At 62.6% G+C, this 55,550-nt stretch carries 61 protein-coding genes, 1 tRNA gene and 3 pseudogenes (1 of these 65 running past the window's edge); 42 read left to right on the top strand and 23 right to left on the bottom strand.

The features are described from left to right. The 5 genes from uvrA to X756_RS149945 form a co-directional block, all read right to left on the bottom strand. Positions 1-302 carry the start of an excinuclease ABC subunit UvrA gene (uvrA, locus tag X756_RS149925; protein ID WP_023730165.1) on the bottom strand. The gene continues 2,620 nt to the left of window position 1, outside the view, so the window shows 302 of its 2,922 coding nt (coding positions 1-302); it begins with the start codon at positions 300-302; its stop codon lies off the left edge, out of view. Positions 303-1,085: 783 nt separating this feature from the next. Further along, positions 1,086-1,307, bottom strand: a complete 222-nt coding sequence (locus X756_RS149930) for a hypothetical protein (RefSeq protein ID WP_245261915.1) — start codon at positions 1,305-1,307, stop codon at positions 1,086-1,088. Between the two features lie 146 nt (positions 1,308-1,453). Next, complete coding sequence (locus X756_RS149935) at positions 1,454-2,062, bottom strand: ATP-dependent Clp protease proteolytic subunit (protein ID WP_023684630.1); 609 nt, start codon at positions 2,060-2,062, stop codon at positions 1,454-1,456. 29 nt (positions 2,063-2,091) lie between these two features. Then, complete coding sequence (locus X756_RS149940; protein ID WP_023730164.1) at positions 2,092-2,559, bottom strand: SRPBCC domain-containing protein; 468 nt, start codon at positions 2,557-2,559, stop codon at positions 2,092-2,094. Continuing rightward, positions 2,556-2,870 carry a metalloregulator ArsR/SmtB family transcription factor gene (locus tag X756_RS149945; protein ID WP_023670944.1) on the bottom strand — a complete coding sequence of 105 codons (315 nt, stop codon included), beginning with the start codon at positions 2,868-2,870 and terminating at the stop codon, positions 2,556-2,558. The genes X756_RS149940 and X756_RS149945 overlap by 4 nt, the downstream gene beginning before the upstream one ends. A 132-nt stretch (positions 2,871-3,002) precedes the next feature. Between X756_RS149945 and X756_RS149950 the strand changes: the two genes are divergently transcribed. The 4 genes and pseudogenes from X756_RS149950 to X756_RS149965 all read left to right on the top strand — a co-directional run. Continuing rightward, the gene (locus tag X756_RS149950; RefSeq protein ID WP_023730163.1) at positions 3,003-3,404 is read left to right on the top strand and encodes a hypothetical protein; all 402 of its coding nucleotides are present in this window, start codon (positions 3,003-3,005) and stop codon (positions 3,402-3,404) included. A 210-nt stretch (positions 3,405-3,614) separates the two neighbouring features. Then, a complete protein-coding gene (gene ssb, locus X756_RS149955; protein ID WP_023670946.1) occupies positions 3,615-4,148 on the top strand; it encodes a single-stranded DNA-binding protein in 534 nt (177 codons plus the stop codon). A gap of 37 nt (positions 4,149-4,185) precedes the next feature. Beyond that, complete coding sequence (locus X756_RS149960; RefSeq protein ID WP_023730162.1) at positions 4,186-4,584, top strand: DUF2306 domain-containing protein; 399 nt, start codon at positions 4,186-4,188, stop codon at positions 4,582-4,584. A gap of 22 nt (positions 4,585-4,606) precedes the next feature. Then, positions 4,607-5,029: pseudogene (locus tag X756_RS149965) on the top strand (OsmC family protein); the annotation flags it as partial. Positions 5,030-5,070: 41 nt separating this feature from the next. Here the strand turns inward: X756_RS149965 and X756_RS149970 are convergent. The 3 genes from X756_RS149970 to X756_RS149980 form a co-directional block, all read right to left on the bottom strand. Further along, the gene (locus X756_RS149970; RefSeq protein ID WP_023670949.1) at positions 5,071-5,700 is read right to left on the bottom strand and encodes a MarC family protein; all 630 of its coding nucleotides are present in this window, start codon (positions 5,698-5,700) and stop codon (positions 5,071-5,073) included. Positions 5,701-5,806: 106 nt separating this feature from the next. Next, positions 5,807-6,184 carry a VOC family protein gene (locus X756_RS149975; protein ID WP_023730160.1) on the bottom strand — a complete coding sequence of 126 codons (378 nt, stop codon included), beginning with the start codon at positions 6,182-6,184 and terminating at the stop codon, positions 5,807-5,809. Beyond that, positions 6,177-6,755, bottom strand: a complete 579-nt coding sequence (locus X756_RS149980; protein ID WP_023730159.1) for a hypothetical protein — start codon at positions 6,753-6,755, stop codon at positions 6,177-6,179. Before X756_RS149980 ends, X756_RS149975 begins: the two co-directional genes overlap by 8 nt. 87 nt (positions 6,756-6,842) lie before the next feature. Between X756_RS149980 and X756_RS149985 the strand changes: the two genes are divergently transcribed. Then, positions 6,843-7,694, top strand: coding sequence for an AraC family transcriptional regulator (locus tag X756_RS149985; RefSeq protein WP_023730158.1), 852 nt, complete (start codon positions 6,843-6,845; stop codon positions 7,692-7,694). A 222-nt stretch (positions 7,695-7,916) separates the two neighbouring features. Further along, entirely contained in the window at positions 7,917-10,775 is a 2,859-nt protein-coding gene (locus tag X756_RS149990) for a DNA gyrase subunit A (protein ID WP_023730157.1), read from the top strand. A gap of 56 nt (positions 10,776-10,831) precedes the next feature. Here the strand turns inward: X756_RS149990 and X756_RS1000000167560 are convergent, their stop codons facing one another. Next, entirely contained in the window at positions 10,832-10,978 is a 147-nt protein-coding gene (locus X756_RS1000000167560) for a hypothetical protein (RefSeq protein WP_023670953.1), read from the bottom strand. Between the two features lie 194 nt (positions 10,979-11,172). On the opposite strand from X756_RS1000000167560, the gene coaD reads away from it, so the two are divergent. The 7 genes and pseudogenes from coaD (at position 11,173) to tgt (ending at position 15,843) form a co-directional block, all read left to right on the top strand. Next, positions 11,173-11,673, top strand: coding sequence for a pantetheine-phosphate adenylyltransferase (gene coaD / locus X756_RS149995; RefSeq protein WP_023696507.1), 501 nt, complete (start codon positions 11,173-11,175; stop codon positions 11,671-11,673). Positions 11,674-11,841: 168 nt separating this feature from the next. Further along, on the top strand, positions 11,842-12,336 hold the full coding sequence (locus X756_RS150000; RefSeq protein WP_245259922.1) for a peptidylprolyl isomerase: 495 nt from the start codon (positions 11,842-11,844) through the stop codon (positions 12,334-12,336). Positions 12,337-12,379: 43 nt separating this feature from the next. Further along, on the top strand, positions 12,380-12,892 hold the full coding sequence (locus X756_RS150005) for a peptidylprolyl isomerase (protein ID WP_023730156.1): 513 nt from the start codon (positions 12,380-12,382) through the stop codon (positions 12,890-12,892). 12 nt (positions 12,893-12,904) lie between these two features. After that, positions 12,905-13,354, top strand: coding sequence for a DMT family transporter (locus X756_RS150010; protein WP_023730155.1), 450 nt, complete (start codon positions 12,905-12,907; stop codon positions 13,352-13,354). Further along, positions 13,354-14,442 (top strand): tRNA preQ1(34) S-adenosylmethionine ribosyltransferase-isomerase QueA, encoded by a 1,089-nt coding sequence (queA, locus tag X756_RS150015; protein WP_023730154.1) that lies wholly within the window; start codon positions 13,354-13,356, stop codon positions 14,440-14,442. The genes X756_RS150010 and queA overlap by 1 nt, the downstream gene beginning before the upstream one ends. Next, a pseudogene (locus X756_RS1000000169910) lies at positions 14,432-14,720 on the top strand (hypothetical protein). The gene queA and the pseudogene X756_RS1000000169910 overlap by 11 nt, the downstream one beginning before the upstream one ends. Next, positions 14,713-15,843 (top strand): tRNA guanosine(34) transglycosylase Tgt, encoded by a 1,131-nt coding sequence (gene tgt / locus X756_RS150020; RefSeq protein ID WP_023726678.1) that lies wholly within the window; start codon positions 14,713-14,715, stop codon positions 15,841-15,843. The pseudogene X756_RS1000000169910 and the gene tgt overlap by 8 nt, the downstream one beginning before the upstream one ends. Before the next feature lie 7 nt (positions 15,844-15,850). On the opposite strand, the gene X756_RS150025 is transcribed toward tgt, so the two are convergent. Next, a complete protein-coding gene (locus X756_RS150025; protein WP_023730151.1) occupies positions 15,851-16,273 on the bottom strand; it encodes a DUF4864 domain-containing protein in 423 nt (140 codons plus the stop codon). 191 nt (positions 16,274-16,464) lie between these two features. On the opposite strand from X756_RS150025, the gene X756_RS150030 reads away from it, so the two are divergent. The 17 genes and pseudogenes from X756_RS150030 to glpK all read left to right on the top strand — a co-directional run bounded on the left by X756_RS150030 (position 16,465) and on the right by glpK (position 33,929). Further along, positions 16,465-17,076 carry a DsbA family protein gene (locus tag X756_RS150030; protein ID WP_023730150.1) on the top strand — a complete coding sequence of 204 codons (612 nt, stop codon included), beginning with the start codon at positions 16,465-16,467 and terminating at the stop codon, positions 17,074-17,076. Between the two features lie 68 nt (positions 17,077-17,144). Continuing rightward, positions 17,145-17,381 carry an Lrp/AsnC family transcriptional regulator gene (locus X756_RS150035; RefSeq protein ID WP_023670963.1) on the top strand — a complete coding sequence of 79 codons (237 nt, stop codon included), beginning with the start codon at positions 17,145-17,147 and terminating at the stop codon, positions 17,379-17,381. Between the two features lie 274 nt (positions 17,382-17,655). Further along, on the top strand, positions 17,656-19,068 hold the full coding sequence (locus X756_RS150040; protein ID WP_023670964.1) for a circularly permuted type 2 ATP-grasp protein: 1,413 nt from the start codon (positions 17,656-17,658) through the stop codon (positions 19,066-19,068). Between the two features lie 136 nt (positions 19,069-19,204). Further along, positions 19,205-20,146, top strand: a complete 942-nt coding sequence (locus X756_RS150045; protein ID WP_023693403.1) for an alpha-E domain-containing protein — start codon at positions 19,205-19,207, stop codon at positions 20,144-20,146. A gap of 85 nt (positions 20,147-20,231) precedes the next feature. Then, on the top strand, positions 20,232-21,026 hold the full coding sequence (locus X756_RS150050) for a transglutaminase family protein (RefSeq protein WP_023670966.1): 795 nt from the start codon (positions 20,232-20,234) through the stop codon (positions 21,024-21,026). Between the two features lie 32 nt (positions 21,027-21,058). Then, on the top strand, positions 21,059-21,790 hold the full coding sequence (locus tag X756_RS150055) for a peptidase (RefSeq protein WP_023730149.1): 732 nt from the start codon (positions 21,059-21,061) through the stop codon (positions 21,788-21,790). Between the two features lie 88 nt (positions 21,791-21,878). Further along, the gene (locus X756_RS150060) at positions 21,879-23,294 is read left to right on the top strand and encodes a pyridoxal-dependent decarboxylase (protein ID WP_023688617.1); all 1,416 of its coding nucleotides are present in this window, start codon (positions 21,879-21,881) and stop codon (positions 23,292-23,294) included. A 14-nt stretch (positions 23,295-23,308) separates the two neighbouring features. After that, positions 23,309-23,647, top strand: a complete 339-nt coding sequence (locus X756_RS01000000165615; RefSeq protein ID WP_084569916.1) for a hypothetical protein — start codon at positions 23,309-23,311, stop codon at positions 23,645-23,647. A gap of 223 nt (positions 23,648-23,870) precedes the next feature. Further along, on the top strand, positions 23,871-24,638 hold the full coding sequence (locus X756_RS150065) for a DeoR/GlpR family DNA-binding transcription regulator (protein WP_023670971.1): 768 nt from the start codon (positions 23,871-23,873) through the stop codon (positions 24,636-24,638). Between the two features lie 117 nt (positions 24,639-24,755). Next, positions 24,756-26,184 (top strand): annotated as a pseudogene (gene glpD, locus X756_RS01000000165610) (glycerol-3-phosphate dehydrogenase). Between the two features lie 38 nt (positions 26,185-26,222). Beyond that, positions 26,223-27,302 (top strand): ABC transporter ATP-binding protein, encoded by a 1,080-nt coding sequence (locus X756_RS150070; RefSeq protein ID WP_023730148.1) that lies wholly within the window; start codon positions 26,223-26,225, stop codon positions 27,300-27,302. Positions 27,303-27,312: 10 nt separating this feature from the next. Then, positions 27,313-28,404, top strand: coding sequence for an ABC transporter ATP-binding protein (locus tag X756_RS150075; protein ID WP_023730147.1), 1,092 nt, complete (start codon positions 27,313-27,315; stop codon positions 28,402-28,404). Next, positions 28,405-29,271 carry a sugar ABC transporter permease gene (locus X756_RS150080; protein ID WP_023670975.1) on the top strand — a complete coding sequence of 289 codons (867 nt, stop codon included), beginning with the start codon at positions 28,405-28,407 and terminating at the stop codon, positions 29,269-29,271. A gap of 1 nt (position 29,272) precedes the next feature. Then, entirely contained in the window at positions 29,273-30,187 is a 915-nt protein-coding gene (locus X756_RS150085) for a carbohydrate ABC transporter permease (RefSeq protein ID WP_023730146.1), read from the top strand. Positions 30,188-30,254: 67 nt separating this feature from the next. Further along, positions 30,255-30,542 carry a DUF2160 domain-containing protein gene (locus X756_RS150090; protein ID WP_023670977.1) on the top strand — a complete coding sequence of 96 codons (288 nt, stop codon included), beginning with the start codon at positions 30,255-30,257 and terminating at the stop codon, positions 30,540-30,542. 77 nt (positions 30,543-30,619) lie between these two features. Further along, a complete protein-coding gene (locus tag X756_RS150095) occupies positions 30,620-32,347 on the top strand; it encodes an ABC transporter substrate-binding protein (protein WP_023670978.1) in 1,728 nt (575 codons plus the stop codon). A gap of 88 nt (positions 32,348-32,435) precedes the next feature. Further along, positions 32,436-33,929, top strand: a complete 1,494-nt coding sequence (gene glpK / locus X756_RS150100; protein ID WP_023730145.1) for a glycerol kinase GlpK — start codon at positions 32,436-32,438, stop codon at positions 33,927-33,929. Between the two features lie 91 nt (positions 33,930-34,020). Here glpK and X756_RS150105 read toward each other — a convergent pair whose 3' ends face one another. Then, positions 34,021-34,521 carry a BA14K family protein gene (locus X756_RS150105; RefSeq protein ID WP_023724353.1) on the bottom strand — a complete coding sequence of 167 codons (501 nt, stop codon included), beginning with the start codon at positions 34,519-34,521 and terminating at the stop codon, positions 34,021-34,023. Positions 34,522-34,843: 322 nt separating this feature from the next. Here X756_RS150105 and X756_RS150110 point away from each other — a divergent pair. Then, positions 34,844-34,919: transfer RNA gene (locus X756_RS150110), tRNA-Lys, on the top strand. 47 nt (positions 34,920-34,966) lie between these two features. On the opposite strand, the gene ugpC is transcribed toward X756_RS150110, so the two are convergent. From ugpC to X756_RS150140, 6 genes are all read right to left on the bottom strand, one after another. Then, positions 34,967-36,028: a sn-glycerol-3-phosphate ABC transporter ATP-binding protein UgpC gene (ugpC, locus tag X756_RS150115; protein WP_023730144.1), complete on the bottom strand. Its 1,062-nt coding sequence runs from the start codon at positions 36,026-36,028 to the stop codon at positions 34,967-34,969. Between the two features lie 39 nt (positions 36,029-36,067). Beyond that, complete coding sequence (locus X756_RS150120; protein WP_023730143.1) at positions 36,068-36,889, bottom strand: carbohydrate ABC transporter permease; 822 nt, start codon at positions 36,887-36,889, stop codon at positions 36,068-36,070. Further along, positions 36,889-37,827: a sugar ABC transporter permease gene (locus X756_RS150125; protein WP_023730142.1), complete on the bottom strand. Its 939-nt coding sequence runs from the start codon at positions 37,825-37,827 to the stop codon at positions 36,889-36,891. The genes X756_RS150120 and X756_RS150125 overlap by 1 nt, the downstream gene beginning before the upstream one ends. Next, positions 37,827-39,164, bottom strand: coding sequence for a sugar ABC transporter substrate-binding protein (locus tag X756_RS150130; protein ID WP_023730141.1), 1,338 nt, complete (start codon positions 39,162-39,164; stop codon positions 37,827-37,829). Before X756_RS150130 ends, X756_RS150125 begins: the two co-directional genes overlap by 1 nt. 63 nt (positions 39,165-39,227) lie before the next feature. Further along, complete coding sequence (locus X756_RS150135) at positions 39,228-39,887, bottom strand: GntR family transcriptional regulator (RefSeq protein ID WP_023706209.1); 660 nt, start codon at positions 39,885-39,887, stop codon at positions 39,228-39,230. A gap of 23 nt (positions 39,888-39,910) precedes the next feature. Beyond that, positions 39,911-40,795: a dihydrodipicolinate synthase family protein gene (locus X756_RS150140; protein WP_023730140.1), complete on the bottom strand. Its 885-nt coding sequence runs from the start codon at positions 40,793-40,795 to the stop codon at positions 39,911-39,913. Positions 40,796-41,044: 249 nt separating this feature from the next. Between X756_RS150140 and X756_RS150145 the strand changes: the two genes are divergently transcribed. Continuing rightward, on the top strand, positions 41,045-42,187 hold the full coding sequence (locus X756_RS150145) for a hypothetical protein (protein ID WP_023730139.1): 1,143 nt from the start codon (positions 41,045-41,047) through the stop codon (positions 42,185-42,187). 217 nt (positions 42,188-42,404) lie between these two features. On the opposite strand, the gene dprA is transcribed toward X756_RS150145, so the two are convergent. The 4 genes from dprA to X756_RS150165 are packed head-to-tail and all read right to left on the bottom strand — an operon-like array spanning position 42,405 to position 46,436. Continuing rightward, positions 42,405-43,532: a DNA-processing protein DprA gene (dprA, locus tag X756_RS150150; RefSeq protein WP_023730138.1), complete on the bottom strand. Its 1,128-nt coding sequence runs from the start codon at positions 43,530-43,532 to the stop codon at positions 42,405-42,407. Then, on the bottom strand, positions 43,529-44,134 hold the full coding sequence (plsY, locus tag X756_RS150155; protein WP_023696534.1) for a glycerol-3-phosphate 1-O-acyltransferase PlsY: 606 nt from the start codon (positions 44,132-44,134) through the stop codon (positions 43,529-43,531). The genes dprA and plsY overlap by 4 nt, the downstream gene beginning before the upstream one ends. A gap of 56 nt (positions 44,135-44,190) precedes the next feature. Continuing rightward, the gene (locus X756_RS150160) at positions 44,191-45,477 is read right to left on the bottom strand and encodes a dihydroorotase (RefSeq protein ID WP_023730137.1); all 1,287 of its coding nucleotides are present in this window, start codon (positions 45,475-45,477) and stop codon (positions 44,191-44,193) included. Next, entirely contained in the window at positions 45,474-46,436 is a 963-nt protein-coding gene (locus tag X756_RS150165; protein ID WP_023696535.1) for an aspartate carbamoyltransferase catalytic subunit, read from the bottom strand. Before X756_RS150165 ends, X756_RS150160 begins: the two co-directional genes overlap by 4 nt. 196 nt (positions 46,437-46,632) lie before the next feature. On the opposite strand from X756_RS150165, the gene X756_RS150170 reads away from it, so the two are divergent. The 3 genes from X756_RS150170 to X756_RS1000000167550 all read left to right on the top strand — a co-directional run bounded on the left by X756_RS150170 (position 46,633) and on the right by X756_RS1000000167550 (position 49,314). After that, positions 46,633-48,261: a DNA alkylation response protein gene (locus X756_RS150170; protein ID WP_023688598.1), complete on the top strand. Its 1,629-nt coding sequence runs from the start codon at positions 46,633-46,635 to the stop codon at positions 48,259-48,261. A gap of 124 nt (positions 48,262-48,385) precedes the next feature. Then, positions 48,386-48,973, top strand: coding sequence for a hypothetical protein (locus tag X756_RS150175; protein WP_023730136.1), 588 nt, complete (start codon positions 48,386-48,388; stop codon positions 48,971-48,973). Then, positions 48,973-49,314, top strand: a complete 342-nt coding sequence (locus X756_RS1000000167550) for a DUF6105 family protein (RefSeq protein WP_023693426.1) — start codon at positions 48,973-48,975, stop codon at positions 49,312-49,314. The genes X756_RS150175 and X756_RS1000000167550 overlap by 1 nt, the downstream gene beginning before the upstream one ends. Here X756_RS1000000167550 and ruvX read toward each other — a convergent pair. Next, complete coding sequence (gene ruvX, locus X756_RS150180; protein WP_023724364.1) at positions 49,232-49,738, bottom strand: Holliday junction resolvase RuvX; 507 nt, start codon at positions 49,736-49,738, stop codon at positions 49,232-49,234. The two genes, X756_RS1000000167550 and ruvX, sit on opposite strands and share 83 nt — an antisense overlap. A gap of 165 nt (positions 49,739-49,903) precedes the next feature. Here ruvX and X756_RS150185 point away from each other — a divergent pair, with 165 nt between their 5' ends. The 7 genes from X756_RS150185 (at position 49,904) to X756_RS150215 (ending at position 54,835) form a co-directional block, all read left to right on the top strand. After that, positions 49,904-50,611: a metal-dependent hydrolase gene (locus X756_RS150185; protein ID WP_023730135.1), complete on the top strand. Its 708-nt coding sequence runs from the start codon at positions 49,904-49,906 to the stop codon at positions 50,609-50,611. Positions 50,612-50,655: 44 nt separating this feature from the next. Continuing rightward, on the top strand, positions 50,656-51,072 hold the full coding sequence (locus X756_RS150190) for a hypothetical protein (protein ID WP_023670998.1): 417 nt from the start codon (positions 50,656-50,658) through the stop codon (positions 51,070-51,072). Between the two features lie 110 nt (positions 51,073-51,182). Then, positions 51,183-51,470, top strand: a complete 288-nt coding sequence (gatC, locus tag X756_RS150195) for an Asp-tRNA(Asn)/Glu-tRNA(Gln) amidotransferase subunit GatC (protein WP_023730134.1) — start codon at positions 51,183-51,185, stop codon at positions 51,468-51,470. A 7-nt stretch (positions 51,471-51,477) separates the two neighbouring features. Next, positions 51,478-51,933: a GNAT family N-acetyltransferase gene (locus X756_RS150200; protein ID WP_023706217.1), complete on the top strand. Its 456-nt coding sequence runs from the start codon at positions 51,478-51,480 to the stop codon at positions 51,931-51,933. After that, the gene (locus tag X756_RS150205; protein WP_023688592.1) at positions 51,933-53,498 is read left to right on the top strand and encodes an amidase family protein; all 1,566 of its coding nucleotides are present in this window, start codon (positions 51,933-51,935) and stop codon (positions 53,496-53,498) included. The genes X756_RS150200 and X756_RS150205 overlap by 1 nt, the downstream gene beginning before the upstream one ends. Before the next feature lie 55 nt (positions 53,499-53,553). Beyond that, complete coding sequence (locus X756_RS150210) at positions 53,554-54,030, top strand: hypothetical protein (protein ID WP_245264516.1); 477 nt, start codon at positions 53,554-53,556, stop codon at positions 54,028-54,030. 7 nt (positions 54,031-54,037) lie between these two features. Continuing rightward, complete coding sequence (locus X756_RS150215) at positions 54,038-54,835, top strand: YdcF family protein (protein ID WP_023730132.1); 798 nt, start codon at positions 54,038-54,040, stop codon at positions 54,833-54,835. Here X756_RS150215 and X756_RS150220 read toward each other — a convergent pair. Continuing rightward, positions 54,784-55,527, bottom strand: coding sequence for a DUF599 domain-containing protein (locus tag X756_RS150220; protein WP_023730131.1), 744 nt, complete (start codon positions 55,525-55,527; stop codon positions 54,784-54,786). The genes X756_RS150215 and X756_RS150220 overlap by 52 nt on opposite strands. Positions 55,528-55,550 lie beyond the last annotated feature (23 nt).

The raw sequence follows: 55,550 nt of genomic DNA, 5'->3' as shown, positions 1-55,550 counted from the left end.
ACCGTCGAACGCGGGTTCTTCGACGTGGTCTTCTGCTCGATCGAGATGGCCGGCGACAGGCCGTCGATCTGGTCGACATCCGGCTTCTGCATCATTTCGAGGAACTGGCGCGCATAAGCCGACAGGCTCTCGACGTAACGGCGCTGGCCCTCGGCATAGATGGTGTCGAAAGCAAGCGACGATTTGCCGGAGCCCGACAGGCCGGTCATGACGATCAGGCTGTCACGCGGCAGGTCGAGATCGACATTCTTTAGGTTGTGTTCGCGTGCCCCGCGAATGGAAAGGTATTTATGGTCGGCCATCGCCGGTCGCCGCCTCAGGTCTGGTGTCAGTGGGATCGGCGGGTTTTCCCGGCCATTCCCTATGTAGGTATTTTTGCCGCCACGTCGAGAGACGCCACACTTCTCGACCAAAGCCGTTTAACCGTCTTTCGCGCGAACGGGCAAGCGGAAAGAACAAAGACCGAACACGCTCCTGACAAAGCTGTGCAGAAACTGACAAGGGTGTTTCAGAAACTGACCCTGACGTAAGCTCCCGGCGATCACATTTTCCGTAACCGGCTATTCAAGGTTGACGCCGTCGAATCAGGGGCGCACTCTGCCGGAGTCAACGGAGCCGGCCGTCTTTGATGGCCTCGCCGCCCATAGCGGCCTGCGAGACGCCGCAGGTTTTTGCGATTTGTGCTTCGGATTGACACCAGTCGCAACGGACATAGGAGCGGAGCATGACGCCACCGGATAGTCCCTTGAGGCTCCACCTGCTAGTGGAGCCGCGGCGGGCATAAGTGCCAGGTAGTTTCAAGGCATTGGAGTGTATGCGTCCAAACGAACGCATCGCGTCAGTCCAACAAACCACCAGACAAACCGTGACCTGCCGAATCCCACAAAAATCAGAGACGGCTCGTCGGATCGTCGGCTGAATGCCGCGAAGCATCCGAAATCAAAGTCGGTATAACACTACCGGCAGTTTGGATTTGGAATCCAAAAAAAGCCCCGACCGTTAGCGGAAGCAACGGCGGGGCTGTTCTTTTGCGAGGAAGTCGTCGGCGCAGGCTTTCTCTCCCGTATAGTAGCTGGGAGAAGGGGCTACCGGCGCGGCGGCTTGATCCCACCCGTGCCGACATCGACAGTGATGCTGCCGGAAATCCTGACATCGGTGTCGCCGATCTTGAACGTGCCGTTCTCGACGGCAGGCAGCGCGTCGTCCGGCTCCGGCTGCGGCGCGGGCTTGGCGATGCGGTAGTCGCCGGCCACGCCGGGCAGGGCGCCTTTCCGCGACGTGCTGGTGCTGCCCCCGGCAAAGGCCATGCTCGATGTCGCCGCCGTGATGGCAATGGCTATGGTCAGTCTGTTCAGGTGGTAGCGCATGGCAAGACTATAGTGCCGCGCTCAAGGCGAGGCCAGACCAGCGGCGTTGAAATTGAGGGAACACCGGCCTGCATTCAATCCGCCGATCAGGCCGCTGCCTGCTTGCGGGTGTCGAAGACGTGGTCGACGAGGCCCCAGTCCTTGGCCTCCTTCGCGGTCATGAAGAAATCGCGGTCGAGCGTGCGTTCGACCTCTTCGTGGGTGCGGCCGCAATGGTGAGCGTAGAGGTCGGCCATGTGCCGCTTGGTGCGCAAAATGCCTTCGGCATGGCGCTGGATGTCGGAGGCCTGGCCCTGGAAGCCGCCCAGAGGCTGGTGCAGCACGATGCTGGCATTGGGCAGCGCGATGCGCCGCCCCGGCGTTCCCGCCATCAGCAGGAAGGAGGCCATCGACGCGGCAAAGCCCATGCACACGGTCGACACCGGGCAGCTGACATATTGCATCGTGTCGTAGATGGCGAAACCGCTGGTCACCACGCCGCCCGGCGAGTTGATGTAGAGCGAGATCTCCTTGTCGGGATTGTCCGATTCCAGCGACAGGAGCTGGGCGCAGACCAGCGCCGACATGCCGTCATTGATCTCGCCATTGACGAAGATGATGCGCTCGCGCAGCAGCCGCGAGAAAATGTCGAAGGCACGTTCGCCGCGGCTCGATTGCTCGATCACCATCGGCACCAGATTGGCAAAGCCGCTCATCTCATTGTCTCCGTTTTGATTTTTCCGGGTCAGGCAGCGCGCAGCAACAGGCGTGGCGCGTTGGCGGCGACAGGCGGTTTGGGCTTGTATGCGCGCAGCCAGAGCCGGCAGCCGGCGCCGGCCATCGCGACCGCAGGCGTCAGGACAAACCCGTCATGGACGATGCGCAGATGCGTGCCGCCGGAAACGGTGCGGGCGAGTGTGAAGGTGACGATGCTCTCCAGCTCCTCGCGGTCGGCGTCGCCGGAACGCTCGCGCCAGGAATAGCGCAGCAGGCGCCCCGGTTCGGCAACGAGCACTTCGCACTCGATCGGCTTCTCAGGCCCGGCAAAGGCAAAGCGGCTGCCGGTTTCCGGATTGATGTCGTTCGGCATCATCCATTCCGCCAAGAGGTCCGGCACGGTCAGTGCCCGCCACACTTTTTCCGGTGCGTCCGGCAGATCGCATTCGAAGGCGAGGGCATCCTTGGCGGTCTGCGTCTGCTTTTCGTCGGTCATTGGTCCATGTCCTTCAAAACGGCCTTCAGTCTTTCGATGCGCTCCGGCCAGAATGCGCGGTAGCGTTCGATCCAGCCGAGCAGCGGCTCGAGCCCTTGCGGATCGGCGCGATAGTAGGCGTTGCGGCCGGCGCGTCTTTCGCTGACCAGGCCTGCGCCGCGCAGCACGGCAAGGTGCTGCGACACCGCCGGCTGCGACACGCTCATGCCGGTGCGCAACTCCGACACGCTCATCTCGCCGGAAGTCAGCCGCTCGTAGACGGCGCGTCGCGTCGGGTCGGCCAGGGCGCGAAAAATCTCTGCTTCGATCATGGCAAAGCATAAGTCGATACTTATCGATTTGGCAAGGGGTGTTTTGAATGCTGCGTATTGATTGGATCCTGCCGGGCCTCTAAGCCGTGGGGAACAAGATGGGCCGATCATCGCGAGGCAGGAGTAGTATTTATGAATTCCAACGTCGATCTTTCGTCCGCCGAGAACCTCAACGAGGCTCTGAGGCTCTATCGCCGCCTCGTACTCGGTATAGGAGCGATCGCCGTCATCGGTTTCGTGGCCGTGATCTTGTTGGCCAAGCTGGGTACGGCGCTATCGCCGCCATACGGGATTTACATCTTCGGCGAAGGATTGGGGACCTGGGGCCTGATCGCGGTGGTAGCGGCGCTCGTCGCTCAGGTGTGGTGGCACGGGCGCGCGATCGGGAAATTGCTGAATGACCCGGCTCTGAAATCTGAACCTGCAGTCGGGCTGATGTCGGCGCCAACCGTGATCGCACAGCGCGCCCATGGCATGGGCATGGAGTGGAGCGGCTTTTTCGGTCCGTTGCGGCCAGCTAAAAAACGGCGCTGACGACACCGCTTCTCGCCCCTGCGTGTCAGCTAAATCCACGCGCCCGCGTCGGCGATTGCTGCCATTCCTTGACAATCCGTGGTTAACAGTATAGGAACGAAAAGGGAACAAAAACCTTGTGGGAAAAGCCAGCCGCGGCAAGCCAGGATTGTGCGCGGCCTGTAAGGTGAACGACTTGAAATTTGTTTCGGATGAGCACGGAGAAGTGTCATGGCGGGTAGCGTCAACAAGGTCATTCTGGTCGGTAACCTCGGCGCGGACCCTGAAATCCGCCGCCTGAATTCCGGTGATCCGGTCGTCAACATCCGCATCGCCACGTCGGAAAGCTGGCGCGACAAGAACTCCGGCGAGCGCAAGGAAAAGACCGAATGGCACAACGTGGTCATTTTCAATGACCAGATCGCCAAGGTCGCCGAGCAGTACCTGAAGAAGGGCATGAAGGTTTACGTCGAAGGCCAGCTGCAGACACGCAAATGGCAAGACCAGACCGGCGCCGACAAGTACACGACCGAAGTCGTGCTGCAGAAATTCCGCGGCGAGCTGCAGATGCTCGATTCTCGCGGCGAGGGCGGCGGTCAGGTCGGCAACTATGCCGGCGGCGGCGGCGCGAGCCGTGGCTCGGATTTCGGCCAGTCTGGCCCCAATGAGAGCTTCAACCGCGGCGGCAATAGCGGTGGCGGCGGTTCCAAGGGCGGCGGTGGCGGCGGCTCGTCGCGCGAACTGGACGACGAAATCCCGTTCTGAGCTGACGATAGTCAGCGATATCTGAGGAGAGGGTGCGATGTCGCTCGGACCGCTTCTATCGGCGCGCCCTCCCATTCCATGGCACGCCTTCGCGGCCCTTGCCGCGCTGGCCGTTGGCACTACGCAACTGGCGCTGCCGAAAGGCACGACGCGTCATCGTGTCGTCGGCTATGCCTGGGCGGCGCTGATGATGGTCGTCGCCATCTCCAGTTTCTGGATCCAGCAGATACGCCTCGTCGGTCCGTTCAGCCCGATCCATCTCTTGTCGATTTTAGTGTTGATCGCCGTGCCGCTTGCGGTCTGGCACGCGCATATGCATCGGGTCGCCACACATCGCAGGGTCATGATATCGCTGTATGTTTTCGCCCTGATCGGCGCCGGCGTGTTCACGCTGCTGCCGGGGCGGATCATGCACACGGTCGTCTTCGGCCAGTGACGCTTTCTGAAGGAAGATTGCCGTGAAAGCACGGATCAAATGGGTCGAGGAGCGCACCTTCGTCGGCGAGTCCGGCAGCGGCCACAAGGTTGTGCTGGGAACCGCCTCCGGGCCGGAAGGCAAGACGCCGTGTCCGAGCCCGATGGAACTGGTGCTGATCGACACCGGCGGCTGCTCGGCCTATGATGTCGTCCACATCCTCGAAAAAGGCCGCGAGGCGATCGAGGACTGTGTTGTCGAACTCGACGCCGACCGAGCCGAAACCGACCCGAAAGTCTTCACCCGCATCCACATGCATTTCATCGTCACGGGCCACGCGCTGTCGCTCGACAAGGTCCAGCGCGCCATCAACCTGTCGATCGAGAAATACTGCTCGGCCTCGGCCATGCTGGCCAAGACGGCTGTCATCACCCACGATTTCGAGGTCGTCGATACGGCGGTGGAGCAGGGAGCAGGGAGCAGGGAGCAGGGAGCAGGGGCTGCCGTTCACCCCGCCATAAGCGCCTTGATGCCATCCGCGACGAACTGAACCGCAAGCGCGGCCAGAATGACGCCGAGCAGGCGGGTGAGGATCGAGCGGCCGGTCTGGCCGAGGATGCGGTCGATGCGCTCCGACAGCACGAACACCAGATAGGTGATGGCAAGGCAGACGAAGATGATGCCGACCAGCGCCGCTTGTGCTGCAAAACCCTGAAAAGAGCCCGACAGTAGCACAGTCGCCGAAATCGCACCGGGGCCGGCGATCAGCGGGATCGCCAGCGGGAAGGCCGCGATGTTGTGGATCATGTCCTTGGTGATGGCGACGTCGCCGATCTTCTCCTTGCGATCTTGGCGGCGCTCGAACACCATTTCGAAAGCGATGAAGAACAGCAAAAACCCGCCGGCGACGCGGAAAGCCGGCAGCGTGATGCCGAACACCGACAGGATGGACGCCCCCGCCACCGCAAACAGCGCCATCACCAGGAAGCCGATGATCGAGGCGCGCACCGAAACCTGCTGACGTTCCTCGCGGTTCATGCCGCGTGTCACCGCGAGGAAGAGCGGCGCGAGACCTGGCGGGTCGATGGTCACCAGAATGGTGACGAAGGCGTTGAACAGGCTGTCGAAACTCGGCATCGCTGACCCCTCCCGCCGGGCCGGACCCCTGCGCCACCATAGTGGTAGAGCAAAGCCCGACCGGTGGGAACCGTCTGACATGGCGATACCGGAGACGGCGTCAGTGTTAGGCGGCAGCGTTGCAATAGGCCTCCAGGCGATAGCCGTCGGCATCGACGACGAAGGCAGCGTAATAGTTCTCGCCATATTCGGCGCGCAGGCCCGGCGCGCCATTGTCGCTGCCGCCTGCACGCAAGGCGGCGGCATGGAAGGCAACGACACTCTGCCTAGTCGGCGCGGTAAAGCAGAAATGCAGACCGGACTTCTCGTCCGATGACACTGGCCGCTCCGCGTCGTTCACCCACAGCGCCACGGTTTGCGCACCATAACCCAGTGACCCTGGCGACTGGCTGAGGCAGGAATAACCGAGCGGCTTTAGCGCGGCATCGTAGAAGGGCTTCGAAAAATTGGTGTCGCGGACGTCGATCGAGACATGGTCAAGCATGTTTTTTCACCTTTTTTGCAATATGTTGCGTCATCAGTTCCTGGGCGACGCGGCGCGCCAGGAACTCGACTTCGAGACGCCATGTCTTGCCATCGTCGTGCGAACGCTCGCCGAGCCAGCGGAAGCTGTCCTTGGTGATGCGCGAAAAGCTCCAGCGGACCGAGGAACCAGTGCCGTCGGCGCCGACCTGCACAATTGTGTCGCCTTCGGCGCGACCAAGCTGGCGGCTGTAGTATTGGTTTCGCGGGTCGCTCCAGAAGATGTGCCAGGCATCCGAGCCGGGATCATAGGCCCGCAGCGTTGTGCCATAGAAAGTCCATTTGCCGAGCGAGGGCGAGGGGCCGGCATCCCGCGCGGGCAGGATCCATACATCCTGGATCGCCCTGCCTTCCAGGACCCAGCCGAAATGCACCTCGCCGCGTCCGGTGAGAACCGTGCCGTCCTCGAGATGGCGCGTGGCATCGAATGTCCAGGCGCCGACGAAGCGGCCGTAGAGATCCAGCTTTTCAGCCAGGCCGGGATTGGGGCCGTCGCTGTGGAGCGCTTCGGCAAAGGAGGATGTACCGATCATACTTGCTGCCTTCGTTATGTCAGGAGGCTGCAAGCGATAGGCCCCGACCGGCTGTCGCGCTTGGGAAAAATTGCTATCTTTCAAGCCATGACGACGAGCGAACAAAACCTGGCATCGGGGCAGGGTTGGTATGTCTGTGACGTGCTGTGCACGGCCGGCGCCGGCGACCGCCCGTTCGAGGAGGCGCACGACACCTTCTGCGTTGCCGCTGTCACCAGCGGCACCTTCCGCTACCGCACCAGGCAAGGCGCCGCCATGCTGGCGCCGGGCGCGATCCTGCTCGGCAATGTCGGCGCCTGCTATGAATGCGGGCATGAGCATGGCGCCGGCGACCGTTGCCTGTCCTTCCACTTCGCTCCGGCCTATCTCGACCGCATCGCCAGCGACGTGCCCGGCGCGAGCAAGCTCGCCTTCGGCGTGCCGCATATGCCGCCTTTGCCGGCGCTGGCATCGCTGCTGGCAGAGGCGGAAGCGGCGCGCGAGATGGTCGACATCGACGCCTTTGAAGAGCTTGGCCTGCGAATTGCCGGCGCAGCACTAGCAGTTGCCGGCGCAGCACTGCCCGTCGCCAGCGATGCGGTGCCTGGCGTTCGACCGCCGAGCCGCCGCGACCAGAAACGGGTTGCCGAGGCGGTGCGGCAGATCGAGCTCAATGCCGACAGGCCGGTCTCGCTTTCCGAGCTTGCCTGCGCGACGGCGACCAGCCCGTGTCATTTCCTGCGCACTTTCCGGCAGGTCGCCGGCATGACGCCCTATCAGTTTCTGCTGAGAACCCGGCTGCACCGCGCGGCGGTGCGGCTACGCATGTCAGGCGATGCCATCTCGGCAATCGCCTTCGAGGCCGGTTTCAACGATTTGTCGACGTTCAACCGCCGTTTCCGGCGCGTCATGGGTGAGACGCCTGGCCACTATCGCGCCCGGCGGGTGGCTACCCGCTGACGCGTCTGTCTGCCTCCAGATAAGCTCTTGGCTTGGAAAACTGTCCTTCGCAGGCTTTTGCCCCTGCCGGCGGCGAATGCGTATGGCCAAATCGTCGCAATCAGAGGTATCCATTTGAATTTGCCACTGAAATCCTCATTGGAAAAGCACCACGAATATTGGAGTTTCGGCCGTGCTTCCTATATAAGCGGTCAGTGATTCCTGATTAGATTGTGATCCGATTTGACCGACCAAAAACCCCCGCGCGGCGCCGACGGCGGCCCCACCGGCATCGAGCCCATCTCCATCATCGAGGAGATGCAGAGCTCGTACCTCTCTTACGCCATGAGCGTCATCGTCAGCCGTGCGCTGCCCGATGTGCGCGACGGCCTGAAGCCGGTGCACCGCCGCATTCTCTATGCGGCGCATGAGAGCGGCTATCACTGGAACCGCAAATATGTGAAGTCGGCCCGCCCGGTCGCCGACGTGATGGGTAAATACCATCCGCATGGCGACGCCTCGATCTACGACGCCTTGGTGCGCATGGCGCAGGACTGGTCGCTGCGCGTTCCGCTGATCGACGGGCAGGGTAATTTCGGCTCCATCGACGGCGATCCGCCGGCGGCGATGCGCTACACCGAATCGCGGCTGACCAAGGTCGCGCATGAACTCTTGGAGGACATCGACAAGGAAACCGTCGATTTCCAGGAGACTTATGACGCATCCGACACCGAACCGAAGGTGCTGCCGGCCCGCTTCCCCAATCTTCTGGTCAACGGTTCCGGCGGCATCGCCGTCGGCATGGCCACCAACATCCCGCCGCACAATCTGGCCGAGATCTGCAACGGCGCCATCGCCATCATCGACAATCCGGCGATCGATTTGCCGGCGCTGATGGAGATCATTCCGGGTCCCGATTTCCCGACCGGCGGCATCGTGCTCGGCCGTTCCGGCATCTACAGCGCCTATGCGACTGGCCGTGGCAAATCCGAGCGGGTGATCACCTCGACCCAGNGTTCCGGCATCTACAGCGCCTATGCGACTGGCCGTGGCTCCATCGTCATGCGCGGCAAGGTCAATGTCGAACAGCGCGGAAACGACCGTGAATCGATCATCATCACGGAAGTCCCGTACCAGGTGAACAAGGCCTCGATGATCGAGAAAATGGCCGAGCTGGTGCGCGACAAGCGCATCGAAGGCATTTCCGACATTCGCGACGAAAGCGACCGCCAGGGCTACCGCGTCGTCATCGAGCTGAAGCGCGACGCTGTCGCCGACGTCATTCTCAACCAGCTTTACCGCTTCACGCCGCTGCAGACCTCCTTCGGCGCCAATATGGTGGCGCTGAACGGCGGCAAGCCGGAAGTGATGAACCTGACCGACATGCTGAAGGCGTTTGTCAGCTTCCGCGAAGAGGTGATTAGCCGGCGCACGAAATTCCTGCTGCGCAAGGCGCGCGACCGCGCCCACGTGCTGGTCGGCCTCGCCATCGCCGTCGCCAACATCGACGAAGTGATCAAGCTGATCCGCACCGCGCCCGATCCGCAGACGGCGCGCGAGCAGTTGATGGAGCGACGCTGGCCCTCCGGGGACGTGGAGTCATTGATTCTGCTTATCGACGATCCGCGCCATCGCATCAATGAGGATGGCACCTACAACCTCTCCGAGGAACAGGCGCGCGCAATCCTCGAACTGCGCCTGCAGCGCCTGACCGCGCTCGGCCGTGACGAAATCGCCGACGAGCTGAACACCATCGGCGACGAGATCAAGGATTACCTCGACATTCTGTCGTCCCGCGCCCGCATCCAACAGATCGTCAAGGACGAGCTTGCCGCCGTGCGCGACGAGTTCGGCACGCCGCGCCGCACCGAGCTCACCGACGGCGGCGCCGACATGGAAGACGAGGACCTGATCCAGCGCGAGGACATGGTCGTCACCGTCAGCCATTCCGGCTACATCAAGCGCGTGCCGCTGTCGCTCTACCGGGCGCAACGCCGCGGCGGCAAGGGCCGCTCCGGTATGTCGACCAAGGAAGAGGATTTCGTCACCCGACTGTTTGTGGCCAACACGCATACGCCGGTGCTGTTCTTCTCCTCGCGCGGCATCGTCTACAAGGAAAAGGTCTGGCGGCTGCCAATCGGCAATCCGCAGTCGCGCGGCAAGGCGCTGATCAACATGCTGCCGCTGGAGCAGGGCGAGCGCATCACCACCATCATGCCGCTGCCCGAGGACGAGACCAGCTGGGGCGAACTCGACGTCATGTTCGCCACCACGCGCGGCACCGTGCGCCGCAACAAGCTGTCCGAATTCGTCCAGGTCAACCGCAACGGCAAGATCGCCATGAAGCTGGAGGAGGAGGGCGACGAGATCCTCGGCGTCGAGACCTGCACAGACAATGACGATGTGCTTTTGACCGCCAGCTCCGGCCAGTGCATCCGCTTCCGCGTTGGCGATGTGCGCGTCTTCCAGAGCCGCAATTCGGTCGGCGTGCGCGGCATAAGTATGGCCGAGACCGACCGCATCATCTCCATGTCGGTGATCGAGCATGTCGATGCTTCACCGGCGGAACGCTCCGCCTACCTCAAGCGGGCAGCACTGGAGCGGCGGCTTGCCGCCGAGGTGACCGGCGAGGAAGAAGAGATTGCACTCACCAATGAGGAGATTGGCGAGGAGACCGAGCTTTCCGACAGCCGTTACGAAGAGCTCAAGGCGCATGAGCAGTATGTGCTGACGGTGACCGAATATGGCTACGGCAAGCGCTCGTCATCCTACGATTTCCGCCTGACCGGACGCGGCGGCAAAGGCATCCGCGCCACCGACGTGTCGAAGGTGGCCGAGATCGGCCAGCTGGTGGCGACTTTCCCGGTCGGCAATGACGACCAGATCATGCTGGTTTCGGATGGCGGCACGGTCATCCGGGTGCCGGTCAACGGTATCCGTTTCGCCAGCCGCGCCACCAAGGGCGTGACCATCTTCAACACCGCCGAAGGCGAGAAGGTGGTTTCGGTCGAACGGATTTCGGAGCCGCAGGCCGACGAGGATGTCGAAGAGGGTGTCATTGAGGCCGGCGCCGGAGATGCCGTACCGGACAGCACCGAATAGGTTTGAGCAACAACGCCGGCCCGATGGGCCGGCGCAAACAAGAAACTAGCAATAAATCAGGGGCGACGGTGGGGCCAGCGAGCGCCGAAACCTTCGAACCGCTTTGTGCGGACACGGACGCGCTCTGCCTCGCTATGCAATCCGAATGCGGTGGCGATCAGCATGGCGACGGTCATTGCGGTGGCGAGCATGTAGATCAGCATGTGCGTGTTCTCCTGCGCCTATCCAACGGTTAGATCGGGTTTTGGTTTCATCTTCCGAAGTGCAAACTAGCGAACGCGGCGTGAAGTCCGCGTGATCAAGGCATTCATCTGTCGTTCATGTCTGCGAAAAGGTTCACGCAGATGTTCCCAATCGCATTTGCCTTCCGCCCAATGCCCCGCTAGAAGCACCTCCCATGACCGATCGCATCGCCCTTTATGCCGGCTCCTTCGACCCGCTGACCAACGGCCATCTCGATGTGCTGAAGGCATCGCTGGCTGTCGCCGACACGGTATATGCGGCGATCGGCACCCATCCCGGCAAGACGCCGCTGTTTTCCTTCGACGAACGGGTGAAGCTGATCGAGGCCGCGACGAACGCCGAATTCGGCCGCGACGGAGCCCGGATCAAGGTCGTCGCCTTTGACGGGCTGGTCATCGACGCGGCCCGCAAGCATGGCGCCTCGATCATGATCCGCGGCCTGCGCGACGGCACCGATCTCGATTACGAGATGCAGATGGCCGGCATGAACGAGACCATGGCGCCGGAACTGCAGACGGTTTTTCTGCCCGCCAGTCCATCGGTACGCACCATTACCGCCACACTTGTGCGCCAGATAGCCTCGATGGGCGGAGACATCCGTCCCTTCGTACCGGCCGCCGTTGCCGGCGCGCTCACCGCCAAATTCGCGAAATAGTGCATGTCGCCCAAAAGTGGATGCCGGTTTTGGGGCAACGACATGCACCCTAACAAAGACCTTCGGAGATCCCTTATGCAGCTGAAAAAGCTCGCCTCGTTCCTCGTCGTGCTTGCCGGTCTCGTGACCGCATCCGTTTCGGCCTTCGCCGCCGAACCGGAAAACACCATGGTCATCACCTTGAAGAACGGCGACGTCACCGTCGCGCTACGCCCCGACCTGGCACCCAAGCATGTCGCCCAGATCAAGAAGCTGGTGCGCGAAGGCGCTTATAACGATGTCGCATTCCACCGCGTCATCAACGGCTTTATGGCGCAGACCGGCGACGTCAAGTTCGGCAACATGAAGAAGGGGTTCAGCCCCGAGGCCGTCGGCACCGGCGGTTCAGACCTGCCCGACCTGCCGGCGGAATTCTCGCAGAGCGAACATTTTAAGCGCGGCACGCTCGGTATGGCCCGTTCGCAGGACCCGAACTCCGCCAATTCGCAGTTCTTCATCATGTTCGCGCCGGCGCCGAACCTCGATGGCCAGTACACCATCGTCGGCAATGTCGTCAGCGGCATAGAGCTGGTGGACAAGATCAAGAAGGGCAACGAGGCGGACAATGGCACGGTCAGTGAGCCCGACCGCATGATCAAGGTACGCATCGCCGCCGACAAGTAAACCTATCAAATCATTCTGTTTTCTGAGATAAAGGATATCCGACATGGCTGAGATCAAGGACCGCGAAAACGCGCTCATCCTGGAAACGACCAAGGGCAAGGTCGTCATTGAACTGTTCCCCGACCTGGCCCCGGGCCACGTCGCCCGGATCAAGGAACTGGCCCGCGAAGGCGCCTATGACGGCGTGGTTTTCCACCGCGTCATCGAAGGCTTCATGGCGCAGACCGGTGACGTCAAGTTCGGCAATTCGACCAAGCCCACTTTTGCCCCCTCCCGCGCGGGCATGGGCGGCTCGGAAAAGCCGGACCTGAAGGCTGAGTTCTCCAACGCCAACCATGGTCGCGGCACCTGCTCGATGGCCCGTTCGCAGAACCCGAACTCGGCCAATTCGCAGTTCTTCATCTGCTTCGACGATGCCGCTTTCCTCAACCGCCAGTACACGGTCTGGGGCCAGGTCATCGAAGGCATGGACAATGTCGACAAGATCAAGCGCGGCGAGCCGGTGGTCGATCCCGACAAGATCGTGTCGCTGAAGGTCGCGGCCGACGTCAAGTAAGGACAAACGACGATGATGGGCGTGGTCTGGTCGCTGCTCGGCATCCTGTCCGGCGCCTTCATCGCCATTCAGGCACCGATCAACTCGCAGCTGGCGCGCGGCCTGGGGCTCCCGGTCGCGGCGGCGGCGTTTTCGTTCCTGTCGGGTGCGGTTGTGCTCGGCATCATCTCCGTCGCCGTTGTGCGGCTGCAGGACATCTCGCTCGACTGGAAGGCGCCGGCGCCCTGGCTGTTCATCGCCGGCGGCATGCTCGGCGGTTTCTATGTCACGCTCTCGACCATTCTTACGCCGCGCATTGGTGCAGCCGCGCTGATGGCGTTCCTGGTTGCCGGCCAGTTGCTGGCCGGCATGCTGATCGACCGCGTCGGCTTCCTCGGCGTGGCGGTGCGCGAGATTTCGCTCGGCCGCATCGCCGGCGCGGTGCTGCTCTTGGCCGGAGCGCTGCTCGTTCGGCTCTACTGATGCGCGTCGACCTCTTCGACTTCGACTTGCCGGAGGAGCGTATCGCGCTTCGCCCGGCCGAGCCGCGCGACAGTGCTAGAATGCTGGTGGTCAGGTCGGGCGAGGCGCTTTCGGACCGCACGGTTGGCGACCTGCCGTCCTTGCTCAATGCCGGCGACGTGCTGGTCTTCAACGACACCAAGGTCATTCCTGCCCAGTTGAGAGGCATCAGGCGGCGCGGCGAAGCGCAGGCGCAGGTCGACGCCACGCTGCATATGCGCATGGCGCCTGACCGCTGGCTGGCCTTCATGCGGCCGGGCAAGCGCGTCGCCGCCGGCGACCGCATCCATTTCGGCCATGACGGCAATTCCTGTTTTCTCGGCCAACTCGACGCCACGGTGATCGAGAAGGGCGACGCCGGCGAGGCGTTGCTCGGCTTCGACCTCTCCGGCCCATTTCTCGACGAAGCGCTGCGCGCCGTCGGCCACATCCCGCTGCCCCCCTATATCGCCTCCAAGCGCGACGACGACGCACGCGACCTGACGGATTACCAGACAATCTATGCCAAGGAGGAGGGCGCAGTCGCTGCCCCCACCGCAGGCCTGCATTTTACGCCGGAGCTGTTTGCCGCGCTGGATGCAAAAGGCATCGAACGCCGCTTCGTGACCTTGCATGTCGGCGCCGGCACCTTCCTGCCGGTCAAGGCGGACGACACCGCTGACCACAAGATGCATGCCGAGACCGGCTCGGTCAGCGAAGCAACAGCCGACGCTCTGAATGGCGCCAAGGCGCGGGGCGGGCGCATCATCGCTGTCGGCACGACCTCGCTGCGCCTGCTGGAGAGCGCGGCACGGCCTGATAGCTCGCTGACCGCCTGGTCCGGCCCGACCGACATCTTCATCACGCCGGGCTATCGGTTCAAGACCGCCGACCTGCTGATGACCAATTTCCATCTGCCGCGTTCGACGCTGTTCATGCTGGTTTCGGCCTTCAGCGGCCTAGATACGATGCGTGCGGCCTATGCTCATGCCATCGGGAACGATTACAGGTTCTATTCCTACGGAGATGCAAGCCTGCTTTATCGAGCGGAGATGAGCGATGGACGATGACCTGCAGGCCTTTGATCGCGAAAGCCTGATCGCCGAAGTGAAGAAATTAGATCGGAAGAGCACACGTCTGNGCCGGCATTCGCCAGCATCGAGATTCTACCGGCCATGATTTATGCTGGCATCATCCCAACCTGTGGGACCTGCTGCCGGAAAAGACCGATCCATCGATTGCCGTGCCGCCATGGCCGAAATTCATGCGCGGCTGCATCCAATACCGCCAGTCGCTCGACAGGCAGGCGCCAGGCGCGCCTGTCCATGACAAGGAATTCAATGGCTGAGACATTCACCTTCAAGATCCTCGCCACCGACGGCAAGGCGCGGCGCGGTTCCATCACCATGCCGCGCGGCGAAATCCGCACGCCGGCCTTCATGCCGGTCGGCACCGGCGGCACGGTCAAGGCCATGTATATGGACCAGGTGCGCGGCGTCGGCGCCGACATCATCCTGGGCAATACCTATCATCTGATGCTGCGCCCTGGCGCCGAGCGCGTGGCGCGGCTTGGTGGGTTGCATGAATTCGCCCGCTGGCCGCAGCCGATCCTGACCGACAGTGGCGGTTTTCAGGTCATGTCGCTGTCGAAGCTCAGAAAATTGACCGAGAAGGGCGTCACCTTTCGCTCGCACATTGACGGCGCTGCCTACGAGATGTCGCCGGAGCGCTCGATCGAGATCCAGGGCCTGCTCGATTCCGACATCCAGATGCAGCTCGACGAATGCACAGCGCTGCCGGCCGACCTCAAGCAGATCGAGCGCGCGATGGAGCTGTCGCTGCGCTGGGCCGAGCGCTGCAAGACAGCGTTCGGCGATCAGCCCGGCAAGGCGATGTTCGGCATCGTCCAGGGTGGCGACAACGCAGCTCTCAGGGTGCGTTCGGCGCAGGCGCTGAGCGCGATGGAGCTGAAGGGCTATGCGGTCGGCGGCCTGGCCGTCGGCGAACCGCAAGCGGTGATGCTGGATATGCTGGAGATCACCTGTCCGGAATTGCCTGACGACAAGCCTCGATATCTCATGGGCGTCGGCACGCCGGACGACATCGTGAAATCGGTGGCGCGCGGCATCGACATGTTCGACTGCGTCATGCCGACCCGCGCCGGCCGCCATGGCCTGGCCTATACCAGGCGCGGCAAGGTCAATCTCAGGAATGCCCGCCACGCGGACGATCCGCGGCCGCTGGATGAGGAGAGCGACTGCCCGGCCGCACGCGACTATTCACGCGCCTATCTGCACCATCTCGTGCGCTCGCAGGAGGCGCTGGGGGCGATGCTTCTGACCTGGAACAACCTGTCCTACTATCAGAAGCTGATGCAGGACATTCGCGCCGCGATCGAGGCCCGGGCCTTTGAGGCGCGCACGGCTGAGATTTCCGAGGCATGGGCGAGGGGTGATATTCCGGTGCTGTAGCCGGGCCTCAGGTACTGAGCGAATTCGCTGCGCGCAAGCTGCAGCCGGTGATCTGAAAGCTGCCGTCGGGCTGCTGTTCCAGCGTGTAGACCGCCTCATAGTCCTTGCCGTCGGGTCCGACGATCAGCACTTGCTGGATTATCGAAGTTGGCCCCATCTGCTCGACCTTGCCGAAGGAATAGCTCTGCGGCTGGCGCACCGGCGGATAGCCGTTGGTCACCATGTTCATGAAGGTGTCGACGGTCGGAAAGATGCGCTTCACATTTGGAGCGGCGAAACTGTACGCCTTGGCGCCATCATTGGCGATGAGCGCCTTCAACTGACCATCGATGACGGCCTGGCCGGCCTTGACTTCGGCGTCGCCGGCAAGGGCTGCCGACACGAACAACGCGAACAGCAATGAAACGACTGCGAATGCGATGCGGCGCATGGCCTGTCTCCATTGTCCTCAACAAAACCTGTCCCAGGACGCATCATACCATACGCTTGGCGGAGCCTCACGGTTTCAGCAACCGCAATATTTGCCACGCAAGTGCCACAAGATCATGCTTAAGCCTCCTTTAACGCGGGGCGCGCATCGTAGGGACGGGTGGGGACCCGTTCGCGCAACCAGGGACGACCATGTTCAAGCAGCCGATCGACCGGCGCCTTTTGCTGAAGGGCGCGGCAAGCCTCGCAGTTTTGGCTCCCTTGCCCGCCTGGGCAAGCACTGGGCCGACCGTCACGGAAGTCGCCTTCGACCCCGCCATTCCAGCGCTCGGCAACCCCGATGGCGATGTCACCATCGCCGAATTCGTCGACTATCAGTGCCCGATCTGCAAGCTCGTTTTCGTCGAGCTGAAGAAGTTGATGGAAGAGGACAGCGGCATTCGGCTTGTGATGAAGGACTGGCCGATCTTCGGCGACGTGTCGCGCGACGCGGCGCGGGTGACGCTGCTGAGCGGCGAACAATATGCCGCGGCGGTCGATGCGCTGATGACCAACCAGCGCGGCCTTTCGGAACGCCGCACCAACGACATCCTTTCTTCCGTCGGTGTCGATGTGGCGATGGTGCGTGCCGACCTCGCCATCCGTGAACCCGACATCGACGCTGCCCTTGTCCGCACCGAAGCCCAGGCGACGGCTTTCAAGCTGCGCGGCACGCCAGCCCTGGTCATCGGCGGCAACTTGTATCGGCGCGGCATGCCGGTGTCCGAACTGAGACAAGCCGTCGCCAAGGCGCGCTCGGCCTGATGCTTGAAAGCCGGGCGGCAGTCTGCCACAAGGGCCGCTTGTGTGCTGAAGCTTGATCGGGACCGGCAATGAAGACGTTTTTCATGCAGATAAAGTGCGATCTGGGCAAGTCCTATGAGGTCGCCAGCGCGCTCGCCGATGCCGAAATCGCCTCGGAAATCTACTCGACCGCCGGCAATTACGACCTGCTTGCCAAATTCTACGTCGACGACGAGGAAGATGTCGGCCACTTCGTCAACGAGAAGGTGCAGATTATTCCCGGAATCAAGGACACCTTCACGGTCGTCACTTTCCGCGCTTTCTAAAGCAATTCCAGGAAAAAAATGTGAAGCGGTTTTCCGTCCGGAATTGCGTCAAAGCAAAAAGCCATGGCAGGTCGCCGTTTCCATGAAACGGTGAACTGCTAGAGCGCATCAGGCACTTGCCCGGCGACAAGGCAGAGCCTGATTAAGGTCCTGTTCCGACTGCCCGAATTTTGGGCAGTCGGAACATACTGATCGCCGATATCCTCCAAATCACCGATTGCGCTTGATTTTCTCCCGCGACGCCAGTGAAATGGCGTCACAGGGGAGTATGCGATTGGCAGCGTTCGATGAAATGCTTCCGGAAGTTTCCGGGCTTAGACAACCGTATACGGCTTACGACCGCTGGCTGAAGGAGCAGGACCCGGCCAGGCTTACCGAAAAGATGCAGGACGCCGAGCGCGTCTTCCGCAAGACCGGCATTACCTTCGCCGTCTATGGCGAGCAGGAAGCCTCCGAGCGGCTGATCCCCTTCGACATCGTGCCGCGCATCATCTCCGGCAATGAATGGCGAAGGCTGACGCAAGGCATCGAGCAGCGCGTGCAGGCGCTGAACGCTTTCCTCGACGACATTTACCACCGCCAGGAAATCCTGCGCGCCGGCCGCGTGCCGAGGGAGCTGATCGCCAGGAACGAGGCGTTCCTGCCGGAAATGATCGGAGTGCGGCCACCGGCCGGCGTCTACACCCACATTATCGGCGTCGATATCGTCCGCATCTCGGAGAACGAGTTCTACGTGCTGGAGGACAATGCGCGCACGCCGTCGGGGGTCTCCTACATGCTGGAGAACCGCGAGACGATGATGCAGCTCTTTCCCGAACTGTTCCAGCAGATCAAGGTGCGGCCGGTGGAGAATTATCCGCAATTGCTGCGCCAGTCGCTGGCGGCAGTGCGGCCGCAAAGCACCAAGGGCGCACCGACCATTGCCGTGCTGACGCCGGGCAGCTTCAACTCCGCCTATTTCGAACATGCCTTCCTCGCCGACCAGATGGGCGTGCAACTGGTCGAAGGCCAGGATCTGCGCGTTGTAGACGGCCACGTCGCTATGCGCACGACCGAAGGCTACAAGCAGATCGACGTGCTTTACCGGCGCGTCGACGATTCCTTCCTCGATCCGCTGACCTTCCGGCCGGACTCGGCCCTTGGCGTGCCCGGCATCATGGACGTCTACCGCGCCGGCAACATCACCATCGCCAACGCGCCGGGAACCGGCATCGCCGACGACAAGGCGATTTATTCCTACATGCCCGACATCGTCGAGTTCTACACCGGCCGCAAAGCCATCCTCGGCAACATCCCGACCTGGCGCTGCTCGGAGCCCGACAGTCTGAAATACGTGCTCGAACACATCCATGAGCTGGTCATCAAGGAAGTGCACGGCTCCGGCGGCTACGGCATGCTGGTGGGGCCGGCTGCGACCAAGAAGGAATGCCAGGATTTCGCCAAGAAGCTGCAGGCGAAGCCTTCCAACTACATCGCCCAGCCGACGCTGGCGCTGTCGACCTGCCCGATCCTGACAGAAAAAGGCCTGTCGCCGCGCCATGTCGACTTGCGACCCTATGTTCTGGTCTCCGACCGAATCCAGATCGTGCCCGGCGGCTTGACGCGGGTGGCGCTGAAGGAGGGGTCGTTGGTCGTGAATTCCTCGCAAGGCGGCGGGACGAAGGATACGTGGGTGTTGGACGATTAGGTAGGCAGTAGGCAGTAGGCAGTAGGCAGTAGGCAGTAGGCAGTAGAGGGACAAGAAATGCCATATTCCACAGAGATTCAAATGCTTACTAATCCCTACTCACTATTCCCTACTCACTAGCCCGAAGGGTCTTGCCATGCTTCTCGGCCGCACCGCCAACGGGCTCTACTGGATGAACCGTTATATCGAGCGGGCGGAAAACATGGCGCGTCTGGTCGATGCCGGCCTTCGCATGGCGCTGACCCGCACCCAGAGCGCGTCGGAAGAGTGGAATTCGGTGCTGCTCAGCGCCGGCTCCGACGTCACCTTCACGCAGAAATACAAGGACTACACCGCCGCCAATGTCGCCGACTTCCTGCTGCGCGACACCTCGAACCCGTCGAGCACGATGTCGGCGATCGAGACCGCTCGCAACAATGCCCGCATGGTGCGCACCGCGCTGACGCGCGAGACCTGGGAGAGCATCAACGAAGCCTGGATGGCCCTGAAGCGCATGCTGGCAAAGCCGATCGACGAGCGCGACCTGCCGAGTGTGCTCGACGCCATCAAACGCGAGACGGCGCTGATCCGCGGCTCGTTCTACGGCACGATGCTGCGCAACGAGATCTTCGACTTCTCACAACTCGGCACCTATGTCGAGCGGGCCGACAACACGGCACGCATCCTCGACGTGAAATACTACGTGCTGCTGCCGTCGATCTCCTGGGTCGGCTCGAGCCTCGACAACTACCAATGGGAGTCGATCCTGCGCTCGGTGTCGGCGCACCGTTCCTATCGCTGGGTCTATGAGGCCGACTACAAACCCACCAACATTGCCGACTATCTGATCCTCAATGTGCGCATGCCGCGTTCGCTGACCTTCTGTTATCGTTTTCTTGCCGAGCATCTGAAGTTCCTCGGCGACGACTATGGCGACCGTCATGCCTGCCACGCCACCGTCGACAGGACACAGGCGATGCTGCAGGCAGGGTCGATCAAGGACATATTCGACGCCGGCCTGCACGAATTCCTGGCCAGGTTCATTCAAGACAACACCAAGCTTGGCGAAGAGATCGCACAAGATTACCGGTTCAATTGAGCATGATCGCGAACCGGAGGGCCGCGCTAGCGACAAGTGGGACCCGGTTTTCGGATAAGATCATGCTTACAAACGGAAAATAGGCATGCGGCTCAAGATCACCCACCGTACCGAATACCGCTACGACGCGCCGGTGCACTATCTGTTGCAGCGGCTACGCCTGTTACCGGTCAGTGGCCCGACGCAGACCGTGCTGTCCTGGGCGCTGAAGATCGAGGGCGCGCGCGAGGAAGTCCGCTTTAACGACCATTTCGGCAACGATAACAGGCTGTTGAGCGTCGAGGGCGAGCGCGACTTCATCACCGTCGAGGCCTCCGGCGAGGTTGTCACGCGCGACACAGCGGGCGTCTCGGGTCCGCATCACGGCTTTGCGCCGCTGTGGCTGTTCAGCCAGGAGACAGCTTTGACCATCCCCGGCGAGGGCATAAGCGAGCTTGCCGCGGCGGTCGGCAAAGGTACCGACATCGAAAGGCTGCATCGGCTGATGGCGCTGATCGTCGAGCGCGTCGCCTACACGCCGGGCACCACCAGCGTGACGACCCCGGCGGAAGAGGCATTGGCGCTGAAGACCGGCGTTTGCCAGGATCACAGCCACATCTTTGTCACCGCAGCCCGCGTCATGGGTTTTCCGGCCCGCTATGTCAGTGGCTATCTGATGATGGATGCGGCCATCGAGCAGGCGGCAAGCCATGCCTGGGCCGAAGCCCATGTTCAGGGTCTCGGCTGGGTCGCCTTCGACGCCGCCAACGGCATTTCCCCCGATGAACGCTATGTCAGGGTAGCCACCGGCCGTGATTATCGCGACGCCTCGCCGGTGTCGGGAATTCGACTGGGACAGGCGGAGGAACAGCTTGCAGTCACCGTCACGGTAGAGCAGTAGTCTCCGGCAAGATTGCTGCCTGAAGAGATTCCATGACTTATTGCGTCGGCCTCAAGTTCGATCGTGGGCTCGTGTTCATGTCGGACACGCGCACCAATGCAGGGATGGATTCGATCTCCACTTTCAAGAAGATGCATGTCTGGGAAGAGCCAGGCGAGCGCGTCATCGTACTGATGTCGGCCGGCAATCTGGCTACGACGCAGGCCGTGGTCAGCCTGCTCGACGAGCGCACCAAGGCGGTGGCGGAACGCCACGCGACGCTGCTCGAGACCCCATCCATGTACCAGACGGTGCGGCTGGTCGGCGACACCGTCAAGGAAGTCATCGCCAGCTCGTCGCCTGCCGGCGAAAAGGCGGATTCCTATTTCAACGCCTCCTTCATCCTCGGCGGCCAGATCAAGGGCAGCCCGCCACGGCTGTTCATGATCTATCCCGAGGGCAATTTCATCGAATCGACCGACGACACGCCGTTCTTCCAGATCGGCGAGACCAAATACGGCAAGCCGATCATCATCCGTGCCTATGAAAGGACGATGAGCCTGGCTGAAACGGTCAAGCTCTTGCTGGTATCGTTCGATTCGACGCTGAAATCGAACCTGTCCGTCGGCCTGCCTCTCGACCTGCTGTTCCTGGAGGAGGACACGTTCACGGTGGGTTTGAAAAAGCGCATCGGCCAGGACGATCGATATTATCGTGCTATTTCCGAAGGCTGGTCGAACGCGTTGAAGACGGCCTTTGCCAGCCTGCCGGATTTTCCGGGGTAGCGCGGGAACCTTCGTGGCGGTTGCCTGTCTCTATTTAACATGTTAATCAAATTCAAACGGCTGGCTGATCGGCGCGTCGGGAGGATCCATGGACAACGAGCAATTCCGCGACTGGTCGAGGCGCGCCGCCGACTGGGGCGCTGATTACCGCGCCGGCCTTCGCGATCGGCCCGTGCGACCTGCCATAGCGCCGGGCGAGATCTTCAGGAGCATCGAAGCTTCTCCGCCGGAGGCCGCGGAATCGATGGAGACGATCTTCGCCGATTTCGAAGCCAAGATCGTGCCCGGCATGACGCATTGGCAGCATCCGCGTTTCTTTGCTTATTTCCCGGCCAATGCAGCACCCGTCTCGGTGGTGGCCGAATATCTGGTCTCTGCGATGGCCGCGCAGTGCATGCTGTGGCAGACTTCGCCGGCGGCGACAGAGCTTGAGACGCGCATCGTCGACTGGATGCGCCAGGCGCTCGGCCTGCCCGAAGGCTTTTCCGGCGTGATCCAGGACTCCGCATCATCGGCGACGCTGGCCGCCGTGTTGACCATGCGCGAGCGCACGCTCGACTGGCAGGGCAACAAGAAGGGTCTTTCAGGGCAGGGCAGGCTGCGCGTCTATTCCTCCGACCAGGTGCACACCTCGATCGACCGCGCCATCTGGGTCGCCGGCATTGGCGAGGAAAACCTCGTCCGCATTCCCGTCGCCGGCACCTACCGCGCCATGGATACCGCGGCTTTGGAAGCGGCGATTGTTGCCGACCGCGCGGCCGGCCTATTGCCGGCCGGCATCATCGCGTGCGTCGGCGGCACCAGCACCGGCGGCACCGACGACATCGCTGAAGTGGCCGCGGTGGCCAAACGCCAGGGGCTCTATCTGCATATCGACGCCGCCTGGGCCGGATCGGCGATGATCTGTCCGGAATACCGGCATTTCTGGACCGGTGTCGAGGGCGCGGACTCGATCGTCTTCAACCCGCACAAATGGCTGGGCGCGCAATTCGACTGCTCGATCCAGTTCGTCCGCCAGCCGGAGGATCTCGTGCGCACGCTGGCGATCAAGCCGGACTATCTGAAAACTCGCGGCCATGACGGCATCATCAACTACTCCGAATGGTCGGTGCCTCTCGGCCGTCGCTTCCGGGCGCTGAAGCTGTGGTTCCTGCTGCGCGCCCATGGCCTCGAGGCGCTGCGCACCATGATCCGCAATCACGTCGCCTGGAGCGAAGGCATAGCAGCGCGCCTGGCCGAGGAGGAGGATTTCGAGCTCGCCAGCCAGCCGATGCTGTCGCTGTTCTCGTTCCGGCATCGCGCCGCATCCGGCGCTGACTGCGACGAGCACAATCTGCGTCTGGTCGACGCCATCAACAATGACGGCCGTATCTACCTGACGCAGACGCGTGTCGATGGGCGGGTCGCCATCCGCTTCCAGGCAGGCCAGTTCGAGACAACCGCGGCCGATGTCGATACCGCCTTCACTGTCATCTGCGAGTGTGCAAGATCCCCGAAGGACTGACAGGGATTGCCCGGGTGGTTGCCGCCGCCGGGGCAAGCCAGCAAGGACCTGCGAGCAAGCATATGACCGGAAGGGCTGAAGGGGTTAGCCAGAATCTGACGGGCGTCTGGAGCGGGCGCTATTTCTATCCGCGCGAACTGCCGCCGGTTTCCTTCGTTGCAACGCTGATCGAGACGGCAACCAGCTTGACGGGCATGACCCACGAACCGGCGGCGACCAGCACGGCAAGATACGCAAGCCTGCAGGGGCAGCGAGAGGGCAACGCCGTCTCCTTTACCAAGACATACGACAAGGCCCAATTGAAGGCGCACCCGATTCACTACAGCGGCATCATCAACGGTGATGCAACCTAGATCAAAGGCACTTGGCGAATCCCGGGATACTGGTCCGGCAATTTCCTGATGATCCGCTCGCCAGGTAAAGTCGCGGCTGTCACCCGCAAGGTGGCGGAGCGGGTCTGAGCCGTATCTGCCCGGTTCGCCTTTGCAATCATCGATATTTCATTAGCCGGCGTCTCCCTTTTCATTGCTTTCGTTTTCAGCTACAAACAAGAAAAACGAAAACGGGAGGTTCTCAGTGTATTTGTCGCCGCGCCATGCCGAAATCATCCAGATGGCGAAGGACCATGGCCGTGTGCTGGTCGATGACCTCGCCACGCATTTCAACGTGACGCCACAGACTATCCGCAAGGACCTCAACGATCTCTGCGACCAGCGGCTGCTGACGCGCATCCATGGCGGGGCCCTGTTCCCGTCCGGCATCGAGAACATGGAGTATGAGGCGCGCCGCAAGATTGCCGCCGACGAGAAGGAGGCGATCGGCCGCGCGGCGGCCAGGCTGATACCCGACAACGCCTCCCTGTTCATCAACATCGGCACCACGACCGAGTCGGTCAGCAAGGCGCTGCTCGACCATACCGGGCTGATGGTCATCACCAATAATATCAATGTTGCCAACAGGATGCGCATCTATCCTTCGATCGAGGTGGTAATCGCCGGCGGCGTCGTGCGTGGCTCCGACGGCGGCGTTGTCGGCGAGGCCGCGGTCGATTTCATCAGGCAGTTCAAGGTCGACTATGCGGTGATCGGCGCCTCGGCCATCGACCATGACGGCGCGTTGCTCGATTTCGACTTTCGCGAAGTGAAAGTGGCGCAAGCCATTATCGCCAATGCCAGGCATGTCATCCTGGTCTCCGACCAGACCAAGTTCGAACGCACCGCGCCGGTTCGCATCGGCCATCTCTCGCAAGTCAACACCTTCATCACCGACCGTTGCGACATCCCGTCGGTGCGTAAGATCTGCGAGGAAGCGGAGGTTCAATTGATCGAAACGTCGCTCGGCTAGGCTATCGATCACGGTCCCGTTACATTTCGTTTGACATTCGTTCTTATTTCGAAATAATCCCGATACGGTTTCGTAACAACTCAAAAATGCTGCAATGCGAAATCGCGGGAGGGATTTGTGGACGCAGTCCGTGACATCTTCGTCATCGGTGGCGGCATCAATGGCTGCGGCATCGCCCGCGACGCCGTTGGGCGGGGCTTTTCGGTATTTCTCGCCGAGATGAACGACCTCGCCAGCGGAACCTCCTCCGGTTCGACCAAGCTGATCCATGGTGGCCTGCGCTACCTCGAATTCTACGAGTTCCGGCTTGTGCGCGAGGCGCTGATGGAGCGCGAGGTTCTGTGGAAGAACGCGCCGCACATCATCTGGCCGATGCGCTTCGTGCTGCCCTATGCCAAGGGCCTGCGCCCGGCCTGGCTGATCCGGCTCGGCCTGTTCCTCTACGATCATATTGGTGGCCGCAAATTGCTGCCGGCTACCCGGACACTGGACATGTCCAAGGATCCGGCCGGCAAGCCTCTGAAGCCGCTATTTCACAAGGCCTTCGAGTACTCGGACGGCTGGGTCAACGATGCCCGGCTGGTGATGTTGAACGCGCGTGACGCCGCCGACCGCGGCGCCACCATCCGCACCCGCACGAAAGTCGTCGGGGCGCGGCGCGAAGGCGATCTGTGGGCGATCCGCGTGGAAGACGTGCAGACGGGAGAGGCCGAGGAGGTCAAGGCCCGGCTGCTGGTCAATGCCGCCGGTCCATGGGTCGACCACGTCCTGTCGACCACCGTGGGCCAGAACGACGTGCACAATGTGCGCCTGGTGCAGGGCAGTCATATCGTCATCAAAAAGAAGTTCGATGATCCGCGCGCCTACTTCTTCCAGAACAAGGACGGGCGCATCATNCGAGATCGACTATCTCTGCGCGGCGGCGAGCGAATATTTTGCTGAAGCCGTGACGCGTCCCGACATCGTCTGGACCTATTCGGCCGTGCGCCCGCTCTATGACGACGGCGCTTCGAAGGCGCAGGAAGCGACCCGCGACTATGTGCTGAAAGCCGATGGCGGCGGGGGCAAGGCGCCGATCGTCAACGCTTTCGGCGGCAAGATCACCACCTACCGCCGGTTGTCGGAATCGATGCTGGAAAAGGTCGAAGGTTTTCTCGGCAAGCGCGGCAAGCCGTGGACGGCGAACGCGCCCTTGCCGGGCGGCGATTTCCCGGCCACCGGTTTCGACGTCCAGGTGGCGAAGCTGAAGAGCGCCTATCCTTTCCTCGACCAGCTCCTGGCGCGTCGGTTGACCAGGCTTTACGGCACGCGCGCGCAAGTGCTGCTCGGCCTTGCCAAGTCGAACGCCGATCTCGGCCGCAATTTCGGCGCTGATCTCTATGAGGCCGAGGTACGCTACCTCAGCGAAAATGAATGGGCGCTGACCGCCGAAGATGTATTGTGGCGTCGCACCAAGCGGGGTCTGCATCTCAGCCGCGAACAGGCCTCGGCGCTTGACGAATTCATGCGCGGCATCAGCCGGCGCCATGTCGCGGCAGCGGAATAGGGAAGGCGATTGATGCACAAAGCCTGGGAGGAGGCATCATGCTGGAACTGAGAAACGTGACGAAGATGGTCGGCGCGGTGGAGCATATCCGCGACGTGTCGCTGACGCTTCAGCACGGCTCGCTCAACGTTTTGCTCGGGCCGACACTGTCGGGCAAGACCAGTCTGATGCGGCTGATGGCCGGACTCGACGTGCCGACCACCGGTTCAGTCTGGTTCGACGGCCAGAATGTCACCGGCATGCCGGTGCAGCAGCGCAAGATCGCCATGGTCTATCAGCAGTTCATCAACTACCCCGCGATGACCGTCTACGAGAACATCGCCTCGCCGTTGCGCGTCGCCGGCACCGACCAGGCCAAGATCGACAAGGAAGTCCGCAACGCGGCAGGGCTTTTGAAGCTCACACCCTATCTCGACCGCACGCCGCTCAGCCTGTCCGGCGGCCAGCAGCAGCGTACGGCGCTGGCCCGCGCCATCGTCAAGAATGCCAGTCTGGTGCTGCTCGACGAGCCGCTCGCCAATCTGGATTACAAGCTGCGCGAGGAGTTGCGCGCCGAGCTGCCCAGGATATTTGCCGCCGCCGGCACCATTTTCGTCTACGCCACGACCGAGCCGCATGAAGCCTTGCTGCTCGGCGGCAATACGGCGACGCTGTCCGAGGGGCGGATCACCCAATTCGGGCCGACCATCGACGTCTTCCGCAAGCCGATCGACCTGGTGACGGCGAAAACCTTTGCCGATCCGCCGCTCAACACCATCGTGCTGGCCAAGAAAGGTCCCGATTTCCTTCTCGAGGGCGGCGTCAAGCTGCCGGTACCGGCCGAACTCGCCGGCATTTCCGACGCCAACTACACGATCGGCTTCCAGCCGCATCATCTGTCGCTCGAGCGGCCCAACGCTGCCGCGGTGCCTGTGCGCGCCAAGGTGACGATCACCGAGATCACCGGCTCGGAAAGCTTCATCCATCTCGATTTTGCCGATGCGCGCTGGGTCATGCTGACCCACGGCATCCGCGATTTCGAGCCCGACGCCGAGATCGAGGTGTTTATCGATCCGCGTCACATCATGGTCTTCGACAGCAACGGCAGCGCCGTCGCCGCGCCGAAGCTTGCGGCCTGAGGGGGGAGAGATGGCGCGCATCGACGTCAACCATGTCAGGCACTCCTACCTGCCCAATCCGCAGAAGGATGCCGATTTTGCGCTGCGGGAAGTGCACCACACATTCGAGGATGGCGGCGCCTACGCGCTGCTTGGGCCTTCGGGTTGCGGCAAGACCACGCTGCTCAACATCATTTCGGGACTTTTGCACCCCTCGCACGGTGAGTTGCTGTTCAACGGCAAGGACGTCACCAATCTGTCGACGCAGGAGCGCAACATCGCGCAGGTGTTCCAGTTCCCGGTCATCTACGACACCATGACCGTTTACGACAATCTTGCCTTCCCGCTGCGCAACCGCGGCGTGCCGGAGGCCGATGTCGACCGCAAGGTGCGCGAGACGCTGGAGATGATCGACCTGGCGTCGTGGGCGAAGAAGAAGGCGAGGGGCCTGACCGCCGACCAGAAGCAGAAGATCTCGCTCGGCCGCGGCCTGGTGCGCTCGGATGTCAATGCTATCCTGTTCGACGAACCGCTGACGGTTATCGATCCGCACATGAAGTGGGTGCTGCGCTCGCAGTTGAAGCAACTGCACCGCCGCTTCGGCTACACCATGGTCTATGTCACCCATGACCAGACCGAGGCGCTGACCTTCGCCGACCAGGTCGTCGTCATGTATGATGGCGGCATCGTCCAGATCGGCACGCCGGCCGAATTGTTCGAGCGCCCGCGCCACACATTCGTCGGTTACTTCATCGGCTCGCCCGGCATGAACGTCATGCCGGTGGCGATCGACGGCAAGACCGCGACGATCGGCAGCCAGCGCATCGAGCTGCCCGGCGCGCCAAAGACCGCCGCTGGGAGCTCCGGCGCCATCGAACTCGGCATCCGCCCCGAATATGTCAGGCTCGGCCGTGACGGCATGGCGGTTAAAATCAGCAAGGTCGAGGATCTCGGCCGCCACAAGGTGGTGCGCGCCAGCCTCGAAGGCCGCGAGATCGCTGCCGTCATCGGCGAGGACGAGAGCGTGCCGGCCGACCCAAAGGTTCGCTTCGATCCGGCCGGCATCAACATCTATGCCGATTCCTGGCTGGTTGAGATGGGGCGTGTCGAGATGGGGGCATAGATGGAAAAGACCTGGAACAACAAGGCCTGGTTCCTGGTGCTGCCGGTGCTGGTGCTGGTGGCGTTCTCGGCCGTCATTCCGCTGATGACGGTCGTCAACTATTCGGTGCAGGACACCTTCGGCAACAACGTCTTCTTCTGGGCAGGCACCCAGTGGTTCGAGGAACTGCTGTCGTCCAGCCGCTTCTGGGAAGCCATGGTGCGCAACCTGATCTTCTCCTTCATCATCCTGGCCATCGAAGTGCCGCTCGGCATCTTCATCGCGCTCAACATGCCGAAGAAGGGTTGGGGCGTGCCGGTCTGCCTGGTGCTTATGTCGTTGCCGCTGCTCATTCCGTGGAACGTCGTCGGCACCATCTGGCAGGTCTTCGGCCGCAACGACATCGGCCTGCTCGGCTACTACGTCAACGCGCTCGGCATCGACTACAATTACGTGCAGGATCCGTTCGACGCCTGGGTCACCATCATCATCATGGACGTCTGGCACTGGACCAGCCTTGTCGTGCTGCTCTGCTATGCCGGCCTGGTTTCGATCCCGGATGCCTTCTACCAGGCGGCCAAGATCGACGGCGCCTCGCGCTGGGCGGTGTTCCGTTATATCCAGCTGCCGAAGATGCAGCGTGTGCTTTTGATCGCCGTGCTGTTGCGCTTCATGGATAGCTTCATGATCTACACCGAGCCCTTCGTCGTCACCGGCGGCGGCCCCGGCAACTCGACCACCTTCCTGTCGATCGACCTCGTCAAGACCGCGCTCGGCCAGTTCGACCTCGGTCCGGCGGCCGCCATGTCGCTGGTCTACTTCCTGATCATCCTGTTGTTGTCGTGGGTGTTCTACACCGTGATGACCAACTACGACGCGGAGCGCTGAGATGAGCGGCGCCAACGAAAGAGCCGACAGAGTGAGCGAAACCACCGCTTCGGGAAAATTGGCGAGCACGCCTTCGCAGGATCAGGTCGCCCGGCTGATGCGCAAGCGCGGCGAGGAATCGCGCTGGTGGTGGATCGTGCCGACGATCTACATCATCGTGCTTCTGCTGCCGATCTACTGGCTCATCAACATGAGCTTCAAGACCAATGCCGAGATCGTCTCCTCGCTGACGCTCTATCCGCATCAGCCTACGATCGCCAACTACGTCACCATCTTTACCGACGCCTCCTGGTATTCGGGCTACATCAATTCGATCACCTATGTGGTGATGAACATGGTGATCTCGGTGGCCGCAGCGCTGCCGGCGGCCTACGCCTTTTCGCGCTACCGCTTCCTCGGCGACAAGCATCTGTTCTTCTGGCTGCTGACCAACCGCATGGCGCCGCCGGCGGTGTTCGCGCTGCCGTTCTTCCAGCTCTATTCGGCCTTCGGCCTGATCGACACCCACATCGCGGTGGCTCTGGCGCACTGCCTGTTCAACGTGCCGCTGGCGGTGTGGATCCTCGAAGGCTTCATGTCGGGCGTGCCCAAAGAGATCGACGAAACAGCCTATATCGACGGCTACTCCTTCCCGCGCTTCTTCGTCAGGATATTCATGCCGCTGATCGCCAGTGGCATCGGTGTCGCCTGCTTCTTCTGCTTCATGTTCTCATGGGTCGAACTTTTGATCGCCCGCACGCTGACCACCACTGACGCCAAGCCCATCGCCGCCACCATGACCCGCACCGTTTCGGCCGCCGGCATGGATTGGGGCCTGCTCGCCGCCGCCGGCGTGCTGACGCTGATCCCCGGCGCGCTCGTCATCTGGTTTGTCCGCAACTACATCGCCAAGGGCTTCGCCCTGGGGAGGGTGTGATGAAACAAAAGCACGGGTTCATCCTCACCACCACCGCCAAGGGCTTTGCCCTGGGGAGGGTGTCACCATGAATCTCGACCTCACCTGGATGGCGTGGACGTGGCCGACGGCGGCGTTCTTCGGCACCATTCTTCTGCTGCTGTGCGGCATGGCGTTTTGGGAATTTGCCTCGCCGGGCGGCAATCCGCGCGTCGGCATCCTGCGCTTCGAGACGACGCGCGGCGACCGTCTTTTTCTGTCGCTGCTTGGCAGCGCCTTTATCCATCTCGCTTGGCTGGGTCTTGTCGGATCCAACCTGTGGTGGGCTCTCGCTCTCTCCGTGGTCTACGCCGTCGGCGTGTTCCGCTACGTATAGAGGGGGAAACTGTTGGATCGACCGCGTGCCGGCGGCCGTTCCAGATCGCACTTGAAACCTAAATGTGGAGGAAACCTATGCGACGGCAATTTTTAACATCAACAACTGCCCTTGTCCTGTTGCTCGGGGTAGGCAACGCCTACGCCGGAATGGATGAGGCCAAGGCGTTTCTGGACAAGGAAATCGGCCCGCTGTCGACGCTCGACCGCGCCGGCCAGGAAGCAGAAATGCAGTGGTTCATCGATGCCGCGAAGCCTTTCGCCGGCATGGACATCAAGGTCGTGTCCGAAACCATCGCCACCCACCAGTATGAATCGCAGGTGCTGGCGCCCGCCTTTACCGCCATCACCGGCATCAAGATCACGCATGACGTCATCCAGGAAGGCGACGTCGTCGAGAAGATCCAGACCCAGATGCAGACCGGCCAGAACCTCTATGACGGCTGGGTCAACGATTCCGACCTGATCGGCACCCACTGGCGCTACCAGCAGGTCCGCAACCTGACCGACTGGATGGCGGGCGAGGGCAAGGACGTTACCAATCCGAACCTCGACCTGAAGGATTTTATCGGCACCTCCTTCACCACCGCGCCGGACAAGAAGCTCTATCAGCTGCCCGACCAGCAGTTCGCCAACCTCTACTGGTTCCGTTACGACTGGTTCAACGACGAGAAGAACAAGGCCGACTTCAAGGCGAAATACGGCTACGACCTCGGCGTTCCCGTCAACTGGTCGGCCTATGAGGACATCGCCGAGTTCTTCACCGGCCGCGAGATCGACGGCAAGAAGGTCTATGGCCACATGGACTACGGCAAGAAGGACCCGTCGCTCGGCTGGCGGTTCACTGATGCCTGGCTGTCGATGGCCGGCAACGGCGACAAGGGCCTGCCGAACGGCCTGCCGGTCGACGAATGGGGCATCAAGGTCAACGAGAAATCACAGCCGGTCGGCTCCTGCACGGCGCGCGGCGGCGACACCAACGGCCCGGCTGCCGTCTACTCGATCCAGAAATACCTCGACTGGCTGAAGGCCTACGCTCCGGCCGAAGCCCAGGGCATGACCTTCTCCGAATCCGGCCCGGTGCCGGCACAGGGTGCGGTCGCGCAGCAGATATTCTGGTACACCGCCTTCACCGCTTCGATGGTCGACGCCGGCGCCAAGGCGGTGCTGAACGACGACGGTACGCCGAAGTGGCGCATGGCCCCGTCGCCGCATGGCGTCTACTGGAAGGACGGCATGAAGCTCGGCTATCAGGACGTGGGTTCCTGGACGCTGATGAAGTCGACGCCGACCGACCGCGCCAAGGCCGCCTGGCTCTACGCGCAGTTCGTGACCTCGAAGACGGTCGACGTGAAGAAGAGCCATGTCGGCTTGACCTTCATCCGCGAAAGCACGATCCACGACAAGAGCTTCACCGAACGTGCGCCGAAGCTCGGTGGTCTGATCGAGTTCTACCGCTCGCCGGCCCGCGTTCAGTGGTCGCCGACCGGCACCAACGTGCCCGATTATCCGAAGCTGGCACAGCTCTGGTGGCAGGCGATCGGCGATGCCTCGTCCGGCGCCAAGACGGCGCAGGAAGCCATGGACTCGCTCTGCGCCGAGCAGGAAAAAGTCATGACCCGCATCGAGAAGTCGGGCGTCCAGGGCGATATCGGCCCGAAGATGGCCGAAGAGCATGACCTCGCCTACTGGAACGCCGACGCGGTCAAGAATGGCAATCTCGCTCCTCAGCTGAAGATCGAGAACGAGAAGGAAAAGCCGATCACCATCAACTACGACGAACTGGTGAAGAGCTGGCAGAAGTAATCTTGGCGTACCCGCCAGGATCATAGTGAACGGGGAGGCGGCATCTTGCCGTCTCCCCTGTTTGTATAGGCAGCTACCGGGAGGACTAATGACCGGATACATCCTTGCAATCGACCAGGGTACGACATCGACCAGGGCGATCCTGTTCGACAGCGCGATGAAGGTCGCCGGCAGCAAGCAGCAGGAATTCACGCAGCATTATCCTGCCTCCGGCTGGGTCGAGCATGATCCGGAAGAGATCTGGGCAAGCGTCGTCGCCACCGTCAAAGGCGCGCTGAAGGCCGCCGGCCGCGAGGCTTCGGATGTGGCGGCGATCGGCATCACCAACCAGCGCGAAACCGTCGTCATCTGGGACAAGGCGACCGGCAAGCCGATCCACAATGCCATCGTCTGGCAGGACCGCCGCACCGCGCCGCTCTGCCAGAAGCTGAAGAAACACGGCCTGGAGAAAAAGTTCACCAAAAAGACCGGCCTGCTGCTCGATCCCTATTTCTCCGGCACCAAGATCGCCTGGATGCTGGACAAGGTGAACGGTGCGAGAAAGCGCGCCGAAAAGGGCGAACTGCTCGCCGGCACCATCGACAGTTTTTTGATCTGGCGGCTGACCGGCGGCAAGGTGCATGCGACAGATGCCACCAACGCCTCGCGCACGCTGGTCTACAACATCGAGAAAAATGTCTGGGACGACGAGCTGCTCTCCATCCTGCGCATCCCGGTGGCGATGCTGCCTGAGGTCAAGGATTGCGCCGACGACTACGGCGTGACGGAAAAAAGCCTGTTTGGCGCCGAAATCAAAATCCTTGGCGTGGCCGGCGATCAGCACGCAGCGACCATCGGCCAGGCCTGTTTCGAGCCAGGCATGATGAAATCGACCTATGGCACCGGCTGCTTTGCGCTGCTCAACACCGGCGCCGATCTGGTGCGCTCGAAGAACCGGCTGTTGACCACCATCGCCTATCGGCTGAACGGCAAGACTACCTATGCCTTGGAAGGCTCGATCTTCATCGCGGGTGCCGCCGTGCAATGGCTGCGCGACGGCATCAAGGTGATCGGCAAGGCCGAGCATAGCGGCGTATTGGCGGCAACCGCCGACCCCACGCAGAACGTCTATCTGGTGCCGGCTTTCGTCGGTCTCGGCGCGCCGCATTGGGACGCCGAAGCGCGTGGCGCGATCTTCGGGCTGACGCGCAACTCAGGCCCGGCGGAGTTCGCCCGTGCGGCGCTTGAATCCGTCGCCTACCAGACGCGCGATCTCCTCGACGCCATGCGCAAGGACTGGAAGGGGGCATCGGCCAAAACCGTGCTTCGCGTCGACGGCGGCATGGTGGCCTCCGACTGGACCATGCAGCGGCTGGCCGATATCCTCGATGCCCCGGTCGATCGCCCGACCATTCTGGAGACGACGGCGCTGGGCGCAGCGTGGCTTGCCGGCTCGAAGGCGGGTGTGTTGCCGAAGGCGAAGGATTTTGCCAGGAGTTGGGCGCTCGAGCGCCGCTTCAAGCCGGAGATGGATGCCGACACCCGCTCGGCAAAACTGGCGGGTTGGCGCGACGCGGTGCGCCGGACATTGAGCGCGTCCTGATTTCGCACTTAAGACCAAGTCCGCGAAAAGACGAAGCCCGCGCCCGTTGCCGGCGCAGGCTCCGTCCTACCCTAACTTCGCCCTAAACACATCAATAGGGCGAATTACACTGCCGCCGAGGGCCGTAGTTGGGCTGGAATGTGTTGTCCGAGGCGCGGTAGGAGCGATAGCGGTCGTAGCACCACTGCACATGCGCATCGCCGCCGTAGACGCGGTTGTTCTCGCTGTTGACGATCGCACCGGTGATCAAGGCGCCGGTGGCGAAGGCAGCCAGCGGGAACCAGTAGTCGCCGTGACGGCGATAGCCGCGGTGATATTCGCGATAGCCGCGATGGCCATTCCAATAGCTGCCGCCATCATTGTTGCGCGAGAACTGGCGGCCTACGCGGAAATCGCGATTGCCGGAATTGCGGTTGCCGTGGCGCATCCACCGCCAGTTGTCATGACGAGAATCGCCCACATTCACGATGTCGGACGAAGTTGCTGATGACTGGGGCACGAACATCTGGGCGGCATTGGCCGGCATAGCGGCGGCCGCGGCAAACGAAATTGACAGGGTGGTCGCCAGTAGACCCGTTGCGATCTTGTTCATGATCTTCTCCTTGAAGGGTGGTTGACGTCCCTTGTGAGACGAAAACGGCCCGCTCGTGCGATGGTTCCCACCAAAACAGTAAGTTGCTGATTTGTAATGTTTCTCGAATTCGGCGCGTGAGAAAAGGCGCGTCTCGCGCGCCAACAGATCGAAGCGGCGACCACGTTGCGGGAGCGGCTCACCGGGCTGGTGACGACGCAATTTGCGGCGCGTCTGGCGATGGCTGAAACCCCGGTCGAAGGGCCATCTTTTTCCGGTTGACCGGTCGCGGCACTCTCCCTATGTTCCGCGCAATTTCGAGGGCGGCCTTTAGAGCCCGCGGGAGCGCGTAGCTCAGCCGGTAGAGCAACTGACTTTTAATCAGTAGGTCTCGGGTTCGAACCCCGACGCGCTCACCAGAAATATTTCGTGCGGAAGTTGCCCTGTCAGCAGCCCCCATCGCCCCCTACAATCGCCGCCCGGTCTTGACGTCGAACAGATGAGCGCAGGCGCGGTCGATCTCGATGCGCATCTGCTCGCCCTGTTTCAGTGCCAGCCGCTCGCGGAAAAGGCAGGAGATTTCTTCTCCGGCGCAGTCGACCCTGGCAAAGATTTCCGAACCCGTTGCTTCCAGAAGCACGATCGTGCCGGGGATTCCTTTGGCGGTCGTCGCTCGGATGTGTTCGGGGCGGATGCCGTAGATGAGGTCGCCGCCGGGTATGTTTGCCAGGTCGATGCCTTCCGGCAGCGGCAAGATCAGTCCACCGGCGCTGCGGAAAACACCTTCCTCGACATGGCCGCGAATGAAATTCATCGCCGGCGAGCCGATGAAGCCGGCAACGAAGAGGTTGGCCGGGCGATCGTAGAGATCGAGCGGCGCGCCGATCTGCTCGACAAGGCCGTCATGCAGCACGACGATCTTGTCGGCCATGGTCATGGCCTCGATCTGGTCGTGCGTGACGTAGATGGTTGTGGTCCCGAGCCGCTGGTGCAGCGCCTTGATCTCGCCGCGCATCTGCACTCGCAATTTGGCGTCGAGATTGGACAGCGGCTCGTCGAACAGGAACACCTGCGGGTCGCGCACGATGGCGCGGCCCATGGCGACGCGCTGGCGCTGGCCGCCGGAAAGCTGACGCGGATAGCGGTCGAGCAGCTTGTCCAGGCCGAGAATGCTGGCGGCCCTGCCGACGCGGCCGGCGGTGTCGGCCGGATCGGCTTTCTTGATCTTCAGGGCAAAGCCCATATTGTCGGCCACCGTCATATGCGGATAGAGCGCGTAGTTCTGGAACACCATGGCGATGTTTCGGTCGCGCGCCCTGAGATTGTTGACGACGCGATCGCCAATGGCGATCCTGCCGCCCGAGATCGTTTCCAGTCCGGCAATCATGCGCAGCAGCGTCGACTTTCCGCAGCCCGACGGCCCGACCAGGATGACGAATTCGCCATCGGCGATGTCGACGCTGACATCGTGGATGATCTTGGCGGCTCCGAAAGCCTTCTGAACGTTGTTGATTGTTACCGATGCCATTGGATTTCTCCCGGAAATGAGTGATGTCGGGGCCGTGCCTCAGCCGCCCTTGACGGCGCCTGCGGTCAGCCCGGCGACGATCTGCCTTTGCGCGAACAGGGTCAGCACCAGCACCGGCAGCGTCACCACAAGTGCTGCGGCGGCGAGCGGACCCCAGCTCACCTGCTCGTAGGAAAGCATGTTGTAGACGGCGACCGGCAGCGTGCGGGTCTCGCGGCTGGCGAGCACAATGCCGAAGACGAAATTGTTCCATGAGAAGATGATCGACAGGATGAAGGCGACGACAATGCCCGGCTTGGCGATGGGCAAGGCGACCAGCCGGAACACCTGCCAGGAACTGGCGCCATCGATGTTGGCCGCTTCTTCCAGCTCCATCGGCGTGGTCTCGAAATAGCCGATCATCACCCAGACCACGATCGGCACCGTCACCACCAGATGGATGATGATCTGCGGCCACAGCGTGCCGAGAATGCCGACCCACTGGAACAGCAGGAACAGCGGAATGAGATAGGAAAGCCCCGGCGTCATGCGGGCGATGATGATGACCACCGCCGAGCGTTCGGCCTTGAGTCGCGCGATGCCATAGCCCGCCGGCACGCCGATCAGCAGCGCCAGCAACGTTGCCGTGCCCGTCACCAGAACCGAATTCCAGAAATAGAGCAGGAAATTGTTCTCCTCGAATACCTTCACATAGTTCGACCAGGCGAGATGTTCCGGGATCAGGATCGGCGGGTATGCACCGTTGTCGATCTCGAACTTCAGCGACAGCGAGATCATCCAGAGGAAGAACAGGATCGCCGGCGAGACGAAGACCAGAGCCGCGAAAAACAGCCCGATCCGGTTGAGCAGCCGTGAACTCATTATTTGCCCTCCACCCCGATCCATTGGGAGCGCTGGCGCAGCATCAGCAGGATGAAGGACAGCGCGACGATGACGATGAAGAACACCACGGCCATGGCCGAGCCATAGCCGATGTCGTAGTAGGAGAAGGCGGTGTTGTAGAGATAGATGTTGATGGTTTCCGAGGCCGTGCCCGGTCCGCCCTGGGTCATCGCGTAGATGATGTCAAAACTCTTCAGCGCATCGATGGTGCGGATGATCATGGCGATCATTAGGAACGGCGCGATCATCGGCAAGGTGAGATAGCGGAACTGCTGCCAGGCGTTGGCGCCGTCGATCTCGGCGCTCTCGAAGGGCTCGCGCGGCAAGGAGGCCAAGCCGCCCAGCACGATCAGCATCACCAGCGGCGTCCACTGCCAGGTCTCGACCGCAACCAGCGACGGGATGACCGTCCTGGCGTTAAAGATCCATTCCTGCGCCGGAATGCCGACCAGCGACAACAGATAGTTGAGCACGCCGAGCTGGGGATGGAACATCATCGTCCAGACCAGCGCCACGGCGACCGGGGTCGCCATCATCGGCATGACGAAGACGCCACGCAACAGCCCGCGCAGCGGAAATTTGGCGTCGAAGATCAGCGCGGCAAGAGTGCCGAGGAACATCGGCGCCGCGACCGAAAGCGCCGTGTAGGTCAGCGTATGGAAAAGCGATTCCCAGAAACGTTGGTCGACCGCCAGCCGCAGGTAATTTTCCATCCCGGCAAAGCTTCGCGCCTGGCCGAGGGTCCAGCGGTTGACGCTCATCCACAGCGTGAAGGCCCAGGGAAAGACGATCACGGCGCCGACGACGACGAGCGCCGGGACGACGAAAGGCCAGTAGTTGGGAGCCAGACGGATGGTCTGGCCCCCTTCGATGGCTTGCGTCGTCACCCCGGTGCGTTCTGGGGTGATGGCGGACATCAGCCTTGCTCGCTCCGGTCGAGCACCGGCTGGAACTGCTCGGTGGCCTTCTTCAGCTCCTCTGCCGGATCGGCGCCGGCGATCAGATTGGTCAGCGCCACGCCATAGATATCGCGGAACTCGGTGACCGGAATGATGACCGGCAGCGACAGCCGGCTGACATTGCCCGAGCCGACCACGGCATCGAGCCAGCTCGCCGGCATGGTGACGCCTTCGCGCACCTTGGGATCTTCCAGCACCGACTTGCGGAACGGCACGCCGGCACCCGCCTGCAGCAGGCGCGCGCCCATGGCGGGCGAAATCGCCCACTGGCAGAAGAGGTAGGCGGCCTCCTTCTTCTCGCTGGCGGCCGTCACGCCGAGGCCGTCGCCAAAGGTGCCGGCGGCATGCGCCTTGGGCCCCTTGGGCATGACGCCGTAGCCGACCTTGCCGACCACTCGTGACTTTTCCGGGTTTTCCATCGGCGGGGCAAAGCCGACGCCATCGAACCACATGCCGATCTTGCCTTGCAGGAAGGCGGACTGGGCTTCGGCCCAGTTGAATCCGGTGACGCCTGGAGGCGCCGACTTGGTCATCAGCCGCTGGTAGAGGCTGGCGGCCTCGACCGCCTCGGGCGAGGTCGTGCGCAGCTTGCCCTTATCATCGAGCGGCGTCATGTCGTAGCCGAGGATCAGCGACGTCCACACCGGCGTGTTGGCGTTTTTCAGGCCGCGGGCGACAAAGCCGTAGGTGTTGGTCGACGGATCGGTCAGCGTTTCGGCGGCGGCCACCAGCTGCTCGAACGTCTCGGGGTATTTGAGGCCCTTGGCCTCGAACAATTCCTTGTTCCAGTAGACGATCCAGTAATCCACCGAGAACGGCAGCGAGCGCAGCACGCCCTGGCCGTCCTTGGCAAACAGCATGCCGGCATCGGCGAAATCGGTTTCCACCAGCGCAGGATCGGTCAGGGTCGGGTCAGCGAGATAGCCTGATATGTCGGCCAGCCAGTCGCCCTTTTCGAACTGGCGCTTCTGCACGTGGTAGCTCAGATGCACGACGTCGAAGCTCGGTTTGCCGGAGCTCAGTTCGATCACCGTCTTCTGGCGCTGCTGCTGTTCCGGCGTCGCTTCGGCATTGACCTTGATCCCGGTCAGTTCCTCGAACTCGGCGATGTATTTTATCAGCGTGTCGCTGCGCGGGCTTTTCACCAGATTGACGTCAAGCGTCGTTCCCGCAAAGCGCTTCCAGTCGACGCCGGCGGCAAAGCTTGGGCGAACGCCCGCAAAGCCGGCGGCGGCAAGCGCCGCGGTTCCCTGAAGCAGTTGCCTCCTGGTTGGGTTGAACAGATTGCACGACATTTATTCCTCCCGGTTGTTGTCGTTATCGATTGCATCGCGGACCGCGGTGCGGCTCAGGTTTCCTCAGATCTGCAGCGCCAGCCGGCGCGCCTTGTCGATATGCAGACTGATCGCCTCGACCGCCTTCCCTGGATCGCGGCTCTCCATGGCTTCGATCACCGCCAGGTGCTCGCGCATCACCGGCACGACGCGCCCGTCGATACGGAACCGCTCCTGGTGGATCAGGCGGATCTTCACCGAATTGACCAGATAGGCCTTGGCGATGATCTCGTTGCCCAGCGCATCGATGAACGTGTCGTGCATGGCCCAGTCGATGGTCTGCGCCTTGGCCTCCATCTCCGGCGTCGGGGTCTGCGCCAGCGCCTGGGCATGCATGTCCTCATGCTCGCGCCGCAAGCGGGCAAGCTCGGCATCGGAGGCGCTGACCGTAAACAGCGCCACCGCTTCACGCTCCATGAACAGGCGGAACTGAAAGGCCTCGCGGATCAGGCTGATGTCTATATGGGCGATCTGCATGCCGCGCTGCGGAATGGTCGTCAGCAGTCCTTCCGCCTCGAGACGCGGCACGATCTCGCGAATGGCGCCGAGCGGCAGTCCGGTGAAGGCAACCAGCTCACGCTGCGACACGAACTGGCCTGGCTTGAAGTCGCGCGCCAGCAAATGCCGCGTGAAGCTGGCATAGGCCTTCTCCCTGAGGGTGGTCGGTTCGTTGCCGTCTTCCATATCGGCGCGCTTCTCTTTGCCGGTCAGGCCGGTTCCCTGGCAAACAAGCTGTTATAGGCTGCGGCAAGCTGCTGCTGCCCTTGCAACGCGATCGGCTCCAGCGGCGGACGGACCGCCAGCCAGCGCTCGTCGCCGGTCTTGCGCGCCACCATCACCTTTACCGCCGGGGTGACCGGATGTTTGAGCAATTCGAGCACAAAACTCTCGACGCGAGGATCGTCGCGCCCGTCCTCGGCCATAGCGCGGATTTCGCCCGGGACGAAATTGGCCATGCCCGAGATTGCGCCTTGAGCACCCATTCGCACCGCACGCGCCAGATGCCTTTCATCGCCGATCAGGATCACCAGATCGCCATGGGCGGCAAGCAGCGCCTCGCTGTAGCTCCAATTTCCACCGGAATCCTTCACCCCGGCGACCACGTCGGGAAAAGCAGTGCGCAACCGGCCGATCAGGCCAAGCGAAAGCTGCACCATGGTAACCGAAGGGATGTTGTAGAGCAGCACGTCACGGGCGAGGGGGCCGAGCGCGGCAAAGACGGCGGAAAACCAGCCGAAAAGGCCGTCGTCGCCGACATTCTTGAAGTAGCTTGGCGGGGCCAGCAGAATGTTTCGGGCGCCGCGCTGCAAGGCATGCTGTGCCTGTTCGGCGGCGTCTTCGGCGGCGTCGACCAGCACGCCGGCAACGAGTTGATGCGGCAGGATTCCAGCAGCCAGCATGGACTCGGTCACCGACCGCCGCTCCGTCGTGCCCACCGATGCGCCTTCCCCTGTGGTGCCGAAAAGCGTCACGCTGCCGCAACCCTGCGCCAGGCAACTTTCGGCCTGAGCGATCATGGGGGCGGTGGCGATCTGCCCGCGGGCATCGAAAGGCGTGGCGAGAGCGGCCGAAAGGCCAAAGCGTGATGTCACCGGAAGGTCTCCGAAGCAGGTATGTATGCTGTGCTAGCACACTAACATGTTAGTCGTAAATTGGGGTGGTGCGCTTTTTAACAGCGGAGGGCCTTATCGAGCGGTTCACGGGTTCGAAGCTCATGGCGGATCGAGACCATTGGCGAAACAGCAGGATGGCCCAGTGTTCGGGCGCGGAGCGGCAGCTCCAACCTTGTCCCCATCCCAGTCGATGGCTAAACTCAGCCTTTCCCAGGGGAGGGTTCTGACATGACACTTCAGCTTTCGGCGGATGCTGTCGCTCCTAAGGCGGCGGCGCCTCAAAAATACCTCTTCGGCCCGGTCGCCGATTTCCTCATGCTGGGCGGCAGCGCCTTTCTCATCCTGCCGGTGCTGTTTCTCGTTCCGCTCGAATATGAAGGTCCGGTGGCCGCAACGATGGTGATCGTTGCCTATCTCGTGAACTATCCCCACTTCGCCCACTCCTACCAGCTCTTCTACCGCAATTTCGGGCGCAAGGTGACGGGCGACGGCTACGACAGGAGCCTGCAGCTCCGCTACATCTTCGCGGGCATTGTCGTGCCCCTGGTCATGGCCGGGTTCTTTGCCTATGGCGCCGCGGCGGCGAACACGCGCCTGCTCGGCTATGCCACCAACGCCATGTTCTTTTTTGTCGGTTGGCACTACGTCAAGCAGGGCTACGGCATGCTGATGGTGGATGCGGTGCTGAAGCGCAAATTCTTCGACGACCGCGACAAGAAGGTGCTGCTGGTGAACTCCTATGCGGTGTGGATCCTGGCATGGCTGCAGACGAATACGGCGGTCACCCAGGGCAAATATTATGGCCTGGACTATTACACATTCGCGGCCCCTTCCTGGATTACCGACATCGGCATGCTGGCGGCCGTTGCGTCGACTGCGGCCACGCTTTTGATGCTGGTCAATCGTTGGCGGAAGAACGGCGCCGGTCTGCCCTATAACGGTTTGGTGGCCTATGTCGCGTCGCTCTATCTCTGGATCCTGATTGCGCGCGTAAACCCGCTTTGGCTGTTGATCGTGCCCGCGCTCCACTCGCTGCAGTATCTCGCCGTGGTCTGGCGCTACCAGACGAACGTCGAGCGAGACAGTTCCGATGCCGAAGGCTATCCGCAGCCGAAAATCCTGTCCTTTCTTGGCCCCCTCTACAGGTTTCGGCTCCTCGGCTTCATCGTCGGCGGCACGGCCCTTGGCTATCTCGGCTTCTGGCTGATCCCATCCGCCCTGACGGCTTTGATTCCCTATGACAGGCAAGTGCTGGGGTCATCGCTGTTCTTCTTCATCGTGCTCATCTTCATCAATGTGCATCATTATTTTCTGGACAATGTGATGTGGCGCCGAGGCAATCCGGAGGTATCGCGGTATCTGTTCCGCTGACTGATGCGCAGACTGTCGAGCCCGGTTTTCGTCAGCTGTCGAGTATGCCATTGCGAGCGTGATCGTCAGTGCAACGGAGAGCCCTGGAATGGCGGAGTGCTTTTCCGAGAGCCGCCTGGAAAATACCCTGCGGTGGCATCTGTACCGGCGTTGGCGCCGCCGGCGTGACCCTCGACGCGTGAGTTGCGGCCGACGTGCGGCGGGATCGGCTGGAACGTCACGAAACCAGTGAGACATTGCCGCCGGCATGGCGCTCGATGCGGCCGGCAAGGTCGAGTTCCAGCAGCACCATGGAGACTTGCGCTGCGTTGAGGCCGGTGTGGCGGATGATCTCGTCCACGCCCACCGGCGTTGGGCCTAGCACTTCGAGCACGCCGCTGCGTTCGTCCTCACCGGGCGGGGGAGTTGCCGAAAAATCGGGTGCCTTTTCTGGTGGAGCAATGCTTCGCGTTCGCGTGCCGGCCAAGGGTGCAATCGCGCCGGAAACGTCGGCCGCCTCGGTGACCAGGGTGGCGCCATCCTTGAGCAGCCCGTTGGAGCCGGCGCAGCGCGGATCGAGTGGCGAACCCGGTACGGCAAAGACCAGCCGGCCCATCTCGCCGGCCAGGCGCGCGCTGATCAGCGAGCCGGAGCGTTGCGCAGCTTCGATCACCACCAGTCCGAGGGCGGCGCCCGCGACAAGCCGGTTGCGGCGCGGAAAATCTTGCGCCCGCGGCTGCCAGCCGAACGGCATTTCCGAAATAACGGCGCCGCCACGCTCGGCAATGTCGTCGCACAAGCCGATATTTTCGGGCGGGTAGGGGACATCGAGCCCACCGGCCAGCACGCCGACTGTGCCAGTGGAAAGACTGCCTTGGTGTGCGGCCGTGTCGATGCCGCGCGCCAGGCCGGAAACGATGACGTAGCCGTCGCGGCCAAGATCCGCCGCCAGCATGCGCGCCATCTTGATGCCGGCGAGCGACGCATTGCGGGCGCCGACGATGGCCACCGCCGGCAGGCGAAAGACGGCTGCCTCGCCCTTCACGGCAATCAGTGGCGGCGGATTGTCCATGTTTTTCAGCATCGGCGGGTAGTCGGCCTCGCCGATGCCGACGAAGCGGGCGCCGTTTTCACTGGCTGCGTCCAGTTCCGCTTCGGCTTCCTCGACGGAAGGAATGCGCATGATCCTTTTGGCTCCGCCCGAAATCATCAGCTCGGGCAGCATCTCCAACGCAGCTTCGGCCGAACCAAAGCGGTTGATCAATTCGCGAAACGAGGCCGGGCCGACATTTTGGGTGCGGATCAGCCGCAGCCAGCTCAGCCGCTGCCGGTCGCTGAGGCGCGGCCCGGCGGCGGGCTTGCTCAACCCTTGGCTCCGATCTTGCCTTCGGTGCCGGCAAGAAGGCGCGAAATGTTGGCGCGATGTTTGAAGATGACGATCAGGCTCATCACCAGGAACAGCCCGGCGGTCTCAGGTGTGCTCCAGAAATAAAGCGCGATCGGCACGATGACCGCCGCCGTCAGCGCTGCCAGCGAGGAATAGCGAAACAGAAAAGCCATCGCCAGCCAGACGACGATAAAGATCAGCGCCACATGCCAGCCGAGCGCGATCAGCACGCCGAGATAGGTCGCCACGCCCTTGCCGCCCTTGAAACCGAGCCAGACCGGAAACAGATGGCCAAGGAAGGCGCCAAGGCCCGCCCAGAGTCCAAGGCCGGCCCACAGTCCGTAGTCGTGTCCAAAATGGCGCGCGATCATCACCGCCGCCGTACCCTTCAACGCGTCGAGCACCAGCGTCGCGGCGGCGAGGCCCTTGTTGCCGGTGCGCAGAACGTTGGTGGCGCCGATATTGCCGGAGCCGATTTTGCGCACATCGCCGAGGCCGGCCGCGCGGGTGATCAAGAGGCCGAAGGGAATCGAGCCGAGGAGATAGCCGAACAGCAATGCCAGGATAACGTTATAACTCATTGTTTGCCCCCGCATTTCCCCAGCAACATATCGGTCTGCGACGTGGCGCGATCGCTCTAGCTCGAAAACACTGTGCGGCCCGCCACCAGCGTTTGCAAGACCATGCCTTGCAGCCGCGCACCTTCGAAGCAGGTGTTTTTCGAGCGCGAACGGATGCCGCTTTCACTCACGATCCAGGGTTCTTCGAGGTCGATCAGCGCAAGATCGGCCGGCGCTCCCGGCCTCAGCGTGCCGCCCGGCAGGCCGAACAGTCTTGCTGGTGCGGTGGACAGTGTTTCGACCAGCCGAAGCAGCGGCACGTCGCCATTGTGGTAGAGCCGAAGCGCTGCTCCAAGCAGCGTCTCCAGCCCGATCGCGCCGGCAGCTGCATCGGCGAAGGGAAGGCGCTTGGTGTCGACATCCTGAGGGTCGTGCGAGGAGACGATGATGTCGATCGTGCCGTCCTTGACCGCCTCGATCATGGCCAGCCGGTCTTCCTCCGCGCGCAAAGGCGGCGTCAGCCGGAAGAAGGTGCGGTATTCCCCGACATCGTTCTCGTTCAGCGACAGATTGTGGATCGCTACGCCCGCCGTGACATTGGCCGTGTCGGCTTTCGCCCGCGTCATCGCTTGCGCTGCCATCGCCGTCGAGATCTTGGCCGCGTGGTAGGCGCCGCGCGTCAGCCGTGCCAGCGCCAGGTCGCGCTCCAGCGGGATGGACTCGGCCTCGCGCGGAATGCCGGCAAGGCCGAGCCAGCTGGCATACAGGCCTTCATTCATCACGCCTGCCGAAGCGAGGTCGCCATCCTGTGTCTCATGTGCGATGACGCCACCGAAATCGCGGGCATAGGTGAGAGCCCGGCGCATCACCACTGCGCTGGATATTGTGTGCCGCCCATCGGTGAAGGCGACCGCACCGGCCTCGCGCAACAGGCCGAATTCGGTCATCTCGCGACCGGCGAGGCCTTTGGTGATCGCCGCCGCCGGAAAGATGTTGACGCTTGCCGTGTCCCGGGCGGTGCGCAGCACGAATTCGACCAGCGCGACATTGTCGATCACCGGGTCCGTGTCGGGCATCATAACGACGGAGGTAACGCCGCCGGCCGCCGCCGCAACGCTGGCCGAAGCGATAGTCTCGCGATGTTCGCCGCCCGGTTCGCCGATGAAGACGCGCGCGTCGATCAGGCCGGGAATGATCGCCTTGCCGGCGCAGTCGACCACGGTGGCTCCCGCCGGCAGCCCCTGGTTCAGGGCAGCCTTGCCGGCGGCAACGATCTTTTTCCCGTCGACGATGACGGTTCCGATCTCGTCGATGCCGCGTGACGGGTCGACGATGCGGGCGCGCTCAAAGACCGTGGTGCTCATGCGCTCCGGCCCTCGTTGCGGCGCGGGTCGAGCAGCGCTTCCATCACCGCCATACGCACGGCGACACCCATCTCGACCTGTTCCTGGATGACGCTTTGCGGCCCGTCGGCGATTTCGGACGCAATCTCGACGCCGCGGTTCATCGGCCCGGGATGCATCACCAGCGCGCCGTCCTTGGCGGCCTTCAGCTTTTCGGCATCGAGGCCGAAATAGCGGAAATATTCGCGTACCGAAGGCACGAAGGCGCCTTCCATCCGCTCGCGCTGCAGGCGCAGCATCATCACCACGTCGGCGCCCTTGAGGCCCTCGGCCATCGAGCGCGAGACGATGACGCCCATTTTCTCGATGCCGGTGGGCAGCAGCGTCGACGGCGCCACGACCCGCACCTGCGCGCCAAGCGCGTTCAACAGCATGATGTTGGAACGCGCAACGCGCGAATGCAGGATGTCGCCGCAGATCGCCACGATGAGCTTCGACAGCGGCCCCTTGGCGCGCCGGATGGTCAGCGCATCGAGCAGCGCCTGCGTTGGGTGCTCATGCGCGCCGTCGCCGGCATTGACCACCGAGCAGCCGACCTTCTGCGCCAAAAGGGCGGCGGCGCCCGCCGATTGGTGGCGGATGATCAGGATGTCGGGCCGCATGGCGTTCAGCGTCATCGCCGTGTCGATCAGCGTCTCGCCCTTCTTCACCGAAGAGCTCGCCACCGACATGTTCATGACGTCGGCGCCGAGCCGTTTCCCGGCCAGTTCGAACGACGACTGCGTGCGCGTCGAGGCTTCGTAGAAGAGGTTGATCTGGGTGCGGCCGCGCAGCGTCGAGGTCTTCTTTTCGGACTGCCGCGAAATGGCGACGGCGCGATCGGCCCGGTCGAGCAGGAGCTCGATATCACCGGGGGAAAGATCGCGGATGCCCAGAAGATGGCGGTGAGGATAAAGCGGCAGGGACGAAGCGTCGGTCATCTCAAGGCGCTGCTATAGGGGGGAGAATTCCTTGCCGCAAGCGCCAGCTTGGGATTGCGGCCTTTCTCCCCGGTATTTTCGTCGCGCGCGCCGCCTGGCTTGGGCTATATCTAGCCGATTGCTTCGGATTCGAAGCCTTGTGATGATAAGGCCTTTCTACCGTTGGAAGGCCCTTCTACTTTCAGAAGGATTGGGCGTGACCGACGACGTGACCAACCAGCCGCCGCCGCTGACGGGCGGCAACGCCTGGCGGGGCGATCCGTTGCTGATCCAGCTTGCCGAGCGTTTTTCCGATCCGGTGCGCAAGGACCTCGACGGGCTTGGCCGGTTCGTCCTGACGCAGGAGGCGCAGGAGCTGGCGCGCCTCGCCAATGTCGAGACGCCGAAGCTCCGCACGCATGACCGTCAGGGCCGGCGCATCGACCTCGTCGAATTCCATCCGGCCTATCATGCGCTGATGCGCCGCTCGGTTGCCGGCGGCCTGCATTCCTCGATCTGGGAAAACGGCGATAGCGAGATCGGCCGTCGCCATCAGGTGCGCGCCGCGCGTTTCTACCTGACCGCCGAACTCGAGACCGGGCATCTCTGCCCCATCACCATGACCAGCGCTTCGCTGGCCGCCCTGATGGCCAGCCCAAAGCTGTTTCGCGAATGGGCGCCGCGCGTGACGACGCGCAAATACGACCAGAGTCAGAAGCCGCCGGTCGACAAGACCGGGCTGACGCTCGGCATGGGCATGACCGAAAAGCAGGGCGGCACCGACGTGCGCGCCAACACCACACGGGCCGAACGCGCCGGCAGCGGCTTTTATCGCCTCACCGGCCACAAATGGTTCATGTCGGCGCCGATGTCGGACGCTTTTCTCGTGCTTGGACAGGCGCCTGAAGGGCTTTCCTGCTTTCTCGTCCCGCGCATCCTCGGCGACGGTTCCGGCAACGGCTTCCGCTTTCAGCGGCTGAAGGACAAGCTTGGCAACCGCTCCAACGCCTCATCGGAGGTAGAGTTCGTCAACGCCATCGGCGAGATGGTCGGCGAGCCCGGCGCCGGCATAAAGACGATCATGGACATGGTCACGCTGACCCGGCTCGACTGCGCCGTCGCCTCGTCGGCAATCATGCGAGCGGGGCTGGCTGAGGCCGTGCATCACGCCCGTCATCGCCAGGTGGCCGGCTCGACGCTGATCGAACAGCCGCTGATGCAGCGCGTGCTGGCGGACATGGCGCTCGATGTCGCCGCCGCCACGGCACTCTCGTTCCGACTGGCGCGCTCCTTCGACGAGGCTGCCGGCGACCGCGGCGAGGCTGCCTTTGCCCGCGCCATGACCCCGGTGGTCAAATACTGGGTCTGCAAGATCGCGCCGCCACTGCTCTATGAGGCGATGGAGTGCCTCGGCGGCAATGGCTATGTCGAGGAAGCGCCGCTCGCCCGCTACTACCGCGAAGCCCCGGTCAATGCGATCTGGGAGGGCTCAGGCAATGTCATGGCGCTCGACGTGCTGCGCGTGCTCGGCCGCGCGCCCGGCCTGTTCGAGGAGGTGCTGGCCGGCATCGACCGCGATCTCGGCGCCGGCGGACGCGGAACCATTGGCGTGCTCAAGGCGGCCATGCAGGTCGCCGGCACCGATGAGGGGTCGGCCCGCCTGCTGACCGAACAGCTGGCGCTGTCGGCGGCAGCTGCGGAATTGCGCCGGCTGGGGGCAGGGCGGATTGCGGACGCCTTCGTCGAGACGCGGCTCGCCGGCCAGTGGCGCAACACCTATGGCATGCTCGATTCGCGCCACGATGCGCGCATGATCGTCGACACGCTCTATCCGCCGGTGAATTGAGGGCCTTCCGCCAGGCCTCGAACGAATTTGCCTGCCTGTGGAAAGCCGTTAACCTTAACGAATGGTTTCCGTTGCAGCCGCAGGCCGCAGACCCCACTGTCTTTGCCACCAAAGCAGGAATGCCATGCGGCACATTTTGACGTCCTTTCTGGCCTTGCACTGGGCGCTGGTTTTCGCCCTGCTGGCGTTCATCTGTGTCGATGGAAACCGCGGCGTTGCGGGCGCTCTGGGCGTGCTCGGCGTCGTCGTGGAAAACACTCGCCTGGCCGATCTCGACAATGCTGCCGTCGTGGCGCCGCTGGCCATCGCCTTGCTGGTCGTGGCGGTGCTGTTTTGCTGGGTCTTCGTCGAGAGTCTGGTTAACGCCGCAGCGAGCCCGGACGGAGCCGACAGTGTGGCGCGGACCGCCTTCATTTCGGCATCCGCGGTGTTGTCGCTGATCCTGATCGGCGGCGCAGCGCGAGGCATCAACGGCCTGTTTTTGGTTGTCGCCGTGCAATTGGCGGCACTTCTGGCCTCCTATGTCGCCATGCTGGCCGAGCGGAGGTCGGTCTTCGCCGTCATGGTTTCGCGGGAGGCAGAGAGTCGCGCCACCGCCCATGCCATGGCCAAGGGTGCCGCGCACGGCTCCTTGCTGTCGCGCATTTCCGGCCGTCCGGACATTGGTCCCAGCGGTCCCAGAGGCGGCTCCAGCCGCAGGGACGGTAACTGATGCGCACGCTGTTCGCATTGTGGGCCGCGCCACTCGCTCTGTTCTGGGGCTGGTTCTTCCTGTCGCTCAACGACATCAATTTCGGCTACGTCATGCTCAGCCGGCAGCTGCATGATTTCGTGTTCCAGCTCTACGGGCAGATGCTGGGCATCGATCCGGCGATCATTCCGGGCATGGTGGCAAGGGCCTGCGTCTTTGACGGCTTCCTGCTGATGGCATTGTGGGCGTTTCGCCGCCGCCGCAACATCACGGCCTGGGTCAGGCGGCAGGCGGGGAATCCGGTTCCGTCCGATCGCGTGGGTCAAGCGACTGGAGCCGGTCCAGAACTCCCTGCAGAATAAAGGCCGCAGCCGCCGAATCGATCTTACCGGCGCGCTTTCGGCGCGAGAAATCCATCTCGATCAGCGTCCGCTCCGCCGCCACCGTCGACAGCCGCTCGTCCCACAGCACGAAGGGCAAGTCGGTTATGCCTGCCATGTTGCGCACGAAGGCGCGCGACTTCTGGGCGCGGGGACCTTCCGAGCCGTCCATGTTGATAGGAAGGCCGAGTACAAACGCGCCGACATTATCCTTCTGCAGCTGGGCGAGCAGCGCTGCCGCATCCAGCGAAAACTTTTTACGTAGGATGACAGGGCGCGGATGGGCAAAGGACAGGCCGCGGTCGGAAACGGCGACACCGATCGTCTTGTCGCCGAGGTCGAGTCCGGCCAGCGTCCTGCCGCCCTCCAGCCGTGCCGGCAGATCCTCGATTGCTATGATGCCCAACGGCTTTCCCCAACCAGTTTTACAGTGACCCAGTCTAACCGTGACCCAGACTTGCCGTCACAAAGAGCGCGACACGTTCTTTTGAACCGCGAGCACACTATGTCACTTTAATTTTGCTGCCGGCGTTCTATCTTCCGGCGCAACCAAAATCGAGGAACACGATCGATGAAATTGACCTGGTACGGACATTCCGCCTTCCGCGTCGAGACATCAGGCGCGACCATCCTGATCGACCCCTATCTCGTCGGCAACCCATCATGGACGAGCGGCTGGGAGGGGCCGGCGGAAGGCGTCACCCATGTGCTTCTGACCCACGGCCACAGTGACCATGTCAGCGGCGCGGTGGAGGTGCTGAAGAAGAGCGGCGCCCAGCTGGTCGCCAATTACGAGATCTGCATGTACCTGGTCGGCAAGGGCGTCGACGGCAAGAAGATCAATCCCGGCAATCATGGCGGCACCGTCGATTGCGGTGCCTTCACCACCACATTCGTGCAGGCACTGCATTCCTCGTCGTTTGGGCTCGATGGCGGCCAGAACGTCTACCTCGGCAATCCCAACGGGCTGGTCCTGCATTTCCCGGAGGACAAGACGCTCTACCATATGGGCGACACCGACATCTTCTCCGATATGGCGCTGATCGAGGAATTGCATGAGCCGAAGATCGGCCTCGTGCCGGTCGGCGACCGCTTCACCATGGGCGGCGCGGTGGCGGCCCTGGCCTGCCGGCGCTTCTTCCACTTCGACACCGTCGTGCCATGCCACTTCGGCACCTTCCCGATCATCGACGCGACGGCGGAGAAGTTCGTGGCCGGCCTCGAAGGATCAGGTGTCGAGGTAGCCTTGCCAGCCATCGGCCAAACGATCACACTATAGAGCGATCGTTGAAACGATCCCTTGTCGCAAAGGGGGATTAAACCATGGGTTTGAGAGAGACTCTTTGCGTTTCGATGCTGGTCGCTGCGTCGCCCGCATCCGCCGCCGAGGACTTCATCAAGGGCGTTTACCTCCAGACCCAGGAGCTTTGCGCGCAAGCCAAAAAGGACACGCTGCAGACGCTGATTGACACCGGCAATGTCATCTTGTCGGCGGACGGCCTGCAAAGCGTCGAGTATAATTGCGAGTTCGTCCAGGTCACCAAGGCGACGCGCTCGCCGAGCTGGGCGGTCACAGCCATCTGCCAGGAGCCGGGCTTTCTCTTTCCAGATATACTGTCGATCACGCAGATGAACGCGACCCAAATCGACATCGTCTCGGTGCGCCCGACCGCCGACGAAGGCGAGCAGGCCGGCAATGGCGGCAGCTATTATCTGTGCGAGGGTGTATCGCTGCCCTAGGCTGAAATGCCGCCCTGGCATGAACGGGCTCTATCCCCAAGCACGATCGATGTTGCGCGGCACGCGCCACGCCGCTATAGCGCCATCTGGTTTTCCCAAAGGCTAAAGACATGTCCGTTGATCTGCAAACTGTGAAGCGCGTCGCGCGTCTCGCCCGCATTGCGGTGAGCGAGGAGGATGCCGAGCGCATGACCGGCGAGCTGAACGCCATTCTGGGCTTTGTCGAGCAGCTGAACGAGGTCGATGTCTCCGGCGTCGAACCGATGACATCGGTGACGCCGATGGAGATGAAGAAGCGCCAAGACATCGTCACCGACGGCAACAAGGCTGCCGATATCGTCGCCAACGCGCCGGCCACTGACGAGAATTTCTTCGTCGTGCCGAAGGTCGTGGAGTAGCTGGCCGATGGCAATCGAGATCGCCATCGAAACGCCGCTGCAGGACGATGTCCGCGCTTTGGTCGAGGAGCTCAACGCGACGCTGCTCGAACTGACGCCGCCGGAGCATTGCTACCATCTGACGGTCGAGCAGATGGCTGGCGACGACACCACCGTGTTCATCGCCCGCGACGACGGGCAAGCCATCGGTTGCGGCGCGCTGAAGCGCCATGACGCCCGCGTCGGTGAGGTCAAGCGCATGTACACGCGGCCCTCGCATCGCGGCAGGAAGATCGGCGCCAAGATCGTCGAGCATGTCGAAACGCTGGCGCGCAGCGAAGGGCTGAAGCGCCTGGTGCTTGAAACCGGCGACCGCCATCCCGCCGCCTGGACCGTCTACGAACGCGCCGGCTTCTCGCGCTGCGGGCCGGTGCTGGATTATCCCGATTCCGAGTGGTCGGTGTTTTACGAAAAGAGCCTTTGATGAGCGAACTGACCCATCTGACAATTTCGCAGGCGCGCGCCAAGCTGCGCGCCAAGGAGATTTCGGCCGTCGAAATCACCGAGGCCTATCTCGGTGCCATCGAGCGCGCCAATCCGGTGCTCAATGCCTACATCGTCGTCACCGGCGACAAGGCGCGCGATATGGCCAAAGCTTCCGACGCCAGGCTCGCCAAGGGCCAGGGCGGTGCGCTGGAAGGCATCCCGCTCGGCATCAAGGACCTGTTCGGCACCGAAGGTATCCACACCCAGGCCTGCAGCCATGTGCTGGACGGCTTCAAGCCGCGCTACGAATCGACCGTCACCGCCAATCTGTGGGCAGACGGCGCCGTCATGCTGGGCAAGCTTAACATGGACGAGTTCGCCATGGGCTCGTCCAACGAGACCTCCTATTACGGCCCTGTCGTCAATCCGTGGCGGCGTTCGCGCCTCGACACGGTGGTGATGCCGACCACGCATCAGGGCGATGGCGGTTTCGTTTCGGCCGGCGGCACCAAGACCGCGCGCACGCTGGACAATGCCCAACTGGTGCCGGGGGGCTCGTCGGGGGGCTCGGCTTCCGCCGTCTCGGCTTTCCTGTGCGCCGGCGCCACCGCCACCGACACCGGCGGCTCGATCCGCCAGCCAGCCGCCTTCACCGGCACCGTCGGCATCAAGCCGACCTATGGCCGCTGCTCGCGCTGGGGCATCGTCGCCTTCGCTTCGTCGCTCGATCAGGCGGGCCCGATCGCCCGGGACGTGCGCGATGCCGCGATCATGCTGAAGTCCATGGCCTCGGTCGACGCCAAGGACACCACTTCCGTCGACCGGCCGGTGCCGGATTACGAGGCGGCGATCGGCAAACCGATCAGGGGCATGAAGGTCGGCATTCCCCGGGAATACCGCGTCGACGGCATGCCGGAAGAGATCGAGGCGCTGTGGCAGAAGGGCATTGCCTGGCTCAGGGATGCCGGCGCCGAGATCGTCGACATTTCGCTGCCGCACACCAAATATGCTTTGCCGGCTTATTATATCGTAGCGCCTGCCGAAGCATCGTCCAATCTGGCGCGCTATGACGGCGTCCGCTATGGCTTGCGCGTGCCGGGCCAGGACATTGTCGACATGTACGAAAAGACCCGAGCCGCCGGGTTCGGTCGAGAGGTCAAGCGTCGCATCATGATCGGCACCTATGTGCTGTCGGCAGGCTATTACGATGCCTACTATCTGCAGGCGCAGAAGGTGCGCAATTTGATCAAGCGCGACTTCGAGACGGTTTTTGCCGACGGCGTCGACGTCATCCTGACGCCGGCGACGCCGTCGGCCGCCTTCGGCATCGCCGACGAGGACATGGCCGCCGATCCGGTGAAAATGTACCTCAACGACATTTTCACGGTGACCGTGAACATGGCCGGACTGCCGGGCATTGCCGTGCCTGCCGGCCTCGATGCCAAGGGCCTGCCGCTCGGTCTGCAGCTGATTGGCCGTCCCTTCGACGAGGAAACCCTGTTCCAGACAGCCGCCGTCATCGAGCAGGCGGCGGGAACCTTCCAGCCGGAGAAGTGGTGGTAGCATGCCGCCTCCGTCTCGCATTTCCATCGTCGAGACGGGAAACGAACTGCTGATCATGAACCCGCCACGCACCTCGGATTTCAGGACCGTCTTTGTCCTGATCGGGGCCGCGATCGTCGCTTACACCGGCTACATGGGATTGACGGATACGTCGTCCGCAACGCTCACCAGCGGCACGCTCGGCCTGCTGCCCTTCGTGGCGGTCATTGCCCTCTTCACCTATTTCCTGGGCAAGGATTTCATCTGGCGGGTGTTCGGCAGGGAAACCCTGCGGCTGACCGACACCGCAGCCGTGCGCTCGGTGAGGGGTTCCTTGCGAAATCGGTGGTCACTGCCTTTGAAAGGGCATCTTAGGGTCGAAATCCTCGACCATACCTATCCCACGGACGAAGTGGGACTGTCGGAAGTCATCAGCTTAACCAACGCGAACGGCGTCCTTGTTTTCGGCAGGGAGTTAAGCCGCCTCGAAGCGGAAGCGGTAGCGAGTGCGGTCGAGCACTTCACCGGCCGTCACAATTTGAGCTGGAGATAGGCAGGCAATGTTCTTCTATCTCTCCAAGGTATTCTGGTTCTTCGTCCAACCACTCAACCTGGCGATCTTCCTGCTGCTTGCCGGCTTGCTCGCGGCGCTGATCGGCCGCCGGCGATTGGCGGCGACGGGCAGTGTGTTCGCCTTCCTGATTCTGGCGCTGTCGGCCTGGACGTCGCTTGGCGCCATGATGCTCAATCCGCTCGAAGAGCGCTTCCCAAAGCCGCCGCTGCCGCGGAAGGTCGACGGCATTGTCGTGCTCGGCGGCGGCTTCGAGGGCGCCATCAACTTGGCGCGCGGCGGCTATGAGCTGAATTCCGGCGGCGACCGCATGGTGGAGGCGGCGATCCTTGCCCGGCGCTTTCCCGAGGCGAAAGTGGTTATCTCCGGCGGCACCGGTGAACTGTTCATCGATGGCGAGGGCGATGCGGCCACCGCGCCGCGCCTGCTCGGTGCGCTTGGCGTCGACGCCGATCGCTTGATGCTCGAGAACAAATCCCGCAACACCTATGAGAATGCGGTCTTCACCAAGGAACTGGTAACACCGAAACCGGGCGAGACCTGGCTGCTTGTCACCTCCGCCTTCCACATGCCGCGCGCCAAGGCGCTGTTCGACAAGGCCGGCTTTCAGACGGTCCCGTGGCCGGTCGACTATCGCACCTCGGGCAAGGAAGGCTTTGGCCTGTTTCGCGACAACGCACCCGATTCGCTGCAGACCACCACCATTGCGATCCGCGAATGGATCGGCCTCGCCGCCTATTGGCTGTCGGGCCGGATCGACCAGTTTTTCCCCGGCCCGGGCGGCTGACCGATCACGGCTTGCCTTGCGGCGGAAAAGAACTGACGCCGCACCAGCACTGCCAGTAGCAGCAGCGTCGACAGCACGAACACGATCGGGTCGACGAACCAGCCGAGATAGCCGATCGAGAAGAACACCGCGCGCAGGCCTGAATTGAAATGCTTGCCGGCCAGCATGTTCATGCGCGCCGCGCGCCACACCGCCGTTTCGCTGACCGGGTTGCGTGACGCCTCGCCATAGGGGATCGGCACCGCGCCGATCAGGATCGTGCAGTAGTTGAAGAGACGGTAGGCCCAGCCGAACTTGAAGAAGGCGAAGGCCAGGATCAGGACCAGGCCAAAGACCTTGATCTGAAAGGCGGAGCGCGATGAGGTCGCGTTCAACGGCAGATCGTTCAGCACGGCAAGGACCTGATCCGAGGCGCCAAGCAGCGCGAAACAGCCACCGAGCGCAATCAGCGAACTGGAGGCGAAAAAGGCGGTGCCTTGCTGCAGGCCGCTCATGATGGCGGTGTCGACGATGCGGATTTCGCGCTCGGCCATGGTGCGCATCCAGGCCTCGCGCTGCACGTTCATGGCCATTGTCAACGACACCCGGCTGACCAGTCTGCCGTCGGACGCCAGCGTATGCAGCAACCATGCGAGCAGGAAGAATGCCAGCGCCGCCAGATCAGCCGTCGACAGATGGAAGGAATCGCCCATGCCCCCTTTTACCACAGGCAAAG

Origin of the sequence: Mesorhizobium sp. LNJC405B00 (assembly GCF_000502615.1) — a bacterium.
Taxonomy (GTDB): domain Bacteria; phylum Pseudomonadota; class Alphaproteobacteria; order Rhizobiales; family Rhizobiaceae; genus Mesorhizobium.
Note: the sequence above shows the minus strand (reverse complement) of the source record. Positions and strands in the feature narration are given on the sequence as shown.

Bases quoted from the DNA above. Each gene is read 5' to 3' on its own strand.
- X756_RS149975 (WP_023730160.1), bottom strand. From the start codon at position 6,184: ATGCTTGACCATGTCTCGATCGACGTCCGCGACACCAATTTTTCGAAG.
- X756_RS149950 (WP_023730163.1), top strand. From the start codon at position 3,003: ATGAATTCCAACGTCGATCTTTCGTCCGCCGAGAACCTCAACGAGGCT.
- plsY (WP_023696534.1), bottom strand. From the start codon at position 44,134: ATGAGTTATAACGTTATCCTGGCATTGCTGTTCGGCTATCTCCTCGGC.
- X756_RS150025 (WP_023730151.1), bottom strand. From the start codon at position 16,273: ATGCGCCGCATCGCATTCGCAGTCGTTTCATTGCTGTTCGCGTTGTTC.
- X756_RS150220 (WP_023730131.1), bottom strand. From the start codon at position 55,527: ATGGGCGATTCCTTCCATCTGTCGACGGCTGATCTGGCGGCGCTGGCA.
- X756_RS150215 (WP_023730132.1), top strand. From the start codon at position 54,038: ATGTTCTTCTATCTCTCCAAGGTATTCTGGTTCTTCGTCCAACCACTC.
- X756_RS150135 (WP_023706209.1), bottom strand. From the start codon at position 39,887: ATGGAAGACGGCAACGAACCGACCACCCTCAGGGAGAAGGCCTATGCC.
- X756_RS149930 (WP_245261915.1), bottom strand. From the start codon at position 1,307: ATGGCCTTTGCCGGGGGCAGCACCAGCACGTCGCGGAAAGGCGCCCTG.
- X756_RS149935 (WP_023684630.1), bottom strand. From the start codon at position 2,062: ATGAGCGGCTTTGCCAATCTGGTGCCGATGGTGATCGAGCAATCGAGC.
- X756_RS1000000167550 (WP_023693426.1), top strand. From the start codon at position 48,973: ATGCGCACGCTGTTCGCATTGTGGGCCGCGCCACTCGCTCTGTTCTGG.
- X756_RS150090 (WP_023670977.1), top strand. From the start codon at position 30,255: ATGAATCTCGACCTCACCTGGATGGCGTGGACGTGGCCGACGGCGGCG.
- queA (WP_023730154.1), top strand. From the start codon at position 13,354: ATGCGCGTCGACCTCTTCGACTTCGACTTGCCGGAGGAGCGTATCGCG.
- X756_RS150175 (WP_023730136.1), top strand. From the start codon at position 48,386: ATGCGGCACATTTTGACGTCCTTTCTGGCCTTGCACTGGGCGCTGGTT.
- X756_RS150000 (WP_245259922.1), top strand. From the start codon at position 11,842: ATGGTCATCACCTTGAAGAACGGCGACGTCACCGTCGCGCTACGCCCC.
- X756_RS150010 (WP_023730155.1), top strand. From the start codon at position 12,905: ATGATGGGCGTGGTCTGGTCGCTGCTCGGCATCCTGTCCGGCGCCTTC.
- ugpC (WP_023730144.1), bottom strand. From the start codon at position 36,028: ATGGCATCGGTAACAATCAACAACGTTCAGAAGGCTTTCGGAGCCGCC.
- X756_RS150205 (WP_023688592.1), top strand. From the start codon at position 51,933: ATGAGCGAACTGACCCATCTGACAATTTCGCAGGCGCGCGCCAAGCTG.
- X756_RS149980 (WP_023730159.1), bottom strand. From the start codon at position 6,755: ATGATCGGTACATCCTCCTTTGCCGAAGCGCTCCACAGCGACGGCCCC.
- X756_RS150200 (WP_023706217.1), top strand. From the start codon at position 51,478: ATGGCAATCGAGATCGCCATCGAAACGCCGCTGCAGGACGATGTCCGC.
- X756_RS150125 (WP_023730142.1), bottom strand. From the start codon at position 37,827: ATGTCCGCCATCACCCCAGAACGCACCGGGGTGACGACGCAAGCCATC.
- X756_RS150145 (WP_023730139.1), top strand. From the start codon at position 41,045: ATGACACTTCAGCTTTCGGCGGATGCTGTCGCTCCTAAGGCGGCGGCG.
- X756_RS149985 (WP_023730158.1), top strand. From the start codon at position 6,843: ATGACGACGAGCGAACAAAACCTGGCATCGGGGCAGGGTTGGTATGTC.
- X756_RS149940 (WP_023730164.1), bottom strand. From the start codon at position 2,559: ATGACCGACGAAAAGCAGACGCAGACCGCCAAGGATGCCCTCGCCTTC.
- X756_RS150190 (WP_023670998.1), top strand. From the start codon at position 50,656: ATGGGTTTGAGAGAGACTCTTTGCGTTTCGATGCTGGTCGCTGCGTCG.
- X756_RS150105 (WP_023724353.1), bottom strand. From the start codon at position 34,521: ATGAACAAGATCGCAACGGGTCTACTGGCGACCACCCTGTCAATTTCG.
- ssb (WP_023670946.1), top strand. From the start codon at position 3,615: ATGGCGGGTAGCGTCAACAAGGTCATTCTGGTCGGTAACCTCGGCGCG.
- X756_RS150165 (WP_023696535.1), bottom strand. From the start codon at position 46,436: ATGACCGACGCTTCGTCCCTGCCGCTTTATCCTCACCGCCATCTTCTG.
- X756_RS150130 (WP_023730141.1), bottom strand. From the start codon at position 39,164: ATGTCGTGCAATCTGTTCAACCCAACCAGGAGGCAACTGCTTCAGGGA.
- X756_RS150080 (WP_023670975.1), top strand. From the start codon at position 28,405: ATGGAAAAGACCTGGAACAACAAGGCCTGGTTCCTGGTGCTGCCGGTG.
- X756_RS150060 (WP_023688617.1), top strand. From the start codon at position 21,879: ATGGACAACGAGCAATTCCGCGACTGGTCGAGGCGCGCCGCCGACTGG.
- X756_RS149970 (WP_023670949.1), bottom strand. From the start codon at position 5,700: ATGCCGAGTTTCGACAGCCTGTTCAACGCCTTCGTCACCATTCTGGTG.
- X756_RS150070 (WP_023730148.1), top strand. From the start codon at position 26,223: ATGCTGGAACTGAGAAACGTGACGAAGATGGTCGGCGCGGTGGAGCAT.
- X756_RS150055 (WP_023730149.1), top strand. From the start codon at position 21,059: ATGACTTATTGCGTCGGCCTCAAGTTCGATCGTGGGCTCGTGTTCATG.
- X756_RS150120 (WP_023730143.1), bottom strand. From the start codon at position 36,889: ATGAGTTCACGGCTGCTCAACCGGATCGGGCTGTTTTTCGCGGCTCTG.
- X756_RS150185 (WP_023730135.1), top strand. From the start codon at position 49,904: ATGAAATTGACCTGGTACGGACATTCCGCCTTCCGCGTCGAGACATCA.
- X756_RS150030 (WP_023730150.1), top strand. From the start codon at position 16,465: ATGTTCAAGCAGCCGATCGACCGGCGCCTTTTGCTGAAGGGCGCGGCA.
- X756_RS150075 (WP_023730147.1), top strand. From the start codon at position 27,313: ATGGCGCGCATCGACGTCAACCATGTCAGGCACTCCTACCTGCCCAAT.
- X756_RS150035 (WP_023670963.1), top strand. From the start codon at position 17,145: ATGAAGACGTTTTTCATGCAGATAAAGTGCGATCTGGGCAAGTCCTAT.
- X756_RS150045 (WP_023693403.1), top strand. From the start codon at position 19,205: ATGCTTCTCGGCCGCACCGCCAACGGGCTCTACTGGATGAACCGTTAT.
- tgt (WP_023726678.1), top strand. From the start codon at position 14,713: ATGGCTGAGACATTCACCTTCAAGATCCTCGCCACCGACGGCAAGGCG.
- coaD (WP_023696507.1), top strand. From the start codon at position 11,173: ATGACCGATCGCATCGCCCTTTATGCCGGCTCCTTCGACCCGCTGACC.
- X756_RS150160 (WP_023730137.1), bottom strand. From the start codon at position 45,477: ATGAGCACCACGGTCTTTGAGCGCGCCCGCATCGTCGACCCGTCACGC.
- X756_RS150050 (WP_023670966.1), top strand. From the start codon at position 20,232: ATGCGGCTCAAGATCACCCACCGTACCGAATACCGCTACGACGCGCCG.
- X756_RS149945 (WP_023670944.1), bottom strand. From the start codon at position 2,870: ATGATCGAAGCAGAGATTTTTCGCGCCCTGGCCGACCCGACGCGACGC.
- X756_RS150085 (WP_023730146.1), top strand. From the start codon at position 29,273: ATGAGCGGCGCCAACGAAAGAGCCGACAGAGTGAGCGAAACCACCGCT.
- X756_RS1000000167560 (WP_023670953.1), bottom strand. From the start codon at position 10,978: ATGCTGATCTACATGCTCGCCACCGCAATGACCGTCGCCATGCTGATC.
- X756_RS149960 (WP_023730162.1), top strand. From the start codon at position 4,186: ATGTCGCTCGGACCGCTTCTATCGGCGCGCCCTCCCATTCCATGGCAC.
- glpK (WP_023730145.1), top strand. From the start codon at position 32,436: ATGACCGGATACATCCTTGCAATCGACCAGGGTACGACATCGACCAGG.
- X756_RS150005 (WP_023730156.1), top strand. From the start codon at position 12,380: ATGGCTGAGATCAAGGACCGCGAAAACGCGCTCATCCTGGAAACGACC.
- gatC (WP_023730134.1), top strand. From the start codon at position 51,183: ATGTCCGTTGATCTGCAAACTGTGAAGCGCGTCGCGCGTCTCGCCCGC.
- X756_RS150095 (WP_023670978.1), top strand. From the start codon at position 30,620: ATGCGACGGCAATTTTTAACATCAACAACTGCCCTTGTCCTGTTGCTC.
- X756_RS150210 (WP_245264516.1), top strand. From the start codon at position 53,554: ATGAACCCGCCACGCACCTCGGATTTCAGGACCGTCTTTGTCCTGATC.